General features: G+C 53.7%; 34 protein-coding genes, 2 tRNA genes, 1 rRNA gene and 1 riboswitch (1 of these 38 cut by a window edge). Of the genes, 13 read left to right on the forward strand and 24 right to left on the reverse strand.

Features of this window, described 5'->3' with window-relative positions; translation table 11 throughout:
• From R9X49_RS16960 to orn, 8 genes are all read right to left on the reverse strand, one after another.
• Nucleotides 1-719, reverse strand: the 5' end (the start) of a protein-coding gene (locus tag R9X49_RS16960; RefSeq protein WP_319849506.1) for an efflux transporter outer membrane subunit. It extends 793 nt beyond the left edge of the window; the window shows 719 of its 1,512 coding nt (coding positions 1-719); it begins with the start codon at nt 717-719; the stop codon falls past the left edge of the window.
• A complete protein-coding gene (locus tag R9X49_RS16965) occupies nt 712-3,789 on the reverse strand; it encodes an efflux RND transporter permease subunit (protein WP_319849507.1) in 3,078 nt (1,025 codons plus the stop codon). Before R9X49_RS16965 ends, R9X49_RS16960 begins: the two co-directional genes overlap by 8 nt.
• Nucleotides 3,786-4,931: an efflux RND transporter periplasmic adaptor subunit gene (locus R9X49_RS16970; protein WP_319849508.1), complete on the reverse strand. Its 1,146-nt coding sequence runs from the start codon at nt 4,929-4,931 to the stop codon at nt 3,786-3,788. The genes R9X49_RS16965 and R9X49_RS16970 overlap by 4 nt, the downstream gene beginning before the upstream one ends.
• A 330-nt stretch (nt 4,932-5,261) precedes the next feature.
• Nucleotides 5,262-5,729 (reverse strand): redox-sensitive transcriptional activator SoxR, encoded by a 468-nt coding sequence (gene soxR, locus R9X49_RS16975; RefSeq protein WP_319849509.1) that lies wholly within the window; start codon nt 5,727-5,729, stop codon nt 5,262-5,264.
• A gap of 243 nt (nt 5,730-5,972) precedes the next feature.
• On the reverse strand, nt 5,973-6,518 hold the full coding sequence (locus R9X49_RS16980) for a hypothetical protein (protein ID WP_319849572.1): 546 nt from the start codon (nt 6,516-6,518) through the stop codon (nt 5,973-5,975).
• Nucleotides 6,519-7,020: 502 nt separating this feature from the next.
• Nucleotides 7,021-7,096, reverse strand: a tRNA-Gly gene (locus R9X49_RS16985).
• Nucleotides 7,097-7,172: 76 nt separating this feature from the next.
• Nucleotides 7,173-7,248 (reverse strand) — tRNA-Gly (locus tag R9X49_RS16990).
• Between the two features lie 245 nt (nt 7,249-7,493).
• Complete coding sequence (gene orn / locus R9X49_RS16995) at nt 7,494-8,036, reverse strand: oligoribonuclease (RefSeq protein WP_015841879.1); 543 nt, start codon at nt 8,034-8,036, stop codon at nt 7,494-7,496.
• A gap of 200 nt (nt 8,037-8,236) precedes the next feature.
• Between orn and rsgA the strand changes: the two genes are divergently transcribed.
• The 3 genes from rsgA to mscM all read left to right on the forward strand — a co-directional run bounded on the left by rsgA (nt 8,237) and on the right by mscM (nt 13,821).
• Entirely contained in the window at nt 8,237-9,286 is a 1,050-nt protein-coding gene (gene rsgA, locus R9X49_RS17000) for a small ribosomal subunit biogenesis GTPase RsgA (RefSeq protein WP_319849510.1), read from the forward strand.
• A gap of 144 nt (nt 9,287-9,430) precedes the next feature.
• Nucleotides 9,431-10,441 carry an archaetidylserine decarboxylase gene (asd, locus tag R9X49_RS17005; protein ID WP_319849511.1) on the forward strand — a complete coding sequence of 337 codons (1,011 nt, stop codon included), beginning with the start codon at nt 9,431-9,433 and terminating at the stop codon, nt 10,439-10,441.
• Between the two features lie 56 nt (nt 10,442-10,497).
• Nucleotides 10,498-13,821: a miniconductance mechanosensitive channel MscM gene (mscM, locus tag R9X49_RS17010; RefSeq protein ID WP_319849512.1), complete on the forward strand. Its 3,324-nt coding sequence runs from the start codon at nt 10,498-10,500 to the stop codon at nt 13,819-13,821.
• Nucleotides 13,822-13,872: 51 nt separating this feature from the next.
• Here mscM and epmA read toward each other — a convergent pair whose 3' ends face one another.
• Nucleotides 13,873-14,850 carry an elongation factor P--(R)-beta-lysine ligase gene (gene epmA, locus R9X49_RS17015; protein WP_319849513.1) on the reverse strand — a complete coding sequence of 326 codons (978 nt, stop codon included), beginning with the start codon at nt 14,848-14,850 and terminating at the stop codon, nt 13,873-13,875.
• Between the two features lie 474 nt (nt 14,851-15,324).
• Here epmA and frdA point away from each other — a divergent pair, with 474 nt between their 5' ends.
• The 5 genes from frdA (at nt 15,325) to blc (ending at nt 19,339) form a co-directional block, all read left to right on the forward strand.
• Nucleotides 15,325-17,121, forward strand: coding sequence for a fumarate reductase (quinol) flavoprotein subunit (gene frdA / locus R9X49_RS17020; RefSeq protein ID WP_319849514.1), 1,797 nt, complete (start codon nt 15,325-15,327; stop codon nt 17,119-17,121).
• Nucleotides 17,114-17,851 carry a succinate dehydrogenase/fumarate reductase iron-sulfur subunit gene (locus R9X49_RS17025; RefSeq protein WP_319849515.1) on the forward strand — a complete coding sequence of 246 codons (738 nt, stop codon included), beginning with the start codon at nt 17,114-17,116 and terminating at the stop codon, nt 17,849-17,851. The genes frdA and R9X49_RS17025 overlap by 8 nt, the downstream gene beginning before the upstream one ends.
• Nucleotides 17,852-17,864: 13 nt before the next feature.
• Nucleotides 17,865-18,260 (forward strand): fumarate reductase subunit FrdC, encoded by a 396-nt coding sequence (gene frdC, locus R9X49_RS17030; protein ID WP_319849573.1) that lies wholly within the window; start codon nt 17,865-17,867, stop codon nt 18,258-18,260.
• A gap of 14 nt (nt 18,261-18,274) precedes the next feature.
• Nucleotides 18,275-18,631, forward strand: coding sequence for a fumarate reductase subunit FrdD (frdD, locus tag R9X49_RS17035; protein ID WP_319849516.1), 357 nt, complete (start codon nt 18,275-18,277; stop codon nt 18,629-18,631).
• Between the two features lie 123 nt (nt 18,632-18,754).
• The gene (gene blc / locus R9X49_RS17040) at nt 18,755-19,339 is read left to right on the forward strand and encodes an outer membrane lipoprotein Blc (RefSeq protein ID WP_319849517.1); all 585 of its coding nucleotides are present in this window, start codon (nt 18,755-18,757) and stop codon (nt 19,337-19,339) included.
• A 40-nt stretch (nt 19,340-19,379) separates the two neighbouring features.
• Here blc and R9X49_RS17045 read toward each other — a convergent pair whose 3' ends face one another.
• From R9X49_RS17045 to efp, 3 genes are all read right to left on the reverse strand, one after another.
• Complete coding sequence (locus tag R9X49_RS17045) at nt 19,380-19,733, reverse strand: DMT family protein (RefSeq protein ID WP_015841889.1); 354 nt, start codon at nt 19,731-19,733, stop codon at nt 19,380-19,382.
• Nucleotides 19,734-19,836: 103 nt separating this feature from the next.
• On the reverse strand, nt 19,837-19,968 hold the full coding sequence (locus R9X49_RS17050) for an entericidin A/B family lipoprotein (protein WP_005972977.1): 132 nt from the start codon (nt 19,966-19,968) through the stop codon (nt 19,837-19,839).
• A 307-nt stretch (nt 19,969-20,275) separates the two neighbouring features.
• Nucleotides 20,276-20,842 carry an elongation factor P gene (gene efp / locus R9X49_RS17055; RefSeq protein ID WP_014916784.1) on the reverse strand — a complete coding sequence of 189 codons (567 nt, stop codon included), beginning with the start codon at nt 20,840-20,842 and terminating at the stop codon, nt 20,276-20,278.
• A gap of 41 nt (nt 20,843-20,883) precedes the next feature.
• Here efp and epmB point away from each other — a divergent pair, with 41 nt between their 5' ends.
• Entirely contained in the window at nt 20,884-21,936 is a 1,053-nt protein-coding gene (gene epmB / locus R9X49_RS17060; protein WP_319849518.1) for an EF-P beta-lysylation protein EpmB, read from the forward strand.
• A 60-nt stretch (nt 21,937-21,996) separates the two neighbouring features.
• Here the strand turns inward: epmB and R9X49_RS17065 are convergent, their stop codons facing one another.
• Together R9X49_RS17065 and pgi are read right to left on the reverse strand one after the other, a co-directional pair.
• The gene (locus tag R9X49_RS17065; RefSeq protein ID WP_319849519.1) at nt 21,997-22,341 is read right to left on the reverse strand and encodes a DUF4156 domain-containing protein; all 345 of its coding nucleotides are present in this window, start codon (nt 22,339-22,341) and stop codon (nt 21,997-21,999) included.
• A gap of 43 nt (nt 22,342-22,384) precedes the next feature.
• Nucleotides 22,385-24,034 carry a glucose-6-phosphate isomerase gene (gene pgi / locus R9X49_RS17070; RefSeq protein ID WP_319849521.1) on the reverse strand — a complete coding sequence of 550 codons (1,650 nt, stop codon included), beginning with the start codon at nt 24,032-24,034 and terminating at the stop codon, nt 22,385-22,387.
• A gap of 198 nt (nt 24,035-24,232) precedes the next feature.
• Nucleotides 24,233-24,425, forward strand: a riboswitch (Lysine riboswitch).
• Nucleotides 24,426-24,541: 116 nt separating this feature from the next.
• Between pgi and lysC the strand changes: the two genes are divergently transcribed.
• Entirely contained in the window at nt 24,542-25,918 is a 1,377-nt protein-coding gene (gene lysC / locus R9X49_RS17075) for a lysine-sensitive aspartokinase 3 (protein ID WP_319849523.1), read from the forward strand.
• A gap of 365 nt (nt 25,919-26,283) precedes the next feature.
• Here lysC and R9X49_RS17080 read toward each other — a convergent pair whose 3' ends face one another.
• Nucleotides 26,284-27,930 carry a Na/Pi cotransporter family protein gene (locus tag R9X49_RS17080; RefSeq protein WP_319849525.1) on the reverse strand — a complete coding sequence of 549 codons (1,647 nt, stop codon included), beginning with the start codon at nt 27,928-27,930 and terminating at the stop codon, nt 26,284-26,286.
• Between the two features lie 361 nt (nt 27,931-28,291).
• On the opposite strand from R9X49_RS17080, the gene R9X49_RS17085 reads away from it, so the two are divergent.
• Nucleotides 28,292-29,746: a DASS family sodium-coupled anion symporter gene (locus tag R9X49_RS17085; RefSeq protein WP_319849527.1), complete on the forward strand. Its 1,455-nt coding sequence runs from the start codon at nt 28,292-28,294 to the stop codon at nt 29,744-29,746.
• A gap of 62 nt (nt 29,747-29,808) precedes the next feature.
• On the opposite strand, the gene R9X49_RS17090 is transcribed toward R9X49_RS17085, so the two are convergent.
• The 3 genes from R9X49_RS17090 to R9X49_RS17100 form a co-directional block, all read right to left on the reverse strand.
• Nucleotides 29,809-30,654, reverse strand: coding sequence for an intradiol ring-cleavage dioxygenase (locus R9X49_RS17090; RefSeq protein WP_319849528.1), 846 nt, complete (start codon nt 30,652-30,654; stop codon nt 29,809-29,811).
• 509 nt (nt 30,655-31,163) lie between these two features.
• On the reverse strand, nt 31,164-33,269 hold the full coding sequence (gene foxA, locus R9X49_RS17095; protein WP_319849530.1) for a ferrioxamine B receptor FoxA: 2,106 nt from the start codon (nt 33,267-33,269) through the stop codon (nt 31,164-31,166).
• Nucleotides 33,270-33,447: 178 nt separating this feature from the next.
• A complete protein-coding gene (locus R9X49_RS17100) occupies nt 33,448-34,404 on the reverse strand; it encodes an AraC family transcriptional regulator (protein ID WP_319849531.1) in 957 nt (318 codons plus the stop codon).
• Between the two features lie 230 nt (nt 34,405-34,634).
• On the opposite strand from R9X49_RS17100, the gene R9X49_RS17105 reads away from it, so the two are divergent.
• Nucleotides 34,635-34,832 (forward strand): hypothetical protein, encoded by a 198-nt coding sequence (locus R9X49_RS17105; protein WP_319849532.1) that lies wholly within the window; start codon nt 34,635-34,637, stop codon nt 34,830-34,832.
• Between the two features lie 115 nt (nt 34,833-34,947).
• On the opposite strand, the gene metH is transcribed toward R9X49_RS17105, so the two are convergent.
• Nucleotides 34,948-38,631, reverse strand: a complete 3,684-nt coding sequence (gene metH, locus R9X49_RS17110; protein WP_319849533.1) for a methionine synthase — start codon at nt 38,629-38,631, stop codon at nt 34,948-34,950.
• 191 nt (nt 38,632-38,822) lie between these two features.
• Between metH and iclR the strand changes: the two genes are divergently transcribed.
• Nucleotides 38,823-39,653 (forward strand): glyoxylate bypass operon transcriptional repressor IclR, encoded by an 831-nt coding sequence (gene iclR / locus R9X49_RS17115; RefSeq protein ID WP_319849534.1) that lies wholly within the window; start codon nt 38,823-38,825, stop codon nt 39,651-39,653.
• A 298-nt stretch (nt 39,654-39,951) separates the two neighbouring features.
• Here iclR and aceK read toward each other — a convergent pair whose 3' ends face one another.
• The 5 genes from aceK to rrf all read right to left on the reverse strand — a co-directional run.
• Entirely contained in the window at nt 39,952-41,727 is a 1,776-nt protein-coding gene (gene aceK / locus R9X49_RS17120) for a bifunctional isocitrate dehydrogenase kinase/phosphatase (RefSeq protein ID WP_319849574.1), read from the reverse strand.
• Nucleotides 41,728-41,776: 49 nt separating this feature from the next.
• Nucleotides 41,777-43,084 carry an isocitrate lyase gene (aceA, locus tag R9X49_RS17125; protein ID WP_263058149.1) on the reverse strand — a complete coding sequence of 436 codons (1,308 nt, stop codon included), beginning with the start codon at nt 43,082-43,084 and terminating at the stop codon, nt 41,777-41,779.
• A 31-nt stretch (nt 43,085-43,115) separates the two neighbouring features.
• Complete coding sequence (aceB, locus tag R9X49_RS17130; protein WP_319849536.1) at nt 43,116-44,714, reverse strand: malate synthase A; 1,599 nt, start codon at nt 44,712-44,714, stop codon at nt 43,116-43,118.
• A 283-nt stretch (nt 44,715-44,997) separates the two neighbouring features.
• On the reverse strand, nt 44,998-45,927 hold the full coding sequence (gene metA / locus R9X49_RS17135) for a homoserine O-acetyltransferase MetA (protein WP_319849538.1): 930 nt from the start codon (nt 45,925-45,927) through the stop codon (nt 44,998-45,000).
• Between the two features lie 642 nt (nt 45,928-46,569).
• A 5S ribosomal RNA gene (gene rrf, locus R9X49_RS17145) occupies nt 46,570-46,677 on the reverse strand; the annotation flags it as partial.

The following is a 46,677-nucleotide window of genomic DNA, read 5'->3' on the forward strand; positions in this document are numbered from 1 at the left end:
TGCCCCAGACTCTCCTGATAATCCAACTCGTTGGCTGCGCCAAGCGAACGGCGCTGATCAATCAGCCTGAGTGACGCTTCGCGCGCCTCAAGGATACGGGTGGCGAGCAGATAGCGCCGCTGCGCACTATCGCGCGTCAGGTAGGCCTGTATAACTTCGCTAACCAGACTGATCTGCGCGCTACGTGCAGCCTCCTCGGTTGCCAGATACTCCTGCATAGCGGCTTCGGAGAGATTGCGCACGCGCCCGAACAGGTCCAGTTCGAAGGAAGCCAGCCCCACACCAGCCTGATAGTTGCTCTGCACCGAGGGTGCGCCCGGCGTACGGAGATCCTCGGGCACGCGTTGGCGCATACCGCTTCCCTCAATCTGAGCGCCCGGCAACCGATCGGCACGCTGCACGCGATACTGTGCACGCGCCGCGTCGACGTTAAGCAGGGTCTGACGCAAGTCGCGGTTGTTGTCTAAAGCAAGCACAATCAGCCCGCGCAGTCCGTCATCAGTGACAAAGGCCTGCCAGTCCAGCGCGGTGGTGGCTGAAGCATTTTGCTTGCTCGACGTACCCGCGCTGTCTGCCTTGGTGCCGTCACTCCACTGCGAGGGAATCGGCGCAGCAGGCCGTTGATTCACGGGTGCCAGAGAGCAGCCCGACAGCAGTACCGCCGTAGCCAGAGCCGTCAGAACAGGCCCTAAGTAAACGTTACGTGGATGATTACGCATGTTTAGAAACCTCGTCATTCAGTTCACGCTCACGTTCGGAGGCAGCAGACGCACGATGGTCACGCGCCAGCAGGGTATAAATCGTTGGCAATACGAACAGCGTGAACAGCGTACCGATCACCAGGCCAGCCACCACCACAATGCCGATAGAGTAGCGACTGGCGGCACCGGCTCCGCCAGCGAACAGCAGCGGGATTAAGCCAGCAACCATCGCAGCCGTGGTCATCAGCACCGGCCGCATACGGATCATGGCCGCCTTGTGCATGGCTTCCATCGGGCTGAGGCCTTCATGCTTCTGAATATCATTCGCGAAGGAAACCATCAGAATGCCGTGTTTGGATATCAGGCCGATCAGCGTCACCAGCCCGATCTGGGTATAAATGTTCATGGTGGCGAACCCAAGCCACAGCGGCAGCAGCGCGCCACAAATGGCAAGCGGCACCGTCATCAGAATGACCAGCGGATCGCGGAAGCTCTCATACTGCGCAGCCAGCACCAGAAAAATCACGATCAGCGCGAAGCCAAACGAGACAATCAGGCGATTGCCTTCCTTGACGAACTGGCGGCTATCGGAGAGCCAGTCGATCTGCGTCCCCGGCGGCAAAGGCTGCGCCTTCAAAAAGTCCACGGCCTGCCCCATCGTGACACCCGGCAACAGCACGCCCGAGAGCGTCACCGCATTCATCTGGTTGAACTGCGGCAGACGGTTGGCCTGCGGCTGCACCTGCACATCGACCACAGTGGACAACGGCACCAGACGGCCTGATTCGGCACGCACGTAGTAGCCCGTCAGGTCGCCCGGCGCACGACGCTTGTCTTGCGGAACCTGCGCGATAACGTCGTAGGAACGGTCAAACCAGTTGAAACGGTTGATGTAGTTCTCACCGACGAGCACCGCCAGCGTATCCGCCACGGCACTCATGGTGACGCCCATCTCACCGGCTTTAGCGGCATTGATAGTCAGCCGAGCCTGCGGGCTGTCAAAAGCCAGATCGCTGTCGACGAACGCGAACAGACCGCTACCCCACGCCGCTCCCTTAATGTTTTCAAGCACGCCATATAATTCAGTGAAATCAGCGGGTGAGCGAAGAACCATTTGTACCGGCAAACCATCGCTGCCAGCGGGTAAAGGCGCAGGCTGGAAGGCGGTAACAAAAGAGCGGGTAATGCCGCCGCTGCGGCCGTTTATGGTGCCCTCAACCTGATTCGCAGTCATCTGCCGCTCTTCCCAGGGCTTCAGCACGACACCGCCAAACCCGGCATTTTGGCCGTTGTAGCCATTAACCATGAAACTCCCCTGATAGTCAGGCAGAGCACGGAAGATGCTTTCAACCGCTACCCCGGCGCGCTCGGTGTAGCTCACGTTGGCGTATTGAGGAGACTTGGTCTGCACGAACACGTAGCCCTGATCCTCGCCCGGAGCCAGCTCACGCTGCACGCCCATGAACAGGACAACGATGCCGCCCAATACCGCCACACAGACCATCATCACTGCCGCCCGGGCATGAAGTACATGACCCAGAAGACGGCCATAGCGCACGGCCAGATTGTGCATGGTGCGTTCGATGGCCTTGGCCATCCGGCCCTCGGACATCTGTGAGTTGAGCATGTAGCTGCTCATCATGGGCGATAGCGTCAAGGCAATCACACCGGAGACGATCACCGAGCACGCCAGCGTGAAGGCGAACTCCTTGAAGAGCGCGCCGGTGATGCCCCCCATCATACCAATGGGCGCATAGACCGCCGCCAGCGTAATGGTCATGCCGATAACGGGCCAGACAATCTCACGGGCGCCCACGATGGCCGCTTTGCCCGGCGACAGCCCTTCTTCAATGTGCCGATGGATGTTCTCCACTACCACGATGGCATCGTCCACCACCAGCCCAATGGCCAGAACCATCGCCAGCAGGGTCAACAGGTTGATCGAAAAACCGAAGGCCAGCATCAGTGAGGCCGTGCCGATAAGCGACAGCGGGATCGTGACGATAGGGATGAGCACGGCGCGGAAAGTCCCCAGAAACAGGAAGATCACCATCACCACGATGACGACCGCCTCTAGCAACGTCTTCATGACTTCATCGATCGCCGCATTGACGAAGCGCGCAGTGTCGAAGTTGTTGACCACCTTCAAGCCGGGAGGCGCGGCACGCTGCAAATCAGGCAATAATGCATCGACGCCAGCCACGATCTCCAATGGATTACCATCAGGCGTAGGTGAGATGGCGATGGCTACCGCACGCGCGCCATCGTTCAAAAAACTGCTGTCGTAGTTCTGGCCACCCAGTTCGACTGTGGCGATATCGCCAACGCGTACAACGCCGTTTTCTCCACGTTTAACCACCAGATCGCGAAAGTCCTGCACGCTACGCATGTCGGTAGCCGCCGTGATCGGAATCAGGTTGTCATGGCCGCGCAAAGCACCGGGCGCTGCCTGCACGTTGTTTGCACGCAGCGCCGCAGCCAGATCGCTGGCGGTTATCCCGCGAGCAGCCAGTTTGATCGGATCGACCCAGAGGCGCATTGCAATAGTTTGCCCACCACTCGTCTCCGCCGACGCGACGCCCGGCACCGAAGTGATCTGTGGCTGTACCACGCGGTTGATGAAGTCCGTAATCTCGGGAATGCTTTGCTGATCGCTGACGAAGGACAGATATTGCACCGCCGACACACCGTCGGTGATCTTCTTGATCTCTGGATCGTATACGCCCTCAGGCAAGCGGTACTTAACCTGCTGCACCTTGGCCAGCACTTCGGTCATGGACCGATCCGCATCCGCATTGAGAACCAGTTTTGCCTTGATCTCGCTGCGCCCCAGCGTGGACGTTGAACTCAGATATTCGATGCCGTTAGCGCTGGCGATCGCCTGAGCGATAGGTGTGGTGACGAAGCCCTGCATTACATCCTGCGAGGCGCCGGGGAAATTGGTTGTGACAACAATCGTCGCGCTTTCCATCGCCGGATACTGACGCATCGGTAACGAGAACAGCGCTGCGAGACCGATCAACAGAATGAGTGTACTCAGCGTGATCGACAGGATCGGGCGTTTGATGAACAGATCGGTAAACTTCATGGTTGACCCCCAGTGGCCGGAGCCCCCTCGGCAGCAGGTTTATCCACCACGCGCAAATCGGCGCCCGGACGTACCCGCAGTTGACCTTCCGTGATCACAACGTCTCCCGCTTTCAGCCCACTGGCAATCACCACCGTATCACCAATGCGCCGCCCTACTGCAATCGGTACGATCTCAGCCTTGCCGGTCTTCTCAGGCGTAAGCCCGCGCACGACGGCGGCAGCATCGCCTGAGGCAGACGTCATTACGGCCGAGACAGGCAGCGTCAACGCATCGGGCTCAGCTGGTAACATCACATCCACCGTCGCGTACATGCCCGGCTGCAACGTGCGCCCCTGATTGTCCACTTCAGCCTGAACAGAAGCGTTACGCGTATCTCGCCCCACTTGAGGCTCAATGGCGCTGATGGTGGCCTGTACTGGCGCAACGCCAGCCGTGTCGATGCGCACCTGTACCGTCTGCCCCACCTTCACTCTTGCCAGCTCTTGCTGAGGGATGTCGAAGTTGGCGTACAGCTGATTTGGATCGGTTAGCGTCACAGCGACATCTCCGGGGTTGAGATACTGCCCCAGATCGATACGGCGTAAACCAAGCTCTCCGTCAAACGGCGCACGTATGCGCTTTTGACGGATGCGAGCTTCCAACTGCTGGACTTGCGCCGCAGTCTGATCCCGTTCAGCCTGACGTTGCTGCAACATCTCCCGGGAGGCCGCGCCCGTGCGAGCCAGCTCACTCGCTCGGTTAAACTGGGCCAGAGCAAAACCGGCCGATGCTTTCGCCGCCGCCAGATCGGCCTGCTCGGTTGCATCATCCAGTTGCACCAGTACCGTACCCGCTTTGACCCGTTGGCCGGGCTCGAACGAAATCGCGGCAACGCGCCCAGCCACTTCAGCAGACAACATCACCTGACGAACCGCACGCAGCTCACCCAGACCTTCGAGGCTTACCGGCGCAGCCTGCGCGTGCAGCGTCGTCGCCACCACATCAATTGGCCCCCCGCCTGCCCAGCCTCCCTGACTTTGGCGTGCAGACCGCCAGTACCACAAACTGGTGGCAATCAGGGTGACCACAACACCCGCGATGACGATGGCGTTGAATCCAGATGGCTTACGGGCAGGACTGCCCGGCGATGGTTCACTCATTTTGCTGCTCTCCACATAACGTTACGACGTATAGGCATCAGGCATTCGTTGACCCATACAGCCTCACCATCGAAACGTGACATAGATAACAGGCACTTATCGTTAGAGAACAGCAGTACACAGACACCGACGCTTGGCGCTCATTCCAAGGAATCGGTGCTTTTATAAAGCCTCAACTTAACTTGAGGTCAAGAGCTTTTGTTCATTGAGAAAGAGGGACAGCAACCGCAGCAGCATCGGCGCATAGAAGGGGAAGGACGGCGTGTTTCCTGTAGTGCAGCGGTGAGTTTCGGCCTGCCACGAGGTAATTTCGTCAGCAGGCCAAATCGATTAACGCTCAAGTAAATAGGCGCCTGGCCCTTTCTGAGCCAGTTCATCATTGGGGTTACGCAGCGGACAATCCGTCAGCGACAAGCATCCGCATCCGATGCAGCTATCCAGCTCGTCACGAAGTCGCTGTAGTTTGGTAATTCTGTCATTGAGGCTGTGGCGCCAGCGGGAAGCAACCGCCTTCCACTGTTCGGTACTGACTCGAACCAGCGGCTGATAGTCGCCCAATGCTTCATGCACTTCGTCGAGCGGAATCCCGGCACGCTGCGCAACCTTGATGATTGCGATATAACGCATCACACCGGGCGTATACCGCCTTTGGTTGCCAGGCGTCCTTATACTGCTGATCAACCCTTTCGATTCATAGAAATGGAGCGCCGAAACCGCTACGCCAGTGCGTTTAGAGACTTCTCCAACGCTCAGTAAACGTGGCAACTCAGCGTCTTTGCCTTCTGCAACCTTAGACATCGTCAACTCCCCAATACATGAAGGTAGGTTGAGATTTTATACGGCCGATGGTCACGCGGCAATCAGGGCGGGCCGCCCACACCCATCACTCTGTTTTTCCACATAGCTCCCCGGTCAACCACTGAATGTAGTCCGATTTGGCACGCCGATACCCGTTCGCCTTCTGAATGGCGATGTGAGTCAAATGAATAGCCGTAGATTGCAGACGGCAGCCTGCAATCTACGGTAGAAAATAAAAGATTATTATTTCTTCATTTCAAGGCTTTTCATCTCATCTTTGCTTAACCCATGCGTTGAACTGCTAATAACGCAATTGTAACTTTCATTTTTATTAATAATCATGAAAGTGCTTACCGGGTTTTTCATTTTTTTATCAAGAGAGAAAAGAATATTAGCCTCAGGTAAAACACTGGGGCTAAATGCACCGAATGAATAGCTATCAGATAGCCCCAAGGCGGATAGATCGGCCGTTAATTCCATGGGTTGCGTGCTGTGTGGCGAAGGGAACATGGATTTTGCTGACATCATCATTGACTGGGTATTAATGTTATATTCTGTTGTCACTTTCATGCCGACGTATTTGGATTCAGGCATATTCAGCTGTTTCTCACACATCGCATTGTGCTGCGGGCTGGGCGTCCCATTTTGCAGGACTGCGTGAATATGTTTTAATTCAACTTGATCTTTTCCGGTATGTGCTTTTGCCGTGTCATCAGCCTGAGCAAAACCGCTCACCACCAGCGCCGCCGTTGCTACAACGTGTAAAATAGTGCTATTCATTGCATTCATTTTTCCATCCTCTTTATCTGTAGGGATAACCATATTATCCATGATAACAATCTGTTATTTATTAAATAAATAACCGGTATGCTTCATGAAATTTAAATGATATTTCCCAGATAGCGTCGAACAGAAAAATCACTAAAAAACAACAATAACCTTCGCCATTTTAAATGATGTGATTTTATAAATGCATTCTGGTTATAAACATAGTCAAATTTTGATATTACGTCAAAATACAATCGGCAAAAAAAATAAAATAGAAACAGGAATCAGAATAAATATAACCAGACTAAGTATTTAATAAAATGATTTATCTACAATATCAACGTTCAAGAGTCGACTCGAATGTACTGAACGGTGTTCATCGAACACAACAATGGTGTATATCGCCAGAACAAGGAAGCGACTCAGCGTACCAACGGTATCATTGCAGAACGGAAAAAGAGCGAATAGATTTCAGGCGCGACAAGGAGATTGATGGCACAAGAAAAAAGAGAGATGAAAAGATTGGAGCGGGAAACGAGACTCGAACTCGCGACCCCGACCTTGGCAAGGTCGTGCTCTACCAACTGAGCTATTCCCGCATATCGGACAGACATTAACAAGCGTTACGTCTGATTACTGCACACTGATTGTATGGTGACAAACAGTGATAAAACTTGGAGCGGGAAACGAGACTCGAACTCGCGACCCCGACCTTGGCAAGGTCGTGCTCTACCAACTGAGCTATTCCCGCCCGGGAAATCTTCACACGATGTTGAAGTTCTTTAATTGAAATTCTTCATCGGTATGGGGTGCGCATTATACGAGAAATCCGTTTAACCGCAAGCCCCAAAAAATGAAAAATTGTCTGAGTGCTGATAAAAAAAACAATATGTTGATAAAACAGACACTCGCTGACAAAACAGACGTTGTTGCGTAGAGTTGTGGCGCAAATAGCTGCAATTCGCTGCACATCACGCCCTACCCGTTTTGCTTCATCTACAGACGCAGAAAATTCTCACGGTAATAAGCCAGTTCCGCCAGCGATTCGCGAATGTCGTCCATCGCCTGATGCGTGCCCTGCTTCTTAAAGCCCGTCAGGATTTCCGGCTTCCAGCGTCGCGCCAGCTCTTTGAGCGTGCTGACATCCAGATAGCGGTAGTGGAAGTAGGCTTCCAGTTCCGGCATATAGCGGAACAGGAAGCGGCGATCCTGCCCAATGCTATTGCCACAGATCGGCGATTTACCCGCCGGCACCCATTTTTGTAGAAACGCCAGCGTTTCCAGCTCGGCAGCACGTTCATCCGTGGTGCTGGCTTTGACGCGATCCGTCAGGCCGCTGGCGCCGTGTGTACGCACATTCCAGTCATCCATCAGCGCTAATTGGCTATCCGACTGGTGCACCGCCAGTACTGGCCCTTCAGCCAACACGTTCAAGTTTGCATCCGTCACCAGCGTTGCGATCTCAATAATGCGATCGCGCTCCGGGTTCAGGCCGGTCATTTCGAGATCGATCCAGATCAGATTATTTTCATCTACCATCGTGGGTGTTCCTGTTGCGTGGGTGTTACTGTTGCTTTGTGCCCTGTCATCGATACAAGGATAACAGTATCAGTCCCAGCGCTGATACCGACAAGGTGGTATCAGTTAATTAAAATCAAATAGGGTGTATTATAGTCTGTTGAAACGCGGCGGGCGATAAGGCGCTGTCGTGAACGATAAATCGTCTTAAGTGAGGCTTAGTGAGCAAAAAGAAACTGTCGAAAGGTCAGCAGCGTCGGGTTAGCGCCAACCACCAGCGTCGCCTGAAAAAAACGGAAAGCAAAGTCGAATGGGAAGATAGCCAACTGGGCGATGCGCAGGAAGGCATTATCATCAGCCGATTTGGTATGCACGCCGATGTGGAAGCCACCGATGGCGTGGTGCACCGCTGCAACATTCGTCGGACCATTTCATCGCTGGTTACCGGCGACCGCGTCGTCTGGCGACCCGGCCATGAATCACTCGCTGGCATCAGCGGGATCGTGGAAGCCGTTCACCCCCGTCATTCAGTCCTGACACGCCCTGACTATTACGATGGCATTAAACCGATCGCCGCCAATATCGATCAGATCGTGATCGTCTCCGCGATCTTGCCTGAACTGTCGCTGAACATTATCGATCGCTATCTGGTTGCTTGCGAAACGCTGGAAATCGAACCGCTGATCGTACTGAACAAAATTGATCTGCTGGATGACGAATCCCGCCAGTTTGTGGATAAATTGATGGATATCTACCGCGCGCTTAACTATCGCGTGCTGATGGTGTCCAGCCATACTCAACAGGGTATCCCTGAACTGGAACAGGCGCTCACTGACCGTATCAGTATTTTCGCCGGGCAATCAGGCGTAGGGAAATCCAGCCTGCTTAATGCGCTGCTCGCACTGGGTGAAGAACAGATTCTGGTGAATGAGGTTTCCGATACCTCAGGATTGGGACAGCACACGACGACCGCCTCCCGACTTTACCACTTCCCGCACGGCGGCGACGTCATCGACTCACCGGGCGTGCGCGAATTTGGTCTGTGGCATCTGGAACCCGAACAGGTGACAAGTGGTTTCATCGAGCTCCGCAAATACATCGGTTCGTGTAAGTTCCGCGACTGTAAACATGAAAACGACCCGGGCTGCGCGATTAACGCCGCACTGGAGCGCGGAGAGATTGCCGTAGAGCGCTATGATAACTATCACCGGATTCTGGAAAGCATGGCGCAAGTAAAAACGCGTAAAGGCTTTTCAGATACAGATAACTGACATTTATCATGACCATCGTTACAATGCGCCCCCTTTGAGAGTTAACGAATCCGCTGACTCTCTTTCTGGGCTACCGCTGGCAACGTCAGGCGTGTTCCCCAGACAGCTTATTTTATGGCGCACTATTAATCCAAGAGGCTCACAGTGCTGGATAATATCAAAATCAAATTACAGTATTGGCTTCCCAAGATCTGGCTGACCCGCCTAGCGGGCTGGGGAGCAAATAAGCGTGCGGGAAAACTCACCAAGCTGGTGATCGATCTGTTTGTCCGCCAATACAACGTCAACATGCAGGAAGCGCAGCAGCCGGATACCGCATCCTATCGCACGTTTAACGAATTTTTCGTTCGTCCTCTGCGTCCGGGTATTCGCCCTGTCGATCCTCATGCGCACCGTCTGGTGCAGCCTGCTGACGGCGTGCTGTCGCAGTTTGGCCCCATTACCGACGGCAAGCTGATCCAGGCGAAGAACCACGACTACTCGCTGGAAGCGCTGCTGGCTGGCAACTACATGATGGCCGATCTGTTCCGCGATGGTCTGTTCGCCACCATTTATCTTTCACCGCGTGATTATCACCGCCTCCACATGCCGTGCGACGGCGTGCTGCGCGAGATGATTTATGTGCCGGGTGACCTGTTCTCCGTCAATCTGCTGACGGCCGATAACGTACCGAATTTGTTTGCACGTAACGAACGCGTCATTTGCCTGTTTGATACTGAATTCGGTCCATTGGCACAAATTCTGGTTGGTGCGACCATTGTCGGCAGCATCGAAACCGTGTGGTCAGGCGTGGTGACGCCACCGCGTGAAGGTATCATCAAGCGTTGGACTTACCCGCAGGCGGGTGAAGAAGGTGCCGTCGTGCTGGCGAAAGGCGAGGAAATGGGCCGCTTCAAGCTGGGCTCAACGGTGATTAACCTGTTTGCCGCAGGCAATAATCTCCAGTTTGCCGCACACCTGAATACCATGAGCGTGACCCGTATGGGTGAACCGTTTGCCGAAGTCCGTCAGGATGAGCCAACGCCCGTCGTCTTCCCGGAAGGAACCGAGCTGGCAGCAAACGACGCCGCACCGTCTGAACCGGTTCAGGCTGAAGGACAAAATACTGCGGCTGACGCATCCGGCCAGACGGGTCACAAACCCGACGCGCCGTAACTAACGTCCGATTTTAGTCGCTTGTAAGAGTGTTGTTTGTAATAAAGGTAGCTAACGTGCGTCTGATTCTGACTTTTCTTCTGGGATGTTTATTATCAACTGCCACGTTGGCTGCCACAGCGCCCAATGAGGCGCAGCTACGCCAGCAGCTACAGCAGGCGGAGGCCAACAAAGGTGCAGCCGATCAGGCAAAAGTCGTTGAAGAATACCAGGCTGCACTGAACACCCTACAGGATCGCAAAGAGGCGCTGGAACGCGCCACACAATATCAGCGCGTTATTGATGATTTCCCCAAGCTGGTTCAGGAACTGCGTCGCCAGCTTAATGCCGAAGACGGCAAACCCTCTGCTATTCCAGAGGGACTCTCCAGCAACGATCTTGAACAGCAGCTGTTGCAAACGAGCAGCCAACTGTTGGAGCAGGCCCGCCAGCTCCAGCAAGAACAGGATCGGCTGCGTGAAATCAGTGATTCACTGAGCCAGCTTCCGCAGCAGCAAACGGAAGCCAGCCGCATGCAAAGCGATGCGGAACGCCGTATTCAGTCTCTCGGTACGCCCACCACGCCGCTGGGGCAAGCGCAGCTCGTCGCGCTTCAGGCCGAATCCGCGCTGCGTAAAAGCCGGGTGGACGAACTGGAGCTGGCGCAGCTGTCAGCCAGCAATCGTCAGGAGCTGTCCCGGCTACGCGTCGAGCTGTATAAAAAACGCCACGACAGGCTGGATCTGCTGCAACAAGATTTACGCAGCAGGCTCAATAACCTACGCCAGCGCGAAGCCGAGCAGGCATTGGAGCGCACAGAACTTCTCGCGGAACAAAGCGGCGATTTACCCAGCGTCATCAGCAAACAGCTACAGGTTAACCGTGAGCTCTCCGTCGCGCTGAACCAACAGGCGCAGCGGATGGACCTTATCGCCTCTCAACAGCGTCAGGCTGCCACGCACACCATTCAGGTTCGTCAGGCGCTAAGCACGATTCGCGAACAGGCACAGTGGCTCGGCGTCTCACCGATATTGGGAGAAACGCTACGGGCGCAGATAGCGCGCCTGCCGGAAATGCCCAAACCGCAGTTGCTGGATAGCGATATGGCGCAGCTGCGCGTACAGCGGCTGCACTTTGAAGATCTGATCAACAAACCGCAGGATCTTGATAAAGCCAAGCAGGACAATGGCGATCCGCTGACCAGCGCACAGCAGCGGATTCTAACCGACCAGATGCGTACCCAGCGCGACCTGCTGACTTCACTGATCTCCGGCTGTGACTCACAGATACTGGAACTGACCAAACTCAAAGTCGCCAATAACCAGCTGGCGGATGCGCTGACCGAAACACGGGAAGCGGCTCATCGCGATCTGTTCTGGGTTGCGGATGTCGATCCCGTAACATTCGCCTATCCGCTCAAATTGGTGCAGGATCTGACGCGTCTGCTGTCACTGGATACGCTGACGCAGCTGGGTAGCGCGCTGGTCATGATGGTGACCAGTCAGGAAACCGTGCTGCCGCTGCTGGGCGCACTGCTGCTGGTGGGTTTCAGTATCAGCTCCCGCCGTCACTATCATGCGTTTATGGAGCGCGCCAGCAGTCGCGTCGGCAAAGTCACGCTCGATCACTTTATGCTGACGCTGCGTACCGTGTTCTGGTCCATCCTTACCGCTCTGCCACTGCCGGTACTCTGGGCAGCGCTGGGCTACGGGCTGCAAAACGCCTGGCCTTATCCAATTGCCGTCGCCATCGGCGACAGCGTGACCGCCACCGTGCCGTTGATGTGGCTGGTGATGATCAGCGCCTCATTCGCGCATCCGCAGGGACTGTTCATTGTCCACTTCCGCTGGTCGCCGGAGCGCGTCGCCAGAGCGATGCGCTACTATCGCCTTTCCATCGCCTTTATCGTGCCGCTGATTATGGCGTTGATTACGTTCGATAAGCTTAACGATCGCGAGTTTTCCAGCACGCTGGGGCGGCTCTGTTTCATCCTGCTCTGTATGGCGTTGAGTCTGGTCACGACCGGGTTAAAACGCGCCGGTATCCCGCTGTATCTGGATAAAGAAGGTTCTGGGGAAAATTCCGTTAACCGTGCGATGTGGAACATCCTGATCGCCATGCCGCTCATTGCCGCGCTGGCCTCCTGCATCGGCTATCTGGCGACCGCACAGGCGCTGCTGGCACGTCTGGAAACCTCCGTCTCCATCTGGTTCTTCCTGCTGGTGGTTTACCACATCATTCGCCGTTGGATGCTGATTCAGCGACGCCGCATTGCCTTCGACCGTGCCAAGCAGCGACGTTCGGAAATTCTGGCGCAGCGTGCCAAAGGTGAAGAAGACACGCCGTCTGCGTCATCCCATGAAAGCAGTTCGGAAGCGGTGGAAGAACCCGTCGTCGATCTGGACGCCATCAGCGCCAAATCCCTACAGCTGGTGCGATCCATTCTGACGCTGATCGCGCTGGTTTCCGTTATCGCACTGTGGTCGGAAATTCATTCCGCCTTTGCGTTCCTGGAAAATATCAGCCTGTGGGATGTTTCCAGCACGGTCAAAGGCGTGGAGAGCGTACAGGCGATTACGCTGGGATCGGTACTGATCGCCATTCTGATCTTTATTATTACCGCACAGCTGGTGCGTAACCTGCCTGCGCTGTTGGAACTGGCTATCCTACAGCATCTGGATCTGTCGCCGGGCAGCGGCTATGCCATTACCACCATCAGCAAATATATTCTAATGCTGATCGGCTGTCTGATGGGGTTCTCGCTGATCGGGATCGAATGGTCGAAGTTGCAATGGCTGGTAGCCGCACTGGGTGTGGGACTCGGGTTCGGCTTGCAGGAGATCTTCGCCAACTTTATCTCTGGCCTGATCATCCTGTTTGAGAAACCGATTCGTATCGGCGATACCGTTACGATCCGCGATCTCACGGGTAGCGTCATGCGTATTAATACCCGCGCCACCACCATTTCCGACTGGGACCGCAAAGAGATCATCGTGCCAAATAAGGCGTTTATCACCGAGCAGTTTATCAACTGGTCGCTGTCGGATTCCGTCACGCGTGTCGTGCTGACGGTGCCTGCTCCGGCGGACGCAAACAGCCAGGAAGTTACGGAACTGCTTATGGATGCGGTGAAGCGCTGTTCGCTGATTCTCGATACGCCAGAGCCCGAAGCCTTCCTGGTTGACCTGCAACAGGGGATTCAGATTTTCGAGCTGCGCGTGTTCGCCGCCGAAATGGGGCACCGTATGCCGCTGCGCCATGAACTGCATCAGTTGATTCTGGAAAACTACCGCAAGCACAATCTGGATCTTCCTTTCCCACCGTTCCAGGTAAGAATGGACAATCTGTCGCGCAGTGGAAGAACGCTGACGCCACGGCAGCGGACGCCGGGCAGTTTATAAGAGGGGAAAATGGGCGGCAGCCAGAGGTGGCACCGCCCTTGATTAGACTGGTTACGCGCGCTCTACCGAGAACGCAATCACGTCACTCAGCTTTTCGGCGTTCAGCGCCAGCATGATTAAACGATCCACGCCTAACGCTACACCAGCACACTCCGGCAGACCGTGTTTCAGCGCTGCCAGTAGATTTTCATCAATCGGCTGCTGTGGCAAATCCCGCGCGGCGCGCTTACGGTTATCCTGCTCAAAGCGTTGACGTTGCTCATCGGCGTCGGTCAATTCACGGAAGCCGTTCGCCAGCTCAATCCCCTTGAAATAGACTTCAAAGCGCTCGGCGACGCGATGATCTTCCGAGCTGATCTCGGCCAGCGAAGCCTGCGTGGCGGGAAAATGGTAGACAAACGCCGGTTTATCGCGCCCGATGTGCGGCTCCACGCCGAAGGTAAACAGCATCTGCACCAGCGAATCGCGATCGTCTTCACGGCAGGCGATATCGCCCAACCCAATTTTTTCTGCCGCTTCGCGCAGCTGCGGTTTGTCGACAGACAGCGGATCGATCTCCAGATGGCGTAGAAACGCCTGCTGATACGAGAGCATCTCTGCGCTTTCACAATCCAGTACCTGCTGCAACAGGTCATCGACCTCATTCATCAGGCGGTACATATCATAGTGAGGGCGATACCATTCCAGCATGGTGAATTCAGGGTTGTGGTGTCGGCCTGACTCTTCATTGCGGAAGCTGCGGCACAGCTGAAAGATCGGTCCGCTGCCAGCAGCCAGCAGACGTTTCATGTGGTATTCCGGGCTGGTCATCAAATACAGCGTCATGCCATCCGCGGCACCGGGACCAACGAAACGGGTCTGGAACGGGTATAAGAAAACATCCGTTACTGTGGCCTGGCTCATCGCAGGCGTTTCGACCTCCAATACACCACGATCGGTGAAGAAACGTCGGATAGCTGCAATGATCGACGCTCGTTTCAACAAATTAGCGACAGAAGCACTAGGTTGCCAACTTGTCGTCTCGCTCATGGTTCTTACTCCAAAGTCAAACAGGGGGTGCAGTCTACCCGCATCAGCCCAAATTTCCAGCGGAAAAAAGTCCAGACGCGCTTTTCAGCGAGGTATGTTCTACCCTTTAGAAGGGAGCGGTCAGGATAGCAGCCGTAAATTATATCCAGTGGATCATTTTCTTATATCCCCCGCGAAAGGGTTATTAAAGAAATAAAAGCATCATTTCCCCCTAAATAAGCCTTTCGATCACGTTTTTATCAATAAATACGAGACTCGCTGAAAAAACGACAAAATGCGGGATCACATCAAATTTCATCTACCTATAATTCGGTATAATTATTCCCACACAAAAATTATAGGTTTATCTATTCTTTATACATCTATCACATAATTTTCAGCGGGTTTGATATTAAGCTCGGATATAAAGACAGAAATGAATAGATATTATTTTTTTATTTTAACTTAATTAACTTAAGTAACTGGAGGAATGCATTGCAAACCTTTAATGCCGATTTGGCCATTATCGGGGCCGGAGGTGCTGGCCTACGAGCGGCAATTGCTGCCGCAGAAGCCAACCCTCAACTGAAAATTGCGCTGATCTCAAAAGTCTACCCAATGCGTAGCCATACCGTGGCGGCAGAAGGTGGGTCAGCAGCAGTGACTCAGGAACACGATAGCTTCGATTATCACTTCAACGACACCGTCTCCGGTGGCGACTGGCTGTGTGAACAAGACGTGGTTGAGCACTTCGTCAAACACTGCCCGGAAGAGATGATTCAACTGGAACAGTGGGGCTGCCCCTGGAGCCGTAAACCGGATGGTTCTGTCAACGTGCGCCGCTTTGGCGGGATGAAGATCGAACGCACCTGGTTTGCTGCCGATAAAACCGGCTTCCACATGCTGCATACACTGTTCCAAACGTCCCTTAAATATCCGCAAATCCAACGTTTTGACGAGCACTTTGTCCTCGACGTTCTGGTCGATGATGGCCAGGCGCGCGGTCTCGTTGCCATCAATATGATGGAAGGTTCGCTGGTTCAGATCCGCGCTAACGCTGTAGTGCTGGCAACGGGCGGCGCAGGCCGCGTGTACCGTTACAACACCAACGGCGGCATCGTCACCGGCGACGGCATGGGCATGGCGTTCCGCCATGGCGTACCGCTGCGTGATATGGAATTCGTTCAGTATCACCCGACCGGTCTGCCCGGTTCCGGTATCCTGATGACCGAAGGCTGCCGCGGCGAAGGCGGCATCATGGTCAACAAAGACGGCTACCGTTACCTGCAAGACTACGGCATGGGCCCGGAAACGCCGCTCGGTCAGCCGAAGAACAAATACATGGAGCTGGGGCCACGCGATAAAGTCTCGCAGGCGTTCTGGCACGAATGGCGCGCAGGCCGCACCGTCTCAACCCCGTTGGGCGACGTGGTTTATCTCGATTTGCGCCACCTCGGCGAGAAGAAGCTTCTGGAACGTCTGCCGTTCATCTGCGAACTGGCAAAAGCCTATGTCGGCGTCGATCCAGTGAAAGAGCCGATTCCTATTCGTCCTACCGCGCACTACACCATGGGCGGCATTGAAACCGATCAAAACTGCGAAACCCGTATCAAGGGTCTTTTCGCCGTCGGCGAATGTTCCTCTGTTGGCTTGCACGGCGCGAACCGCCTTGGTTCCAACTCGCTGGCCGAACTGGTGGTCTTCGGGCGCGTTGCGGGTGAACACGCCGTACAGCGCGCGCAAGCGGCAGCACCAGCCAACGGTGCGGCGCTGGATGCACAAACGCGCGACATCGAACAGCGCCTGCACGACCTGATGAATCAGGAAGGCACCGAAAGCTGGGCGAAAATCCGCGACGAAATGGGCATGTCGATGGAAGAAGGCTGTGGTATTTACCGCACCACCGATCTGATGCAGAAAACCGTCGATAAGATGGCGGAGCTGAAAGAGCGCTTCAAACGCGTGAAAATCACCGACCGTTCCAGCGTGTTCAACACCGACCTGCTGTACACCGTTGAGCTGGGTCACAGCCTGGATGTGGCGGAATGTATGGCGCACTCGGCGATCAACCGTAAAGAGTCTCGCGGTGCCCACCAGCGTCTGGATGAAGGTTGCACCGAGCGTGATGACGTTAACTTCCTGAAGCATACGCTGGCGTTCTATAACCCGGAAGGCGCACCTCGTCTGGAGTACAGCGATGTGAAAATTACCAAACTTCCACCGGCCAAACGCGTATACGGTGCAGAAGGTGATGCGCAGGAAGGCAGCAAGAAGGAGCAGGCGAATGGCTGAGACGATCAAAACCCTGAAAATGGAAGTCATGCGCTATAACCCTGAACAGGACAATGAACCCTATTTTGAAACGTTCGATGTCCCGTACAACACGCAGACTTCCCTGCTGGATGCGTTGGGTTATATCAAAGATAACCTGGCACCGGACCTCTCCTACCGCTGGTCCTGCCGTATGGCGATCTGTGGCTCCTGCGGCATGATGGTGAATAACGTCCCTAAATTGGCCTGTAAAACGTTCCTGCGTGACTACACGAAGGGTCTGAAGGTCGAAGCACTGGGCAACTTCCCCATCGAGCGCGATTTAGTGGTCGATATGACCCACTTCATTGAGAGTCTGGAAGCCATCAAGCCGTATATCATCGGCAACGATCGTAAACCTGCTGATGGCCCGAACAAGCAGACTCCGGCGCAAATGGCGAAGTATCACCAATTCTCCGGCTGTATTAACTGTGGTTTGTGCTACGCGGCATGTCCGCAGTTTGGCCTGAACCCTGAGTTCATCGGCCCGGCGGCGATTACGCTGGCGCACCGTTATAACCTGGACAACCGCGATCACGGTAAGAAAGAACGTATGCCGCAGTTGAACGGTAATAACGGCGTGTGGAGCTGTACGTTTGTGGGCTACTGCTCAGAAGTGTGTCCGAAGCATGTCGACCCAGCCGCGGCTATCCAGCAAGGCAAAGTCGAGAGCGCGAAAGACTTCATGATCGCCATGCTGAAACCACAATAAGGGAGGGACAATGATGACAACTAAACGTAAAGCGTATGTTCGCGACATGTCGCCGACCTGGTGGAAAAAGCTGGGGTTCTACCGCTTTTATATGCTGCGTGAGGGGACGGCTGTCCCCGCCGTCTGGTTCAGCATCGTACTGATGTGCGGCGTCTTCGCATTGAAGAACGGGCCGGAAGGCTGGGCACACTTCGTCAGCTTCCTGCAAAACCCACTGGTGCTGCTGATTAACATCGTTGCACTAATGGCCGCCGTGCTGCACACCAAAACCTGGTTTGAACTGGCACCGAAGGCCAGCATCATCATCGTTAAAGATGAAAAAATGGGGCCGGAGCCACTCATTAAAGGGCTGTGGGCTGTCACCGTGGTGGTAACCGTAGCCGTTCTGGCGATCGCCTTACTATTCTGAACAGGAGAAATAACGTGATTAACCCAACGCCAAAACGTTCTGACGAACCGCCTTTCTGGGGCCTGTTCGGCGCCGGCGGGATGTGGAGCGCGTTCTTCGCCCCGGTGATTATCCTGCTGGTCGGCGTGATGCTGCCTCTGGGGCTGTTCCCGGATGCGCTAACCTATGAGCGCATCGCCGCGTTCAGCCAGAGCTTTATCGGCCGCGTCTTTTTACTGCTGATGATTGTGCTGCCGCTCTGGTGTGGCTTACACCGTATCCACCACGCGATGCATGACCTGAAAATCCACGTTCCTGCTGGGAAATGGGTGTTCTACGGTCTGGCGGCAATCCTGACCGTGGTGACCTTCATCGGCGTCGTCACGCTGTAGAGGTCACATCTGTAAATTTGTACCTAACGGCCTGCGCGATACCGTCGCAGGCCGTTTTATTTCCCCGCCTGACCACGCCCATCGTCTACACTGGAACAGAGATGAAAACGATGAGACGTCAATATGATGCACTTTAACGCTATTCGCTTTAACGCCCTTTTCTTCAAGACTCTGTTATTAACCCTTAGACGCCGTGGAAAAGCCTGCATTGCCGCGCTGGTGGCGCTCTTCTCTGTCGCCTGTAGTGTAACGCCGCCCGATAATGTCACCGTGGTGGAAAATTTTGACGTCAATCGCTACCTCGGCACATGGTATGAGATCGCCCGTCTCGACCATCGCTTTGAACGCCATCTCGAACGCGTGACGGCAACCTACAGCCCGCGGGAGGATGGCGGCATCAAGGTGACCAACCGTGGCTTTAACGTCGAAAAACAGGAATGGAAAGAGAGCATCGGGAAAGCCTATTTCACAGGTTCGCCTCAGCGTGGCGCGCTAAAAGTGTCGTTCTTCGGGCCATTTTATGGCGGTTACAACATTATTGAGCTGGATGACGATTATCGCTATGCCCTGATTTGCGGGCCGAACCGCGACTACCTGTGGATTCTCTCACGCACGCCAACGCTGGATGCCGCAACACGCGACAAACTGGTCGCCACAGCCAAGCGCTACGGCTTCCCGACAGAAGCACTTATCTGGGTCAATCAGTAATCTAATCATATTGACCACAACACAGGGGATAACCGATGTGTTATCCCATGATCTTATCGCGAAACATAAAGAAAACCGCGCCCAGCAGGCACAGCCCCGCCCAAATATAATCAGTGCGGAACGGCTCTTTTAAAATAATCATAGAGAAAGGGATAAATACGGAAAGGCTGATCACTTCCTGCAATATTTTCAACTGACCCGCAGAAGCAACCTGATAACCAATCCTATTTGCCGGCACCTGCAAGAGGTATTCAAATAACGCGATACCCCAACTGACCAATGCGGCAATGATCCAGGTACGGCCGCTGAAATAGCGTAAATGTCCGTACCAGGCGAACGTCATAAATATGTTACTCAATGTCAGCATGCCGACAGTAATGAAAATAGGCGACATTATTACTTCTCCGAGTGATCCACTTTCACATTATCTCGCCGCGGGGAAGAAAACACCATAAACGGCATTTTCTTCCACTCGGAAAAGTTATTACGACTTATTTCTATTGGGCGCTGCGCTGGATAGCCTTCCCACCCGCTTCAACATCTTGCCCAACACCTCGGGTGGTATTACACCCAACCACCGCAGAGAGAATAACCAGAGAGAAAATGGCAACAAAAGCTTTCTTTAACATACTCGGTTCCTTCTTTATGAGAATAGGATTTCAACGGTACGAAAGGACTGCTTTTTAAGCGTAGCCAATTTTAATTCTTATGGCGGTTTTTTCGGACGAGGAGAAAAGCAAGGGGGAGAGATTTAAGTGAGGTACGGGATCAAAAAAGCCGCCCTCAAAGAAGGCGGCATTTCCAGAGTATACCCAAGATAATTCGAGTTGCGAGAAGGCGGCGACGCAGTAAATCCCCAGGAGCTTACATCAGTAAGTGACTGGGGTGAACGAGGAAAGCCAACACACGCGCAGCTTGAAGTATGAAGGGTATAAATTACTTAACGCGTGAAACGTACTCACCAGAACGCGTGTCGACTCTGACAACTTCGCCGATCTGTACGAACAATGGCACTTTAACTACCGCGCCGGTGCTCAGCGTTGCTGGCTTACCACCAGTACCTGCGGTATCGCCTTTCAGGCCTGGATCGGTATCGGTGATTTCAGCTTCGATAAAGTTCGGTGGCTGAACAGCGATAGGACGACCATCCCACAGGGTAACGATACATTCGGCGTTGTCTTGCAGCCATTTTGCAGCATCACCAACGGTCTTCTCTTCAACCTGATGCTGTTCAAACGTCTCAGGGTGCATGAAGTGGTAGAACTCACCGTCGTTGTACAGGTAGTTCATGTTGGTATCAACGACGTCTGCGCCTTCTGCAGAATCGGTAGATTTGAAGGTTTTTTCAACGCGAGAGCCCGTCAACAGGCGACGCATTTTTACGCGAGCAAAAGCCTGGCCTTTACCCGGCTTAACAAACTCACTGGATTCGACGGCATACGGTTCACCTTCGAATATGATTTTAAGACCGGAACGGAAATCGTTGCTAGAATAAGTCGCCATAAAGGCCCTCTACAATTTTAATACTGGTACGAAGCCAAAAAATGGCACACATTGTAACCCTAAATATACCTTCCAGAGAAGATTGGTTGCAGCAACTTGCAGACGTAATTACCGATCCTGATGAATTACTGCAACTTTTGGCACTGAGCGATCACGCTAAACTCCGGCAAGGCAGTGATGCACGCAAGCTTTTTGCGCTGCGTGTGCCGCGCGCATTCGCTGCCCGAATGCAAAAAGGCAATCCTGACGATCCGTTGCTGCGACAGGTCTTGACCGCGCGTGAAGAGTTTATCGCCACCCCAGGCTTCACTCATGACCCGCTTGATGAGCAACACAGCGTCGTGCCGGGGCTACTACACAAATATCACAACCGTGCCCTGCTGCTGGTGAAAGGCGGCTGCGCAGTGAACTGTCGCTACTGTTTCCGCCGTCATTTCCCGTATCAGGATAATCAGGGCAATAAGGCAAACTGGCGTCAGGCACTGGATTATATCCGCCAGCATCCCGAACTGGATGAAATTATTTTTTCCGGTGGCGACCCGCTGATGGCTAAAGACCACGAACTGGACTGGCTGATTACCGAGCTGGAACATATCCCGCATCTGAAACGCCTGCGCATTCACAGCCGTTTGCCGGTGGTGATCCCTGCCCGCATTACCGACACGCTGTGCGATCGTCTGTCCCGCAGTTCGCTTCAGGTGTTACTGGTGACGCATATTAACCACCCGCAGGAAATTGATCCTGATTTAACACAAAGTATGGCGCGTTTGCGCCGGGCAGGCGTGACGCTGCTCAACCAAAGCGTGCTGCTGCGCGGAGTGAATGACAACGCAGAAACGCTCGCCCGGCTCAGCAATGCCTTATTTGACGCGGGCATTTTGCCTTATTACCTGCACGTGCTGGACAAGGTTCAGGGTGCCGCGCATTTTCTGGTGGATGACAACGAAGCGCGCGTCTTGGTTAAAGCGCTAATGAAGAAGGTATCCGGCTATCTGGTGCCGCGTCTGGCACGGGAAATCGGTGGGGAAGCCAGTAAAACGCCACTGGATTTAGGGATGAAGCAGCATCAGGATGACACAGGGATAGTCGGTTGAGCAATACGTTAGGAAAAGCGGTGAGAGCAACATGTCACTCTCACCGGGTTTTTCTTTAGCTTAAGGACATTTGTAGACGCTGCCGCTCATCTTGCTGTCCAGCGGCGCAAAGCTTGACCAGAAGGTTTCACTCGGACTGGTTGCGCCATAGACCGTATTGCCCCCCATCGCCGCCGCTTTATTACGCAGATCGTTTGCCGCACCGCGCATAGAACTGCCATCGCTATGATTGCCCGCCAACCAGTTAGACTGGCTACCGCTGGCCTGCCCCAACAGCTGACATTCGCTTCCTGGCTTGGTATCCGTGAACGTCACGGCCTGACCAGCGGCGCTGACTTGACTGGTACTGCTGCACCCTGCCAGCAACACTGCTGCTGATAGCCCCAACAAAATACGAACCTGCATGTCTTCCTCCTTGCGATTGAAAAACCAAAGGGCACAGGCCCGATTAGTTACGCCACGCCTTGAAACGGTTGATCAGCCCGTTAGTGGAGCTGTCATGGCTGTCGATCTGACTGTCATTTTCCAGCTCTGGCAGAATACGGTTCGCCAGTTGTTTACCTAACTCCACGCCCCATTGATCGAACGTGAAGATGTTCAGGATCGCGCCCTGAGTAAAGATCTTGTGCTCATACAGCGCAATCAACGCCCCCAGACTGTACGGGGTGATTTCGCGCAGCAGGATAGAGTTGGTTGGGCGGTTGCCTTCAAATACTTTAAACGGCGCCACGTGTTCCACGTCTTTGGCACTTTTGCCTGCCGCCGCAAATTCCGCTTCCACCACGTCACGGCTCTTACCGAACGCCAGCGCTTCCGTCTGCGCAAAGAAGTTCGACAGCAGCTTGCTGTGGTGATCGCTCAATGGATTATGGCTAATCGCTGGCGCAATGAAATCACACGGAACCAGCTTGGTGCCCTGATGGATCAGCTGATAGAACGCATGCTGGCCGTTCGTGCCCGGTTCACCCCAGATAATTGGCCCGGTCTGGTAATCCACCGGATTACCGTTGCGATCGGCAGATTTCCCGTTGGATTCCATATTTCCCTGTTGGAAATAGGCAGCAAAACGGTGCATGTACTGGTCATACGGCAGAATCGCTTCGGTTTCGGCACCGAAGAAATTGTTGTACCAAATACCGATCAGCGCCAGCAGCACAGGCAGGTTTTTCTCCGCTGGCGTGGAAGCAAAGTGCTTATCCATCGCGTGCGCGCCGCTGAGCAGTTTTTCAAAGTTCTCAAAGCCCAGAGAAAGAATGATCGACAGCCCAATCGCCGACCACAGGGAGTAGCGTCCGCCCACCCAGTCCCAGAATTCGAACATGTTGTTGGTATCGATGCCAAATTCGCCGACGGCTTTCGCGTTGGTAGACAGCGCGGCAAAGTGTTTGGCAACGTGTTTCTCGTCCTGCGCCGTGTTCAGGAACCAGTCGCGAGCGCTGTGCGCGTTGGTCATGGTTTCCTGCGTGGTGAAGGTTTTTGACGCAACGAGGAACAGCGTGGTTTCCGGGTTCAGCGGCTTCAACGTTTCAGCAATATGCGTGCCGTCAACGTTGGAGACAAAGTGCATGTTGAGGTGGTTTTTATAAGGCTTCAGTGCTTCCGTTACCATGAACGGACCCAGATCGGAGCCGCCGATGCCGATATTCACCACGTCGGTGATGGTTTTTCCGGTATAGCCTTTCCACTCACCGCCGATCACGCGTTCGCTGAAATCTTTCATCTTCGCCAGCACCGCGTTGACTTCCGGCATCACATCTTTGCCATCCACCAGAATCGGCGTGTTGCTGCGGTTACGCAGGGCAACGTGCAGAACGGCGCGGTCTTCTGTGCGGTTGATTTTCTCGCCGGCAAACATGGATTTAATCGCCGCAGACAGGTCGGTTTCCCGCGCCAGCGCGTGCAGTTTTTCCATCGTTTCCGCCGTGATGCGGTTTTTGGAGTAATCCACCAGCATCTGATCGTCGAACGTCGCGGAAAAATGCGCGAAACGATCGCTATCTTGTGCAAACAGCTCGCTGATTTGCACGTCTTTCATCGCGTCAAAATGGTGTTGTAATGCCTGCCAGGCGGCAGTTTGGCTTGGATTGATATTTTTCATAATGCGACTTTCTCTCTAAGCATGAGTTCAAAGTGACTGAATCGATTGTATCCCTTAAAATCCCGATTGAGATCCCTTTTCTTGCTAAAAGCGATTTATGCCCTGTAGTTCACTGACAGATTGTTTACTGACAGATTGTTTATTGACAGAAACCGCATAACCCGTTATTTGTAACACCGTACTTGCACACTCGGTGTGCAAGCCAGAAGAGGCGCGTCGCCCAGGTAAGGTATCGGAGGAACCGTAATCCGCTGATGATATCCGAGGGGGAGCGACGCCGAGATGCGGTGGAATACGGCTTTCACCCTATCGACTACAGAGGCTGAATCCTCTGGGTTGTCACCGGATTTGTCCTGATGGACGTCCAGCAAGGTGGAGCGCTTCTGGGTGTATCGTAGTCATTTTCTACGCCTGCCCCCTACTTCTGCTCTCCCCCTGTGCCAAGGCTGATTAATGGAATGCTGTTTACTGAAAACAGCCTACCCCCCTGACACGAGGTTTTTTGACATGTCTGTAACTGAAGTCTCCGCAAACGCGAATTCTACCGTTATTGCCAAATTTGGCGGCACCAGCGTGGCGGACTTTGACGCCATGAATCGCAGCGCCGATGTGGTGTTATCGAATCCAAATGTACGAGTTGTGGTACTGTCGGCGTCGGCAGGTATCACCAATTTACTGGTTGCGCTCGCCGAAGGCCAGACACCGGAAATTCGCGCCGAGCATCTGGCGAAAATCCGCCAAATTCAATACGCCATCATCGATAGGCTGACCAACCAAAGCGTTATTCGCGATGAAATTGACCGCATGCTGGACAGCGTCACCACCCTGTCTGAAGCGGCAGCGCTCGCGACGTCCAACGCGCTGACCGATGAACTGGTCAGCCACGGCGAACTGATGTCCACCCTGCTGTTTGTCGAAATTCTGCGCCAGCGCGAGGTCGTGGCAGAGTGGTTCGATGTGCGCAAAATCATGCGCACCGACGATAACTTTGGCCGTGCGCAGCCGGACTGCGACGTGCTGGGCGAACTGACTCGCAGCCAGTTGCAGCCGCGTCTTGAGCAAGGTCTGGTGATCACACAGGGTTTCATCGGCAGTGAGGCGAAAGGCCGTACGACTACGCTGGGCCGTGGCGGTAGCGATTATACCGCGGCGCTGCTGGGCGAAGCCCTCAACGTCAGCCGGATTGATATCTGGACCGATGTGCCCGGCATTTACACCACCGACCCACGCGTGGTGCCGACAGCAAAACGCATCGACCAAATCATGTTTGAAGAAGCGGCCGAAATGGCGACATTTGGCGCGAAAGTCCTGCACCCAGCCACGCTGCTGCCTGCGGTGCGTAGCGATATTCCGGTGTTTGTCGGCTCCAGCAAAGATCCCGCCGCGGGCGGTACGCTGGTGTGCAATAAAACCGAAAACCCGCCGCTATTCCGCGCGCTGGCGCTACGTCGTAAACAAACGCTGCTCACGCTGTATAGCCTGAACATGCTGCACGCACGCGGCTTCCTGGCCGAAGTGTTCAGTATTCTGGCACGTCACAACATCTCCGTTGACCTGATCACCACGTCAGAAGTCAACGTCGCACTGACGCTCGACACAACTGGCTCCACCTCCACGGGCGACAGCCTGCTCTCCAGCGCCTTGCTGACCGAGCTGTCATCGCTGTGTCGTGTCGAGGTTGAAGAGAACCTGTCACTGGTCGCGCTGATCGGCAACAAGCTGTCTCAGGCCTGTGGCGTCGGGAAAGAAGTGTTTGGCGTACTGGAACCTTTCCGCATTCGCCTGATCTGCTACGGCGCCAGCAGCAACAACCTGTGCTTCCTGGTACCGGGTGACGACGCCGAGCGGGTGGTACAGACGCTGCACCGCAGCCTATTCGAGTAAGTTCGCACTCTGTATTTGGTCTGTCTCTTATACACACATACAGAGATATTGCGGATTTTGACGTTATCCGGCGTAAAAAATTATGCTGAGGAGATAGCGGGCTTAGGATGAGCCGCATGGACGCGGCGAAAGCTTGCGCCACGCCGGGAGCGTGTCGCAAGCGGTCCGTTAAGCCGGATATCGACGAAGGTACCGCGTCAGCGGCATAATTCCCGCCGAAAAGCCAGGGGTCACGGGGCGAGCGGCGTGTGAGCCGTCCCGTGTCGGGCGCGTGCTATGAAGTAGCATGAAAATGGCGGCACTATCGCGCACGAAACTACCTCTTAATCTGCATAAAGTATAACTAAGAGGCTCCCTCCAAAGGATCACAGCGTCAGCGGTGACTCCTCGCGTTCTTCTTCCCCATCCTGCTGTACAATCAATACGTTATACGCTACCGCACAGAACAGTGAGTTCAGGCGGTTCATGTCTCCCAGTAAGCTCAGATGGAGCGAACTGGTTTCCAGACTCTGTACGTTGTGCTGATGTAAGCGATCGACGTGCGCGTGCGCATAACGACGGTTCATAATGCGGAAGCGGTGTTTGGCACGACGCAGGCGTTTCGCGCTGGTGATATCCTCCGACAGGAAAACCGACAGCCCCAAACGCAAATTCGCCAGCAGCTGTTCATGCAAATGGTTCAACTCTTCCAGTCCCTGTGCAGAAAACGCCATGCGTACGCCGGAGGAATGATTGGCGATGTCGTCTGCCATGCGCTCGATAATATCTCCCGCCTGCTCCAGATTCAGCGCCACCTCGATCACTTCAGCCCAGCGCCGGGAATCCCGCTCATCCAACCCGTCTTTCTGAATCTGCGCCAGATAGAGCTTAATCGCGGTGTAAAGAATATCGACATCATCATCAAGCCGGCGAATCTCCCGGCGTTGCATATGGTCGCCCTGCAACACTTCGCGGTACAACCGCAGCATCTGTTCCAGCACATCGCCAATTCGCAGCGTTTCCCGCGCAGCGTTGGTCAGCGCCAGCGCTGGCGTGTCCAGCGAACTGGTGTCCAAATGGCGCGGTTTCATCTGGAGTTCGACCTGCGGTGAGTCTGCAATCATCATACAGGACAGGCGCGCTACCACGCCGGTCAGCGGAATCAGCAGCAGGCAACGAATCAGGTTGTAGAACAGGTGGAAGTAGATCACCAGCTCTTCGGCCCCCAGCGGAATACGCGTCAGCCAACGCGAAAGCGGCTCAACCAGCGGCAACACAGCCAGACAGCCAATCAGCTTGAACAGCATGCTACCGAGCGCCACGCGTCGCCCCTCCGCATTCTGCGTCGAGGTGCTCATCATCGTCAGCAATCCGCTCCCCAGATTGGCACCAATGACCAGACACATCGCCACTTCCAGCGAAATCACACCGCTTGCCGTCAACGTTGCCGTCAGCAGCACCGCTGCCAGACTGGAATAGGTAATCACCGCGAACAGCGCGCCTACCAGCGCGTCCAGCATGACGTCACCCGTCAACGAGGAAAACAGCACCTTCACGCCCGACGTCTGCGTGATCGGGGCCGCAGCCACGACAATCATTTCCAGCGCCAGCAGAATCAGCCCGAGCCCGATCGCCACGCGGCCAATCTGCCCAACCCGCGTCTGCTTGCGGCTGAGGAAAAATATCACGCCAAGAAAAATCAGCAGCGGAGAAAGCCAGGACAGGTCGAACGTCAGAATTCGCACCATCAGTGCCGTCCCGACATCTGCCCCGAGAATAATCACCAGCGCAGGCGTTAGCGCCACCAGTCCCTGTGAGACAAACGAGGTCGTCAGCAACGCGGTCGCATTGCTGCTCTGTACCAGCGCAGTAACGCCAATACCGGCCATAAAAGCCAACGGTTTTTTCTCAACGCTGTCGCTGAGAACCCGCCGTAACTGGGTGCCATAAACCCGCATGATACCGGTACGGACAATGTGAGTGCCCCACACCAGTAACGCAATCGCAGAAAGGAGATTCAGCAGTGTTAACAAAAAGTCCGCGCCTCCAGCTAAACATGTGTTGATGAAATACGATCTGTTGATGACGTAATGAGCTGCCATCTTACCAGATGTTAGCAGGCCGTACTGCGAGGCAGCCCGCGCCAGAGCAAAATCGTTCAGTAGTCAATTACTGATAAAAATTAATTAACTGACAATATTTAAAAAACAGAATCCAAATCAATAAGCCCATAATTTTGCCTCACGCATTCCCCGGTTAGCGCTATGCTCTTTTTATCCCTATAACTCTTATGGGTTATATGCATATAGAACTTTAAGCATGCTTAACATTTAGCACATTGCGTGTAGTCGCGTGTGCCCTGTAATCCTTCTGGATTTTTAGTAAGGAAAATGGATGAAGACGAAAACCTCGTATGGACTGAACTGGCTCCCGCTGATCGTGATTCTTGCCATCGCCGCCTTTTTTTGGCGAATGGAACCCCCAACCGGCCTAAGCCCTGCCGCCTGGCACTCCGCCGTCATTTTCGTCGCAACGATCGTGTGTATTGTCGCGAATGTTCTCCCAATTGGGGCTATCGGTATTATCAGTATCACGCTCTTTGCGCTGACGTATGCCGCAGGGGATAAAACGCCCAGCGGCGCGATACAGACCGCACTCAGCGACCTGAACAGCTCGCTGATCTGGCTGATTGTTGTCGCATTCATGATTGCCCGTGGATTTATCAAAACGGGTCTGGGCCGCCGCATCGCCTTGCAGATGATCCGCCTGCTTGGGAAACGCACGCTGGGTCTGGCTTACGGGCTGGCCTTTGCCGATCTGGTGCTTTCTCCCGCGATGCCGAGCAACACCGCACGCTGCGGTGGGATTATTTATCCGATTGCCGATTCGCTATCGCGCAGCTTCGATTCCAAACCGGAAGATGCTTCACGCGGTAAGATTGGTACTTTCCTGATTACCTGCATTGGTAACGTTAACGACGTGACGGCGGCGCTGTTTATGACCGCCTACACTGGCAATCTGCTGGCGGTAAAACTGGCGGCCAACGCGGGGGTAACCATCACCTGGGGAAGCTGGTTTCTGGCGGCGCTTGTGCCCTGCTTGATTTCTCTGGCCGTTGTCCCCCTGCTCGTCTACTGGCTGACCAAGCCGGAAATTCGTCATACGCCGGATGCGCCAAAACTGGCCGTCGCCGAACTGGCAAAAATGGGCAATATGAGCCGCGGTGAATGGCTGATGGCATTTACCGTCATCCTGCTGCTGGTACTGTGGATTTTTGGCGACCGCTTAGGCGTGGACGCCACAACGGCCTCGTTCGTTGGGCTGTCTTTCCTGCTGTTAACCGGCGTACTGAGCTGGGAAGACGTGAAGAGCGAGAAAGGCGCCTGGGATACGTTGATTTGGTTCGCCGCCCTGCTGATGATGGCGAATCAGTTGAAAAAGCTCGGCTTCACGAACTGGTTTGGCGATCTCATCGGCAGCAACATCGGCCACCTGATGCAGGGAACCAGCTGGGTATTGGTGCTGTTGCTGCTGAATGCAGCCTATTTCTACACTCACTATTTCTTCGCCAGCGGCAACGCGCAGATCGCCGCGCTTTTTGCGGTGTTCCTCGGTGTCGGGATCAACCTGAATATTCCAGCGGTGCCGATGGCATTCATGCTGGCATTTACCAGCAGCCTGTACTGTTCACTGACGCAATATACCCACGCGCGCGGCCCCATTCTGTTCGGCGCGGGCTACGTGCCCACCGCCATCTGGTGGCGCACCGGCTTCGTCGTCAGTCTGGTCAATCAGGCGATCTTTATGAGTGCCGGTCTGCTGTGGTGGAAGGTGATTGGCCTGTATTAAGGCTATGTGCCGCTGACACGGTGGGATAAAAAAGGGGCAGCACCGCTGCCCCCACATCGTTGCTACTCTTGTGAAACCGTGTGCTTGTATAAATCACGCTGGGTGAGATAGGTAGAGGTGGCATTCTTATCAATAGAGAGAATGATTTCTCCCGTAAACCCATCATTGAAGTCACCTTCATTGACTTTATTTACCGTAAGTAGCGATTGCGCCCCATTCATCTTGGTAAAATATTCATCTTCATTATTGGTCACGCGCGTGATATCCCTTGGACTATAGGGTTCGTTATTATAAACCACACGACAAAGATCCTCTGGGAAATATAACTGCCCAACAAAAGCAAAGTGCTCTTTTTCCAGAGGATTTTTACTTGGCCGCCTTATCGCAACATGAATATGTGTCGCCCTGCCGGCATAGAACCCAGGGAATATCGTCGTGAACCTCACCACGCCATGCTGGTCCGTTGGCTGTATGCCACGAAAGAAACTGGTGCTATCTGTTCTATTAACGGTTCCGACATCATCTGTTGCCGCTTCTTTATCAGGACTAATAAAGCTCCACCCTGAGTATTTCCCTCTGGCGTTACAGTGCCAGATATCAACCAGGATGTTCTCCACGGGTTCACACGACACACCGTCGATCACTTTTATCTTCAGCAGCAGCGGGATGCCGGATTGAGATTCGGTAATATCACGCCGTAGTATTTTATAATCAACAAAATAAGGCCCGACAATTTGTTCGGTCGTAAGCGGGCACGTCTTTATCCCCACGCCCTTTGCCTTATCCACGACGTCATTCGCCCTCGTATAGAACGGGATATTCGCTAACGATAATAACCCGACGGTTCCAATGATTCGTTTCGCAGAGCTAATAAAGAAAAATCGTCTATTTTTATTATTCAATTCCATTGCTATGCCTCACATGTGCTATGTAAATAGCGTTTTAAATAATAAGTAGTGAAATTATTTTCAGGGGTAACAGGCGCTACACCACTCCATTAATGATCAATGCATCGATTAATCGATCAATTAATGAATATGACGTTCGGTAACATCACCGAATATAACACGCCACAGAAGTATTATTTTTAGTTGTTAAAATGTCCAGTTCATCTGATATAAATACCACGTATTGCCACATATCAAGACAAGTACAATTATATTAATTACCCTTAAACAATATAAATACAGGAAATATAAATTCACGATTATTTATTTCATTCAATGAATCAGAACGACATCTAATTAGTTGAGGAAAATAGCTGAAATAGATATGCAGTAGTAGAATATTATCGCTATTCGCTATCAGGAATATGATGATCTCATGTATTCAAATATGGAGGGAGAATAGAAGATTTATGGATATAAATTTTCATACACGTTACCGTCCTGCCCGTTAAGGCAGGACGGCGAAGGCATCAGAACGAGTAAGAGACGCTGCCGACTACGCTGCGTTCGGCACCGAAGTAACAGAACTCCAGCGAGTTACAGGCGGAGACATAGCGTTTATCGGTCAGGTTGTTCACATTAAGCTGCGCACTCACCCCTTTCAGACCCACCTTCGAGAGATCGTATCCCACCGCCAGATCCACCAGCGTATAAGACGGCAGCGTGTGGGTATTGGCACGATCGGAGGTCACACCGTTCACGTAACGCACGCCGGAACCAATCGTCAGGCCGTCCAGCGGACCGCTTTTGACATCATAGCTGGCCCAGGCGCTGGCCTGATTGCGCGGCGCGTACACCGCACGCTTTCCTTGCTCAGCCACACTGCTTTTCTTATAGCGAATATCCGTATAGGTATAAGCCGCTTGCAGACGCAGATTATCCGTAATATGGCTCACGGCCTCCAGTTCCACCCCTTCCGATTCAATTTCCCCCACGGAACGGTAAGGGTCATTAGGCTGAACTTTTGTCGCCACGTTCTTCTGATTAATACGGAATACCGACAGACTGTACTGATCCTGAGAACCTTCAGGCTGATATTTCATCCCGGCTTCCCACTGCTTGCCCTTCATAGGCTCCAGTACGTTGCCGTTATCATCGGCGAAGCTGGTCGGCGTAAAGGCCGTGGAATAGCTGACATAAGGTGCAAATCCGCTATCAAACAGGTAGAGCAATGCGGCACGCGAGCTAAAGTTGTTTTTATCCAACTCGCTGTGTGTCCCCTTGGTATGGTTAACATGGGTCACTTTTACCTGGTCGTGACGACCGCCCAGCGTTAGGCGCCAGCGCTCCCAGCTCATTTGATCCTGTACATAGATGCCTGTCTGTTGCAGCTTATGTTTTTCCTGCGTGCCGGACAGGGTCGTTGGTCCAGAACCGTAAACGGGATTAAACGCATTAATCTCCGGGAAGGTACCCGAAGGCCAGTCCATATTATTATTACGCTGCTGATAGTCGAGCCCCACCAGCAGACGGTGGTTTACCGCACCGGTATCCACGCTGCCATCGAGCTGGTTATCTAGCGTTAACGCAGACAGTGACTCGCGGGAACCCGAGTAATAACGGGTCAGCGTATCGGCGCTCGGCTGCGTCCAGCCATAGGCGTACACCTGATCCAAATGCACCTTGGTACGCAGATAACGCAGTTTTTGGCGCACCGCCCAGCCGCTATCGAAGCCATGTTCGAAGTTGTATCCCACCATGTTTTGCTTACGGTCGTATTTCTCATAATTCTCTTCCCCTTCATAGAAGGTGTTCGAGATTTTCCGCCCGTTGTGCGCCACCACCGTACCGTCATACGGCAAACCCGAGTGACTGCCGCCTTCTGGATCGCGTTGTAGGTAAGCCATCAATTCCAGACGCGTCTTGTCGGAAATCCGCCACAGCAGGCTAGGCGCAATCGCATAGCGTTCTTCTTTCAGCGGCCCAAATTGGGTATCCGCTTCACGGACCATTCCCCCCAGACGGAACGCAAAACGCTCGTCATCATCCAGCGGTCCGGTAACATCAAACGCCGCGCCACGTTGTGCATTGTTGCCTGCGAACAGTTTGATCTGTCCGCTGCGATCGAAGGATGGCTGGCGGGAATTCAGCGCCACAATCCCACCCGGAGAAGAACGCCCGTAGAGTACGGACGCCGGGCCTCTGACCACTTCAATGCTGTCGAGGAACCAGGGATCGATAACCAGCGAACTATGGGAGTTGGTATCCCCCATCATCTTCAGTCCGTCGAGATAGACGTTATCCAGACTACCGTCGGAAAAGCCGCGCAGTACCATGTAGTCAAAGCGGTTGGACGCGCCGATCTGGTTGTTATACACACCCGGCGTATAGCCGACCGCCTGCCGAACGCTGGTCGCGCCCTGCTCCTGAATCTGATCGCGCGTAATGATAGAAACGGCCTGAGGAGTCTCGATATCGGGCGTTTCCAGTTTGGTCGCCCCGCGTTGCGTTTGAGACGTCACAACCAGCGTATCTCCCTGAGAAGAAGAGGATGGCGTATCCTGCGCCAGTACCGACACAGTAAATCCACTGGTGAAACAGCCGACCACCAGCGCCAGCCGCGTTTTTCTGAACATGGGAATCTCCACAGACCTTATTATTGTAAATAAGAATTATTACCGTTTTTAGTCTTGCGATAGCTATGCGCAGTGACAGCGTGCGTATGCGCAATAACAAAACGGGAACTCAGTGAGAAAGCGTCAGGCAGGCAGCCTCTGACATAAATAAGGTTCAGGAGAGTGATGAAGGGAAGCGCTAGCTGACCATGCGCGCATCGCTCGGCGCCATACCGTAACGCCGCCGGAAAGCCGTGGCAAAGTTGGTCGCATGCTGGTAGCCCGACATCCAGGCCGCCTGTTGAACGCTGTAGCCCTGTACCAGATAGCGGCGAGCCAGTTCCAACCGACAGTCGCGCAAATAGTCAAAGACCGAATGACCATACGCCTGACGAAACTTGGTGCGCAGGCTGCTGCTGCTCATCGCAGCCAGCTGTGCCAGTTCATTAAGGGTGTACTCTTTTTCAGGCTGTTGCGCCAGCAGTCGCCGGACGTTCTCCAGCCGCTCCTGTTCACCGGGCGGAGGCAATACGCGCCGTTCCCCGCCACGTTGCCCGAATGACAGGCCTTGCCCCAACAGCTGTAGCATTACGCCTTCCAACATCAGCTGGCGTGATAGCCCCGGCGTGGTGTTTTCCAGCGCGTGCTGTAGCCCAGATAACACATGGCCGGGAACCTGCCATAAAAACGTCGGGTTTCCCCCCTGCTCCCACTCGTTCAGCAACGAGCCCAACAGCGGATCCAAAGCGAACGTGGCGGGAAAAATACCCAGCGAGACGGTGCGAAGATGACAATCCGCAAGGTGGCTGGCGTTCATGACTAACGGGTCACCCAGACGAGTGCTGAATGCCATGCCGGCTCGCACAACAAACTCCTTACCGCTCAGGCGCAGCGCGACGCACCCTTCCAGCACCACCAGCGTATAAAACGGACAGCAGTGCAAAGACGTCGATTCGTAGGGTTGCAACACGCGCACATTGGAATTCGTCAGACAAATACCGGAGGACAGCGTCATCTCTTCGACATCCCCCTGCACAACGATACGCTTTTCTTTCGTGCGATCGCGGCAAGACGACAGCTGCGGGAAATGGTAATCAATCCCGTAACGTTCACCGATATCGAAGAAATCCTCAATGGAAAAGAGTCGTTTGAGCATGAGCGAGAAGATACCCTCATCCTGTTTAACGCCCAGAATCAGGCCTGCAGTTAACGGAAATGACGTGACGTAGCGACCTATTCGCTACAGAGATCGTTATTCACCTTATCATTGCGTAGCGAGCGCATCAATAAGACTGATAACTATTCTCATTAAAATGGTGTTCGCGTAACACAGGATCATCAACGGGGAAGATATTTCATGGACTCAATCACGAAACCAGTACAGCTATGCAAAAAAGCATACGTTTCGTGCGTGATAAGCCGAGTATTTCTCTGTGCCATCAGCACCACGCCCGACTCAGGGCGCTCAATCGCCGCCGCCCTGAGAACCCAGGCTTTTTGGCGGAATTCTGCCGCTACGCGGTGCCTTCGGCGTTCGTGGTCGCTGTTCGGGCCGTCAGTGACGCGTTCCCGACGCGGCACTGACTTTCGCCGCGTCCATGCGGCTCACCCGGCGGCCACGCCCACCTCAGCAGAATTTTAACGCCAGTTGAAAACCAACACTTGTTAACCCACAGATATTATTTCTCTTACTGGCATCTTAATCGGCGTCATAGCCCAAATTCGGCGCCAGCCAGCGCTCCACTTCACTCACATCCATCCCTTTACGCACCGCGTAATCCTCTACCTGATCGTGCTGGATTTGCGCAACGGCGAAGTATTTGCTGTCGGGGTGGCTGAAGTACCAGCCGGATACCGACGCGCCCGGCCACATGGCATAAGACTCGGTTAACTTCATGCCGGTATGTTTTTCCACATCCAGCAGCTGCCAGATTTGCACTTTCTCCGTGTGATCCGGGCACGCCGGATAGCCCGGTGCAGGGCGAATACCCTGATAGTTTTCTCGAATCAGCAGCTCGTTACTGAGGTTCTCATTCGGCGCATAGCCCCAGTACACCTTGCGCACACGCTCATGCAGGTATTCCGCAAAGGCTTCTGCCAGACGGTCAGAGATCGCCTTCACCATGATCTTGTTGTAATCATCATGCTGAGCTTCCCATTGATCGGCCAACGTATCTTCTTCCAGACCGCCAGTTACCGCAAAGGCACCGAGATAATCTGGCTTACCGCTGGACTTCGGCGCCACGAAGTCGGACAGGCAATAGTTCGGGAAGTCAGTTTTCTGCGTCTGCTGGCGCAGATGGTGGCTGACTGACAGCACCGTTTCGCGCCGTTCATCGGTATAAATCACCACGTCATCCCCAACGCGGTTCGCCGGGAATAAACCCACCACGCCACGAGGATTCAGCGCACCGCGCGCGGATAGGTCATCCAGCATCGCATTGGCATCGGAAAACAGGCGCTTGGCTTCTTCTCCCACCACCTCATCTTCCAGAATGCGAGGATATTTCCCCGCCAGCGACCAGGTCATAAAGAACGGCGTCCAGTCGATGTAGTTACGCAGCGTTTCAATGCTGGCCGTCACTTCCTGAACGCCCAGACGATGCGCAACGGGCGGCGTGTAATTTTCCCAATCCAGATCAGAGGCATTAGCGCGCGCCGCTTCCAACGTCACCGGCGGCGTTCTCGGCTTTTTACGCGCATGCTGAATACGCACGGTTTCATACTCTTTACGGGTACGCGCCACAAAGTCGTCATATTGCGTACTGGACAGCAGCGCTGACACCACCCCCACAGAGCGGGAAGCATTCTGCACATAGACCGTCGGGCCGCTGTAGTTCTGCTCAATCTTCACGGCGGTATGCGCTTTAGACGTCGTCGCGCCGCCAATCAGCAGCGGCAGCGTAAAGCCCTGACGCTCCATCTCTTTCGCCACGTTGACCATTTCATCCAGCGACGGCGTAATCAGCCCGGACAACCCGATGATATCGACGTTCTCTTCACGCGCGGTCTTCAGGATCTTATCCGTCGGCACCATCACGCCCAGATCGATAATTTCGTAGTTGTTACATTGCAGCACCACGCCGACGATATTCTTACCGATGTCGTGAACGTCGCCTTTGACCGTCGCCAGCAGGATCTTCCCGGCTGACGTCCCTTTGGCCTTGCTGGCTTCAATATAGGGTTCGAGATAGGCCACTGCCTGCTTCATCACACGGGCAGATTTCACCACCTGCGGCAAAAACATTTTCCCCGCGCCAAACAGATCGCCGACCACGTTCATGCCATCCATCAGCGGACCTTCAATCACCTCTATCGGCCGAGCGGCCTGCTGGCGCGCTTCTTCGGTGTCCAGCTCAATGAATTCGGTAATGCCTTTCACCAGCGAATATTCCAGCCGCTTCTTCACATCCCAGCCGCGCCATTCCGCCTGCGTTTTACTGCCTTCATCTTCCGTTTTGCTGCCGCGATATTTTTCCGCCAGCTCGAGCATGCGCTCGGTGGCATCGCTGCGACGGTTCAGGATCACATCCTCCACCGCCTCGCGCAGTTCCGCAGGGAGATCGTCATAGATCGCCAACTGACCGGCATTCACGATCCCCATGTCCATGCCGTTGCGGATCGCGTGATAAAGGAAGACGGCGTGGATCGCTTCACGTACCAGATCGTTGCCACGGAATGAGAAGGAAACGTTGGACACGCCGCCGGAGATCATCGCATGCGGCAGTTGCGCCTTGATGTCTGCACAGGCCTCAATGAAATCCACCGCGTAGTTGTTGTGTTCGTCGATCCCCGTTGCCACGGCGAAGATGTTCGGATCGAAGATGATATCTTCCGGTGGAAAACCAACTTCTTCCGTCAGGATGCGGTAGGCTCGGCGACAGATTTCAATTTTACGTGCGCGGGTGTCCGCCTGACCGACTTCATCAAAGGCCATGACCACCACGGCGGCACCATAGCGCCGTACCAGTTTGGCATGGTGGACAAAGGCCTCCACGCCTTCCTTCATGGAGATCGAGTTAACAATCCCTTTGCCCTGAATACATTTAAGCCCTTTCTCAACCACGTCCCATTTTGAGGAATCAATCATGATCGGCACACGGGCAATATCCGGCTCGCCAGCAATGAGGTTCAGGAAACGGATCATCGCCGCTTCCGCATCCAGCATGCCTTCATCCATGTTGATATCGATGATCTGCGCGCCGCTTTCCACCTGCTGACGTGCGACATCCAGCGCTTCGTTATATTTTTCTTCTTTAATCAGTCGTTTAAAACGCGCAGAACCGGTAACGTTCGTCCGCTCCCCCACGTTAACAAATAGGGTCTTGGCATCGATAGTCAACGGTTCCAGGCCGGATAAGCGGCAGGCGACCGGGATCTCCGGCAGCTTACGCGGCGGCACGCCTTCCACCACTTTCGCCATCGCGGCAATATGCGCGGGTGTCGATCCGCAGCAACCACCGACGATATTCAGAAAACCGGATCGCGCCCATTCGCCGATATGTTTCGCCATATCGGTCGGATCTAAATCGTACTCCCCAAAGGCGTTGGGCAGCCCTGCGTTGGGGTGCGCGCTCACATAGCATTCTGAAATACGTGACAGCTCGGCGACATACTGGCGCAGTTCATCCGGCCCCAGCGCACAGTTCAGACCGAACGAGAGCGGGCGCGAATGGCGTAAGGAGTTATAAAATGCTTCTGTTGTCTGGCCGGATAGCGTACGCCCTGACGCATCCGTGATCGTGCCGGAAATCATCACCGGCAATGTGACCCCTAATGCCTCAAATTCACTTTCAACCGCAAAACTCGCCGCTTTGGCATTCAAGGTATCGAAAATGGTTTCGATCATGATCAGATCGACGCCGCCCGCGATCAAGGCGCGTGTCGATTCGCGATACGCGTCTACCAGTTGATCAAAACTGACGTTGCGAAACGCAGGATCGTTAACATCGGGAGAGATCGAGGCGGTGCGGTTAGTCGGGCCGAGTACGCCGGCAACATAACGCGGTTTATCCGGCGTTAATGCCGTCCATTTATCCGCACTGGCACGCGCGAGCTGTGCGGCGACGGTATTCATTTCCGCCGACAGCGATTGCATATCATAGTCCGCCATCGCAATGGTGGTGGCGTTGAAGGTGTTGGTTTCGAGGATGTCGGCCCCGGCTTCCAGATAGGCATCATGGATTTCGCTAATCACCTGCGGCCTAGTGAGCACCAGCAGATCGTTATTTCCCTTCACATCGCTCGGCCAGTCGGCAAAACGCTCGCCGCGATAATCTGCTTCCTGCAGGCGATAACCCTGGATCATGGTTCCCATACCACCATCCAGCACCATAATGCGTTGCGCCAACTGACGCCGCAATTCGTCTACCCGATTACTCACGCGAACCCCATCCCCGGCCAATAAATACGATATGTTGTGTCTATCCTAGCATAAGTTATGAGCAGGCTAACGCAGTGTAGCGTGAGACTTTTTCAGGTCATTTGCCGATAAAAAACACAGAGAAAGAAGAGTTGCATTCTGCGGTAAAAAAACGAAAATCAATTCCATTACCATAAAAAGGAATCGACGCCATGACGCCACCAGAGCCAGCCAAACGTGGGAAAAAACCCCGTTCCAGCACGGGCGCTACCGCACAGCCAACCGGGCAGGTTCAATCGCTGACCCGTGGCCTGACGTTGCTTGAATATATCGCCAAAGCCAACGGCAGCGTAGCGCTAACCGATCTCGCTCAGCAGGCCGGTTTACCGAATTCTACGACCCACCGTTTGCTCACCACCATGCAGCAGCAGGGCTTTGTGCGTCAAGTTGGCGATCTGGGGCTGTGGACGATTGGCTCACACGCTTTTATCGTCGGCAGCAGCTTTCTGCAAAGCCGCAACCTGCTGGCGATTGTGCATCCGATAGTACGCAAGTTGATGGAAGACTCGGGCGAAACCGTCAATCTGGCCGTGTTCGATCAGACCGACAGCCAAGCAATCATCATCGATCAGGTGCAGTGTACGGCGCTGATGCGTATGTCTGCACCGATCGGCGGTAAGCTGCCGATGCATGCTTCCGGTGCCGGGAAAGCCTTTCTGGCGCATTTACCCGATGCACAGGTCACGCAGTTGCTACACAAGAAAGGGCTGCACGGCTACACGCCGCACACCTTCAGTTCGCCACAAACCCTGAAGGAAAACCTGTCGCTGATTCGCAAGCAGGGCTACTCCTTCGATGATGAAGAGCATGCGCTGGGGCTACGCTGTATCGCGGCCTGCATTCTGGATGAACATCATGAAGCTTTTGCCGCCATTTCCATCTCCGGCCCTGTATCACGTATCACGGACGACCGCGTCACGGAACTCGGCGCGCTGGTGATCAAAGCCGCCAAGCAGGTCATGCAGGAATACAGCGGGTTATGAATAAGGTGTATGACACGGAAGGTCTTTTGGTCACATGTTTTATGCCAATCTTGGTGCCGTTTCGTGCGCGATAATACCGTTATTTTCATGCTACTTCGTAGCACGCGCCCGACACGGGGCGGCTCACACGCCGCTCGCCCCGTGACCCCTGGCTTTTCGGCGTGAATTATGCCGCTGCGCGGTGCCTTCGTCGGTATCGGGCTTCACGGACCGCTTGCGACACGTTCCTGACGTGGCGCAAGCTTTCGCCGCGTCCATGCGGCTCATCCTAAGCCTGCTATCTCCTCAGCATAATTTTTTACGCCGGATAACGGCAAAGGCCTGAATCATTCTCAGTTGTGGTGTATAGCGGCTCAGCACGCTGGCTAAAACGCTTGCGGCGTCGGTAGGCGTAAACATCCTCAATGTGCCCTTCCCTGATACGTTGTTGTAGTGCTCGCCAGTAATCCGCGCAAAACAGATCGCCGTGCATTTCCTCAAACAGCGTACGAATGTGGTGGTCGCTACACAGGAAATGGGGAAACTCTTCGGGAAACACATCATTCGGCGCGACGCTGTACCACGGTTCTGCGGCCAGCTCATCTTCCGGGTAACGCGGCGGCGGTATTTTGCGGAAATTCACCTCGGTCATGTAGCAAATTTCATCGTAGTCATAAAACACGACCCGCCCATGACGCGTGACGCCGAAATTCTTGAATAGCATGTCGCCGGGGAAAATGTTCGCCGCAGCCAGCTGTTTGATAGCATTGCCATACTCTTCAATCACATCATGCAGCTGCTGTGCATTTGCCTGTTCCAGATAGAGATTCAGCGGCGTCATCCGGCGTTCCATGTACAAGTGCCGGATCACCAACCGATCGCCCAGATCTTCCAACTTCTCTGGCACTTCACGCCAAAGCTCGTCCAGCAGTTCCGGGCTAATGCGATGCTTATCGATGACGAAGTTTTCATATTCCTGCGTATCCGCCATACGCCCAACGCGATCGTGCTCTTTCACCAGTTGATAGCACGCCATGACCCGCTCCGCACTCACCTCTTTCTGCGGCGCAAAACGATCTTTGATGACCTTAAAGACGCGATCGAAAGAAGGCAGCGTAAACACCAACATCACCATCCCTTTCACGCCGGGCGCGATGATGAACTGCTCTTCTGATTCAGCAATGTAGTGCAAATATTCACGGTAATACTCAGTTTTACTGTGCTTCTGGCAGCCAATAGCCAAATAAAGCTCCGCCGTCGTCTTCCCCGGCAAAATATCCCGCAGCCAGGCCACTAGCGCAGACGGCAGCGGGGCATACACCATGAAGTAAGAACGGGCGAAACCAAACACAATGCTAGCATCTGCCTGACTGGTTAAGCAGGTATCAATAAATAGCGCACCGCGCTCATTGTGGTGAATCGGCAACAGGAACGGAACAATACCGTCAGGGAGCGACAACTTGCCCACCAGCCAGGCCGCTTTGTTGCGATAAAACAGCTCGTTAGCCACCTGTAATGTCGCCTGAGCCAGCTGCTCCGCAGAAAACGTGCGCTGTAAATACGCAACGATATAGCCAATATCACGCGGCAAATCTTCCCACGGTAACCGCAGTGGCACATCACTCAGCAGCTTTTCCAACATGTTCTGCCAGCCGTCGGTTGGCATAAATGTCTTGGCGATAGGTCGGGGAATCTCACGAAAACGCTGTTCAGGCTGAGAACTGAAAACAAATAGCTTATCCGGCGTCAGTTCCCGATGGTTAAACAGCCGACAGTAGACGGAATTAAAGAAACTCTCAGCAATCTCAAAGCGCGGGTAGTCCGGCAGTAAGCGGGTGTAGATATGCTTCACTCGCGCCAAAAAATCCGCGTCATCACAGCGGATACCGGTAATACAGCGCAACTGTTCAACCACCAAGCCCACGTGGTGATCGTATAGATGAATACGCTGTTTCATTGCCTGTTGTACGGCAGGCCAGTCAGCCTGTTCAAAGCGCTGCTGCGCCCCCGCCGTCACTTCGAGAAAACGTCCATATTGCGCATCAAACCCTTGCAGGATCGTCTGCGCCACCAGCTTTTCAAGGTCACGCGTCATCATGATCTCCAGATGAAACCCGGCCAGCGGTTCACTGACCGGGTTAGGATCAGAACTGCTGTTCTTCCGTCGATCCCGTCAGCGCCGTCACCGAAGACTCGCCTCCCTGAATGATGTTTGTCACCTTATCGAAGTAGCCGGTTCCTACCTCCTGCTGATGTGATGAGAAGGTATAGCCATCCTTAATCGCTTCAAACTCAGGCTGCTGTACTTTTTCTACGTAGTGTCTCATCCCTTCACCCTGCGCATAGGCATGCGCCAGGTCAAACATGTTGAACCACATACTGTGGATACCCGCCAGCGTAATGAACTGATACTTGTAACCCATCGCCGACAGCTCATCCTGAAAACGCGCAATCGTGCTGTCATCCAGATTCTTCTTCCAGTTAAAGGAAGGTGAACAGTTGTATGCCAGCAGCTTACCGGGGAACTTCGCGTGGATAGCTTCAGCAAAACGGCGCGCCAGCGATAAATCCGGTGTAGACGTTTCGCACCACACCAGATCGGCATAAGGCGCGTAAGCCAGACCGCGACTGATTGCCTGCTCAATCCCGGCACGGGTACGATAGAATCCTTCTACCGTGCGTTCGCCAGTGATGAAGTCACGATCGTACTCATCACAGTCAGACGTCAGCAAATCCGCCGCATCCGCATCGGTTCGCGCAACCAGTAAAGTAGGCACCCCCAACACATCCGCCGCCAGACGCGCCGCAATCAGCTTCTGAACCGCTTCCTGAGTGGGAACCAGCACTTTACCGCCCATGTGTCCGCATTTCTTCGCCGATGCCAGTTGGTCCTCAAAGTGAACCGCTGCGGCTCCCGCTTCAATCATCGATTTCATCAGCTCAAACGCGTTAAGCACGCCGCCGAATCCCGCTTCCGCATCTGCCACAATCGGCAGGAAGTAGTCGGTATGGCGCTTGTCGCCCGGCTCAATGTGGTTTGCCCACTGGATCTGATCGGCACGCCGAAACGTATTATTGATGCGTTCAATGACTGCGGGCACAGAGTTCGCTGGATAGAGCGACTGATCGGGATACATACTAGATGCCAGATTGGCATCCGCCGCCACCTGCCAGCCGGAAAGGTAAATCGCCTCAATGCCCGCTTTCGCCTGCTGTAAAGCCTGTCCGCCCGTCAGCGCGCCCAGGCAATTCACATAGCCTTTGCGCGCGTCACCATGCAGCAGGTTCCACAGCTTCGCAGCACCGAGCTGCGCGAGCGTACATTCCGGGTTCACCGAACCCCGTAGATTAATCACATCTTCTGCGCTGTAGGGGCGCGTAATCCCTTCCCAGCGGGCGGTTTTCCACTCTTTTTCAATATGCTGGACTTGTTGAGTACGAGAGGTGGTCATAGCAGAGGTTCCTTTTTATTATCAGTCAGGATTAATCAAGCAGTGCGTAGCCGGGTAACGTCAGGAAGTCGATCAGCTCATCTTGCGTGGTGATTTGCTCCATCAGCCGGGCGGCGTCATCAAAGCGCCCTCCACTGAAGCGGGCATCACCGAGCTCCTCCTGAATCACAAACATCTCTTCGGCCAGCATCTGGCGGAACAGCGCCTTGGTGATCACGCGACCATCGCTCAATGTCTTGCCGTGGCGAATCCACTGCCAGATTGAGGTACGGGAGATTTCTGCCGTCGCTGCATCCTCCATCAGCCCATAAATCGGGACGCAGCCATTGCCGGATATCCATGCTTCGATGTACTGCACCGCAACACGGATATTCGCGCGCATCCCCACTTCCGTGCGCTCGCCCGGACAAGGCTCCAGCAATTCCTCAGCGCGAATAGGCGCATCCTGTTCACGGCGAATATCGAGCTGATTTTTACGCCCACCTAACGCCCGATCGAACACCTCCATCACGGCATCTGCCAGCCCCGGATGAGCCACCCAGGTGCCATCATGCCCATTGTGAGCTTCCAGCTCTTTGTCTTTACATACCTTATCCAACACCCAGTTATTGCGTTCCGCGTCCTTACTTGGGATGAACGCCGCCATCCCCCCCATGGCGAACGCACCACGGCGATGGCAGGTTTTGATCAACAGCCGTGAGTAAGCGCTAAGGAAGGGTTTTTCCATCGTCACCGACTGGCGGTCAGGCAGAACGCGATCGCCATGGTTCTTTAATGTTTTGATATAGCTGAAGATGTAGTCCCAGCGGCCGCAGTTCAGCCCAACGATATGATCGCGCAAGTGGTAGAGAATTTCGTCCATCTGGAAAACGGCAGGCAGCGTTTCAATCAACACCGTTGCTTTGATCGCCCCGCGTGGCAGGTCAAAACGATCTTCGGTATAGCAGAAAACATCATTCCACCAGGCCGCTTCCTGCCATGACTGCGTCTTTGGCAGATAGAAATAAGGGCCACTACCTTTCTTCAGTAATTCCTGATAGTTATGGAAAAAATACAGCGCGAAGTCGAACAGGCTGCCGGGGATCGCTTCCCCCTGCCAGGACACATGTTTTTCGGGCAGATGCAAACCGCGCACACGGCAAATCAATACGGCAGGATTGGGTTTCAACTGGTAGATTTTTCCTGTTTCATTGATATAGGAAATCGTACCGCGTACGGCATCACGTAAGTTGATTTGCCCGTCAATGACCTTTTCCCATCCCGGCGACAGTGAATCCTCAAAGTCCGCCATGAAAACCTTCACATTGGCATTCAATGCATTGATTACCATCTTGCGTTCGACCGGGCCGGTAATCTCAACACGACGATCCTGAAGGTCATCGGGAATACCGCGTATTGTCCACGCCCTATCACGAATGGAAGCCGTTTCTGAAATAAAATCAGGTAGCTTACCCTGATCGATATTACGCTGCTGGACCTGCCGTTCGGCGAGCAACTGATTACGTGCCGGTGTGAAATGCGCGACCAGCTCCGTTAAAAAATCAATCGCTTCCTCCGTAAGAATTTGCTTCTCACCTTCGCCAAAACGCTGACTAAACGCCAATTCTCTGTTTATCGTCTGCTGCATCATTCGTGGTTCCTTTTCAGATTCCGCTTCATTCATCAACAACCGCCAAATCGGCAAACCAGTATGTACATTTCTTAGCCGACAGAATTAAGCGTAATACAATAAAAAACAAAATCAAAAACAATTTCCATTTTTATGGTTTTTTAAACATAACTTATTAATAAAAATGAAGATAAAAATAGAAAGAGAAAAGAAATGACTTTCACTCATCAGCAGAAACGAAATGATTCAGCACAAAAAAGAAAGGCACCTTAAAAGGTGCCTTAGAGAAAAGAAGGGAGATGGCTTAGTCCAGCGTAGGGTTCATTCGACGTAAATCATAAGGCGTAATCTGGTAGACATAATAATTCAGCCAGTTAACAAAAAGCAGATGACCGTGGCTACGCCAGCTCGCTTTCGGTGCCAGTTCAGGGTTGTCGTCAGGGAAATAGTTAACCGGTACAGCCGGATCCAATCCGGCGTCATAATCACGGAAAAACTCTCCCGCTAGCGTCAGGGCATCATACTCTGGATGACCGGTAACAAACGCCAGACGCTTATCTTTGCTGGCAAACAGATAGGCGCCAGCCTGCTCCGATTCAACCAGAATATCTAAATCTGTATGCTGCCGAATCACATCAGCCGGGAAATCCGCATAGCGAGAATGTGGAGCCAGGAACGTTTCATCAAAACCGCGGGTCAACAACGCATGGGGTTGTAACGTTTGATGCGAATAAACGCCAGATAGCTTTTCCTTACGGGTCATTTTTGGAATGCCGTAGAGGATATTGAGAGCAGCCTGCACAGCCCAACACACGAATAATGTGGAGGTCACATGCTCTTTTGCCCACTCGATGACACGCGCGATCTGTGGCCAATAAACAACATCGCAGAAATCGACTAATCCCAGTGGTGCGCCAGTCACAATCAAGCCATCAAAATTGTCGTTCTGAATATCGTCAAAATCGCAGTAGAAATTATTCAAATGCTCAGCCGGCGTATTCTTTGATTCACGACTATCGATACGCAACAGCTGGATATCAATCTGTAGGGGTGAATTGGATAACAGGCGCAGAAACTGGTTTTCAGTCTCAATCTTTTTAGGCATCAGGTTCAGCACCAGCACTTTGAGGGGGCGAATTTCCTGCGTTTTAGCACGCGAGGACGTCATTACAAAGACGTTCTCATTACGCAGAAAATTGACGGCTGGTAACTCATCAGGAACCCGAATTGGCATAACCTTATATCCTCAAAGCATACGTTTAAACGTTTAGACATCCAGATGCCCGAAGATAGCGAGTTTTCGTACTAATGTCGAGCGCTCAACGCATAAGGTGAAAATGTTTCACGAGATTCAGTATGCACCACCAGTACTACTTCTGCTGAATACGTTTGAGTGCGTCAGAATCACTCAGGGGAACAGCGCTAGAAATGACAATGAGTCTAGATTTACGACAGCTCATGACCGTGATCTCCTGAAGTATGCGTTCCTCTACATGAGAAAGCCCTCCTTCATTCATTTCCAGAGCATGAATAGTAGAGTCGTGCTACTAAACCAGTTGCGCCAATCGAAGATTACGTACTGTTATTTGATTTTTACGAATTTGGATATAGAGATTCATGATTAGTCCTCCTGACACTTCAGTCTTCCCCAAATACGCACAGCAAAAAGCCCCTGTCTTTCGACAGCGACTGTCCACTTGTTTGATGCCCGGCCGTTTATGGCAGGCGTCCTGCCCGCCCCCCTCGGGCCATTGCGTCGCAACGTGCAAATCCGCTCCCGGCGGATTTGTCCTGCTCCAGAGAGCCCCCCTCACCGACACACAACAGACAAAACAAAAAGCCCAGTCTTTCGACTGAGCTTCTTGTTTTATTTGATGCCTGGCAGTTCCCTACTCTCACATGGGGAAGCCCCACACTACCATCGGCGCTACGGCGTTTCACTTCTGAGTTCGGCATGGGGTCAGGTGGGACCACCGCGCTATCG

The sequence above is a fragment of the Pectobacterium carotovorum genome, assembly GCF_033898505.1.
Lineage (GTDB): Bacteria > Pseudomonadota > Gammaproteobacteria > Enterobacterales > Enterobacteriaceae > Pectobacterium > Pectobacterium carotovorum_J.

Excerpts from the sequence above, each read along its gene's own strand:
- R9X49_RS17085 (WP_319849527.1), top strand. The coding sequence starts at position 28,292 with ATGAAGACGAAAACCTCGTATGGACTGAACTGGCTCCCGCTGATCGTG.
- blc (WP_319849517.1), top strand. The coding sequence starts at position 18,755 with ATGATGCACTTTAACGCTATTCGCTTTAACGCCCTTTTCTTCAAGACT.
- foxA (WP_319849530.1), bottom strand. The coding sequence starts at position 33,269 with ATGTTCAGAAAAACGCGGCTGGCGCTGGTGGTCGGCTGTTTCACCAGT.
- metA (WP_319849538.1), bottom strand. The coding sequence starts at position 45,927 with ATGCCAATTCGGGTTCCTGATGAGTTACCAGCCGTCAATTTTCTGCGT.
- aceK (WP_319849574.1), bottom strand. The coding sequence starts at position 41,727 with ATGACGCGTGACCTTGAAAAGCTGGTGGCGCAGACGATCCTGCAAGGG.
- lysC (WP_319849523.1), top strand. The coding sequence starts at position 24,542 with ATGTCTGTAACTGAAGTCTCCGCAAACGCGAATTCTACCGTTATTGCC.
- R9X49_RS16970 (WP_319849508.1), bottom strand. The coding sequence starts at position 4,931 with ATGAGTGAACCATCGCCGGGCAGTCCTGCCCGTAAGCCATCTGGATTC.
- R9X49_RS17065 (WP_319849519.1), bottom strand. The coding sequence starts at position 22,341 with ATGCAGGTTCGTATTTTGTTGGGGCTATCAGCAGCAGTGTTGCTGGCA.
- R9X49_RS17100 (WP_319849531.1), bottom strand. The coding sequence starts at position 34,404 with ATGCTCAAACGACTCTTTTCCATTGAGGATTTCTTCGATATCGGTGAA.
- epmA (WP_319849513.1), bottom strand. The coding sequence starts at position 14,850 with ATGAGCGAGACGACAAGTTGGCAACCTAGTGCTTCTGTCGCTAATTTG.
- R9X49_RS17025 (WP_319849515.1), top strand. The coding sequence starts at position 17,114 with ATGGCTGAGACGATCAAAACCCTGAAAATGGAAGTCATGCGCTATAAC.
- R9X49_RS17090 (WP_319849528.1), bottom strand. The coding sequence starts at position 30,654 with ATGGAATTGAATAATAAAAATAGACGATTTTTCTTTATTAGCTCTGCG.
- R9X49_RS16965 (WP_319849507.1), bottom strand. The coding sequence starts at position 3,789 with ATGAAGTTTACCGATCTGTTCATCAAACGCCCGATCCTGTCGATCACG.
- aceA (WP_263058149.1), bottom strand. The coding sequence starts at position 43,084 with ATGACCACCTCTCGTACTCAACAAGTCCAGCATATTGAAAAAGAGTGG.
- pgi (WP_319849521.1), bottom strand. The coding sequence starts at position 24,034 with ATGAAAAATATCAATCCAAGCCAAACTGCCGCCTGGCAGGCATTACAA.
- R9X49_RS16980 (WP_319849572.1), bottom strand. The coding sequence starts at position 6,518 with ATGAATGCAATGAATAGCACTATTTTACACGTTGTAGCAACGGCGGCG.
- R9X49_RS17045 (WP_015841889.1), bottom strand. The coding sequence starts at position 19,733 with ATGTCGCCTATTTTCATTACTGTCGGCATGCTGACATTGAGTAACATA.
- orn (WP_015841879.1), bottom strand. The coding sequence starts at position 8,036 with ATGGTAGATGAAAATAATCTGATCTGGATCGATCTCGAAATGACCGGC.
- soxR (WP_319849509.1), bottom strand. The coding sequence starts at position 5,729 with ATGTCTAAGGTTGCAGAAGGCAAAGACGCTGAGTTGCCACGTTTACTG.
- R9X49_RS17105 (WP_319849532.1), top strand. The coding sequence starts at position 34,635 with ATGCAAAAAAGCATACGTTTCGTGCGTGATAAGCCGAGTATTTCTCTG.
- frdC (WP_319849573.1), top strand. The coding sequence starts at position 17,865 with ATGACAACTAAACGTAAAGCGTATGTTCGCGACATGTCGCCGACCTGG.
- R9X49_RS17050 (WP_005972977.1), bottom strand. The coding sequence starts at position 19,968 with ATGTTAAAGAAAGCTTTTGTTGCCATTTTCTCTCTGGTTATTCTCTCT.
- efp (WP_014916784.1), bottom strand. The coding sequence starts at position 20,842 with ATGGCGACTTATTCTAGCAACGATTTCCGTTCCGGTCTTAAAATCATA.
- aceB (WP_319849536.1), bottom strand. The coding sequence starts at position 44,714 with ATGATGCAGCAGACGATAAACAGAGAATTGGCGTTTAGTCAGCGTTTT.
- iclR (WP_319849534.1), top strand. The coding sequence starts at position 38,823 with ATGACGCCACCAGAGCCAGCCAAACGTGGGAAAAAACCCCGTTCCAGC.
- epmB (WP_319849518.1), top strand. The coding sequence starts at position 20,884 with ATGGCACACATTGTAACCCTAAATATACCTTCCAGAGAAGATTGGTTG.